Source organism: Streptomyces sp. NPDC006739 (genome assembly GCF_042869815.1).
Taxonomy (GTDB): Bacteria; Actinomycetota; Actinomycetes; order Streptomycetales; family Streptomycetaceae; genus Streptomyces.
This window is the reverse complement of record NZ_JBIAGM010000042.1, coordinates 1-41,492: the sequence shown is the minus strand read 5'-3', so window position 1 is coordinate 41,492 and position 41,492 is coordinate 1. Positions and strand designations below refer to the sequence as shown.

Genomic DNA, 41,492 nt, shown 5'->3' with positions numbered 1-41,492 from the left:
CAGCCACGTGATCATTGTGGCTGTCCCGTACCACCCGGCGTAGCAACCGTGCGAAGTCTCATGACAGGGCGAACGTTGCCTGATACGGCACTAGTCATCGGCCCCCAGGTTCTTGTCCGGTGCGCAGAACTCACGCGTCACGCTGGAGCCGCAGGTGGATGCCGGCAGTTTCGTTGTCGGCGGGCTGCTCGTCGAGGTACCGCAGGATCGCGCGGAGACGCGCAGGGTCATGCGATATATCGGTTGTAGGTTCGATTTTAGTGTAGTGGCAACCGCAGCAAGCGGGAGCTGGGAGTTGATGTCCTCGCCCGCCTCGGGGCCTGCGGTGGGGGATTTTCGGCTGCGGTGGTGGGCATGGTGGGGCTAGCGTGGCGGTTTGGCGGAGTGCAGGGGGATTCGCGGTGCTGGTCATGCCTGGTCGGCGGACGTCGACGATGGAACTGTTGGCCGTCGAGGCGGCGGGCCGGGGGATGTCGGTCAGAGCGGCGGAGGAGCCCGGCCTGACAGGCCCTGCGTACTGGTACGGCGGACCGGTCGCGGGTGCGCGGCTGGCAGGCCGGCTCGGGTACGCGCTGCTGGAGCCGGCAGACGGCTGGCTCGCCGAGTTGCCGGAAGAGTTCACCGGCCGCAAGGTTCGGGCGGGGACCGTCGCGGACGCATGGGCGATCGACCGGTCGACGTTCGTCAAGCCGCCCCGTGACAAGTCCTTCCCGGCCGATGTCTACACCGACGGTTCCCAACTGTCCCGCGTCCTGGATCCGGCAGCACCGGTGCTGCTGTCCGACGTGGTGACCTTCGCGGCCGAGTACCGGCTGTTCCTGCTGGACGGCCGGATCGCCACGGCGAGCCGGTACGCGGTGTTCGGCCGGCTCGACCCCCGCCCGCTCGGTACGGACCGCGCGGACCGAGCCACCGCCGCGCAGATCACGGAGTTCGCCGACCGGCTGACCGCCGCAGCCGGGCACACGCTGCCGAGTGCCGTCGTCGTGGACGTCGGGCAGCTGCTGGACCCGTACCGCCCAGGCCACCGCTGGGCCGTGGTGGAGGCCAACATGGCGTGGTTCTCGCATGCCTACGCGGCCGACCCGGCGCGGGTGCTGGACGTGGTCCTGCGGGCGGCGGGGCCACGCGAGCACATGCGGCCGCGAGACCTTGCGTTCGAACGGCACTGATCCGCACTGCGCGAACCTGTCAACAGCCATGTGACCGGGACGCCGTGAAACCTGAGTCAGCCCCGTTGCCATGGGGCTGTTGGTCACCCTGACCAGTTACGGGCCAGGTCTCGAGCGCGATGGTTGTCACATGGGCAGGCTTGTTGTCACCTGCGAGATTGCGCGCCGGACTCGGGGGTGCCGGCCGATGTCCTCTACGGCCGCCCACCCTCGCTCCAATGGCTGGCCAGAGCTCCGGCAGATCAGAAAACAGGTGCGTACGAGCCGTTTCTCATTCGTATACTCGTGCGGGTTCATGGAGGGGGAGGGGGCGAGAGTGAAGCTTGCTGAGGCACTGGCAGAACGTGCGGGGGCGACGCGCCGCGTAGAACAGCTGCGAGCGCGCGTCGTCAGCAGTGCGCGGTACCAGGAGGGGGAGACACCCGCCGAGGACGCAGCTCAGTTGTTGGCTGAGGCCAGTGAGGTGCTGAACACTCTGGAAGAGTTGATCCGACGGATCAACCGGACCAATGCCACCGTGGAGATGGGGCCGGACGGCACGCTCACCGATGCCCTCGCACGGCGGGACGTCCTGCGGCTGCGTCACTCCGTGGTCACTGCGGCGGCGGACGCGGCGGCGGGTAAGAGCGAGCGGGGATACGGCCGACAGCTTCGGTCGGAGCTGATGATGCTTTCCGCGCTTCCGGTCGCGGAACTGCGTAGTCAGGCGGATGCGCTCGCCCGGGAGATCCGCGAGGTCGATGTGCGGATCCAGCGTACGAACTGGGAAGTGGATCTGCTGGACTGAGCAGCCCAGCAGGCTGGGACGATGTGGAGCAGGTAGCAGCTTCGGAGGCGTGCACACACCGGGGGCTGGCGGTTTTCCAGCCCACTCCTGGCGCGTGAAGAGCAACGCGGGGGTTCGACTCCCCACCAAACAGTGCAGCTCAGCACCGCGTACAGGTAACCGTGCACATCGCACAGCACATCACCACGTGCAGATCCGAGGCCGCGAGGGCGGGTTCGGGGCTTTCCACATCGCGGCACCATGAAGAACAGAGGGGATGATGCTGTCCGCGGAGAGCCCGATTCGCCCATGCAGCGAAGCAGATGATCTACACCGGGTCAGGTCGCTGATCAATGGCCACTACAGCCCCTTTCATCGACAAGCGGTCATGGCAGAGTCCTCACCCCGGCCCACTCGCCAGGCCACCGGGAAGCCCGCGCGGGAGGAACTGCAGCGCCGCGCCGCCGACCGCCACGAGGACTAAGATCAGCACGCGAGCCGGCGGCTGACAGACGATATTGCGCGCACCTGGTTCCTCGAGGGCGTGAGGGCGTGAGGGCCTTCGTTGACTCGAACGAACTGTTCGCCGCGCCGGTCATCCATGCCTACCTCCACGCCATAGGCATCCAGGTCAAGGTCGGAAGCCGAGAGGCCATCGCGTTGGTCATCGACGCTGTCGAGGGACGCTGCGACGTGCGCCAGGTCGCCGATGCGCTGAAGAACCAGCTCTCATGCCGCCTGAGGAAACCTGGCGGCCAGTGCCCGGTCGCCCAGCTGGCCGGGGGAACCTAGTCTCGGCTGCCTCGTCCCTGGCGGTCCAGTAACTCGATCAGCTGTGTTTCCGAACCGGCAAGCGTCACGCGTTTTTCGCGGGGAAGCGAGGGCGTCGACCAGGACCCGCCTTCGCGGGACGTGCACCATGTTGCTGAAGTAGATCCGGCACCTGGGACACCACGCCAGTCCGATGCACCGCTCGAACATGGAGGACTCGGGCGGATGAAATCGGTACTGGTACGAGCGGACGGGAATTGCACAGGCGGCACAGATCCGACGGTCCCCGTCGCAGACCGCGTCCCAGGTCCCGACCTTGCGCCAGTGCTGCCGCCCAGCAGGTGCTCTTCAAATCGTCATGCCCGGCATTCTCTCCCACAGCGATCGCCCGGCACGGCTGCTCCAGGGGAGTTGTCGGCCCTGAACGCTACGTTGGGCGCATGACCTTGGAAGAGAGCAAGCCGGAGCACATCAGACCGCGGCAGTTCCACGAGACCGTGGGCGTGGAGGACTGGCGCGTCTTGGGAGAGGGGGCGTGTGCGTACTTCCGTACCGGGTCGTTCGCGGTCGGCGCGCAGTTCGTTCAGGCGATCAGTGAAATACCGCGGGTTGGGGACGATCACCCGGATGTCGACGTGAGGCGGGAGGGCGTGATCGTACGGTTGATCACGGTCACGGACGACTACTACGGGCTGACCGAACGGCACGTCGAGCTGGCGCGGCAGATCTCGGCCGTGGCCCGCACGCTGGACATACCGGCTGACCCGTCCGCCGTGCAGACCGTGCAGGTCACCATCGATGCTCTCACCGGTCCCGACGTGGTGGCGTTCTGGCGTGCCCTGCTCGGCTACCAGGACCGTGCGAACAGCAGCGAGGACTTGATCGACCCGCGCCGGCGCGGGGCACCGTTCTACTTCCAGCAGATGAACGCACCGCGCCCGCAGCGCAACCGGGTCCACGTCGACGTGTGGGTGCCGTACGACCAGGCCGAGGCCCGGATAGCCGCAGCACTTGCTGCCGGCGGACGTCTGATGAACGACGCCGACGCGCCGTCGAACTGGGTGCTGGCCGACCCCGAGGGCAACGAGGCCTGTGTCGGCGTGGCCGGACCACCCGGCCCGGACACCGACCGGCCGTGAATGTATCTGCACGACGGACCGTGTCACCGGTTGAGCACGACACACGGTTCCGTGACGGTCAGTGACCGTACGCGTCAGTGACCGTAGGACGGGAGTGCCGGTCTCGTGGTTGTGCCACCGTGCGGCTACGCCAACGCGAGGGTGACCAATCTGTTGCCTCCAAGTCGGCGACCACACCTGGCATGTCGGGGGTGACCGGCAGCTCCGGGGCGGGAGCATCCTCCTCAGCGGCGGTGTGGTCAGGCATGAGGTCCGCGACGGCCGTGCGGATCGTGCCACGGCTGACGCCGTGGTCGCGGGCGAGGGCGGCGATCGAACGGTCTTGCAAGTACGCGGTGCGCACGGTGTCGGTCCTGTCGGCCGCCACGTCGGGGCGGCGCCCGCCCTTGCTGCCCTTGGCATCTGCGGCCCGCAGCCCGTCGTACGTCAGCTCCCGTTGGAGGCCTCGCTGGAGTTCGCCGGCGGCGGCGAGGGTCTGCACCATGAACTCCACGGTGGACAGCAGCCCCCAGTGCGCGGGTGACGGGCGGTGAGGTCCATCGCGGAGAACGCGCCGTCGTGGATACGCAGCGCGAGGCGATCGCTGCGAACGACGTCGAGCACGTCGAGGATGTGCCCGGCGCCGCGCATGAGGCGAAACATCTCGGAGATATACCCCGAGGGCCCGCCCGATCAGCTGAACGACTGTCCCTCGCGCCACCGTCTCCAGATCTCGTCCTGCTGAGTCGGCGAAAACCCGTAGTCACGCACCTGTGCCTACACGATCACATGATCATCCGAAGGTGGTGCGTTGGTCACTTGAGGGCGCCATCGTTTGAGGACAGGCAGCCGACGCGTCGGGGTGATGTGGTCGGGACAGACTGCTGTCTGCCATCGGTGAACACCACCCCGAGCGGGCGCAACGGTCATTACCGTCCAGTCGCATGACGACGGTCACAACCCGTACGGTCGAATACCGGGCCGACAACCTGACGATGATCGGATACCTCGCGCTCCCGGCCGGTGCCGAGCGCCGGCCCGCAGTCCTGATCGGACCCGAGGGGATGGGTCTCAGCGATGTCGAGCGCCGACGGGCCGAGGCTCTGGCCGAGCTGGGGTACGTAGCGCTGGCCTTCGACCTTCACGGGGGACGCTATTTGGAAGACCCAGAGGAAATGTTGGCCCGTTGCATGCCGCTGCTCGCCGATCCCGACCGCATGCGAGGAATCGGTCACGCCGCGCTCAACGTGTTGCGATGCGAACCACGGGCCGACCCCGACCGGACCGCCGCCGTCGGCTACGGCACCGGGGGCGCAGTCGCACTGGAACTCGGTCGCGATGGCGTCGACCTGCGCGCGATTGGGACAGTCAACGCACTGACCACGGGCCGACCGGGCGAGGCGGCACGCATTCGCTGCCCGGTATGGGCCGGGGTCGGGTCGGAAGACCCGATCATGCCGCCCGCGCAACGGGAGGCGTTCACCGCAGAGATGCAGGCCGCGGGCGTCGACTGGCGCCTCGTGGTCTACGGAGGAGCCCTTCACGCCTTCCACCACCCCACGGTCGACCACACCGTGCCTCCCGGCGTCGGCTACCACCCACGGCACGCACGGCGAGCCTGGCGTGACATCGTCGCCCTGCTCGCCGAGTGCCTGCCCGTCACGGATTGATCCGATCGGCTCCTGATACTCACTCCTGCCCGCCGCCGTCGTCTTCGTCCAGCTCCGGGGCATCCGGGTCGCGCAGCGGGTGCGGGGCCCCGGAGGCCGGGGTGGCGGCGGTGAACTGTAGCGGCCGAGCAGGTTCAGGTTGCGGTGCTTGAGCGGGGAGAGCCGGCCGATGTCCTCGTCACAGATCTCGTGGCCTTCGGCGCGAAGCTGGGCGGCGGCGTCGACGCACTTCGTCGTCCAGAGCACGACGGCGTTGAGGACCAGGCCGAGCGCGCTGAGCTTGTCTTATCCGAACTAGCCCAGCTCGGCGGCAGGTCCGCCTGCGAGCCGTCGTTCACCACGGAAAGTAGTCGTGAAGAAGTTGGGTGGACGGGTTCCGTCGGGCGTGTCGTGCACGTCGTCCGCGCGCTTCGCGGTCTTACTGGGAGAACGCGTAGGTCCGGACGGGGTCGAGGTGCAGCTCGAAGGGCCCGAAACAGTCGGCCGCGAGGGTCGCGACCGGAGCGCCGCAGGGGCAGGCCCGGTTGAGTCCCTCGTCGCCTGTCGGTCCGCAGCACCCACTGCTGTTCTCCCAGTTGGGCAGTGGCTGAAGGCCGGCGGCATCATCAGGGTGCACCAGCACTGTGTGTCGGCTGCCGGCCGAGATGACGAAGCCTTCTTCACGGCAGACCACAGGTCCGCGCGACTGAGCCGGCTTCGGGTCCTCCTGATCGTCCTGCACGACGTAGGGAGGCCCCCAGGGCTCGGGATCGATCGCGTAGTGGCCCCGCGGAACAGTGGCAGGTGCCCGGCGTGTCTCCTTGTCCCGGTCGCGCTCGTCGTCTGAGACGTCAGGGACGGCGGCAAGCTCGGCGAGCTCCGGCGTGATCGCGGTGCCGCACTTGGAACAGAGGAAGACGGTCATCCCCTCGTTGTAGTGCTCAGGACTGCCCCTTCGCATCCTCGTTTCGCTGCTCGGAGTCGATGCGCGCGACGACGCCACGGAGATCGGGCATGCCCAGGTGGACGGTGGTGTGCCGGGCCGCGAGGTCGCGCATGGCGGCGAGCTTCTGCTCGGCGGCGGCGAGGCTGGCCTCGATCGCGGCGACCTCGCCGAGCCATCCCTGTTCCTTGGCCTCCTGGAGCCGGTCGAGCAGGTTCGCGTGGATCTCCTCCAAGCGGGGCATCTGCTCAGGATCGGGCCGCAGGACAGGGCAGCGGATGCAGGCGTGTTCATGGACGCAGGGGGTGCCGAAGTCGCGTGCGCAGACGCCGAGGGCGACCTTCCGCAGCTCGAAGTGGGCGAGGAAGTCCTGCCACTCCTGTGCGGTGGGCTCGCGGTACTCCTCCCCGGGTCGCAGCGCCCGGCGGCGGGCGATGAAGGACCGGTGGTGGTTAATGACGTCCTCGGGATAGATCGCGGCATAGCCGAGGGTCGTGTCGACCGTCCGGTGGCCACAGATGCGGGCGGCGATGTGCGGGGGCAGACCGGAGCGGAGGGCGTCGGTCACGAAGATTCTCCGGAAGTCGTGGGGTGTGTATCGCAGCTGCTCATCGCCGGGCCCGGTCAGCCCGCTCGTGGCGAGGGCGTCGTTGAGGCAGGTGTAGATGTAGTTGCGCGGGATGGCCCGGTCCTCCGGGCCGCAGCGGCGCTGGAACAGGAACGGCATCGGCGCACTCCAGAGCCGTTCCAGACTGTCGTAGGCGGAGACCAGAGGCATGGCCTGCTGCCCGCGCCGAACGCGATGGATGATCGCTGTCAGCACCTCGCCGAACTCTGGTGAGACCAGCAGCAGCCGCTCCTGGTCGAGCTTGGACGGGGCGACCTGGAGCATGGGCACGATCTCGCCGGTGGTGGGCAGCTGGTAGGCGACGAAGCTGTGGTGAGTGAGTTCGAGTGCTTCCTCGATGCGCATGCCGGTGTGGCGAAGGACCTCGACGATGGCCCAGGCCCAGAAGGCGCGTTCCTCTTCCACGGTCAGGTCCCGGCGCCGGCCGGTGGCGGGGTCGTCGGCGTAGATGCGGGAGGACACCCCTGCCCGGCGGAGGAGGTTCTCGCCCGCCGGAGTGGTGAACGGGGCTCCGGCCGGGGTCTCCCGCCCGGTGGCGAGACAGGTCTGGGCGTCCTTGAGCTGGCGCTCGACGGCTTTGACCAGGGCCGGGAGTGCGGGCAGCAGGGTGCGGGTGCGCTGGTCCATGGCTGCCTTGCGGCGGGCACGGTTCTTGCTGTGGTCGGTGTCGCTGTCGCGGACCGGGCAGGGTGCGACCCACGGGCCCCAGCGCGTCGGCTCGTCGGCAGCCCAGCGGGCGAGATCCTGGTAGAACGTGCGGACCCAGCTGAACACGGTGTGCGCGTTGACCCGCGGCCGGATGGGGGTGCCGTGCCGGTCACGGACCATGCGGACGCGCTCCCGCCAGGCGGTGACGATTTCGGCGTCCAGCCGCAGCGAGTCGATGCCCGGGTGGTGTTTCTCCAGGTCGCGCCAGAACAGTCCGGCCAGGGTGCGGGCCATGTCCTCCAGCGTGGTGTAGTCGACGTCCACCGCGCGCTCGGTGAGGTAGTCGACCAAGAGGTCTCGTATCGCGGTGCAGGTGATGCCCTGCCGATCGACCAGGGCTGCCGGTGTCAACTGCCCCGGCAGCATCACCGTCTTCAGCCGCGCCGGGGCATCAGGGCCGAAGACGCCGAGGCCCGCGAGGAGCGCGTAGAAGAGGTGCTTGCCGTGGTAGCCGTTGGTCTGGTGCTCGCCGATGGCATGCTGCAGCTCGACGCAGTCGCCGATTGTGACGTCGTGGACGGTCCCGCCCTTGGAAGCCACGATCCAGGTGACGCGGTTGAGTGCGTTGTTGCAGTCGTTGGCTCCCGTGTGGCCGGTGGCCGTGTATTGGTCCTTGAGCGCCGCGAAACCGTCGGGATCGGTGACGCTGCGGATGTGCGCCAGCAGTTGCGAAGGGCGCTGCCGCAGTAGCCACCGGTAGTCGGGGCGTACGACTTGGCCGCCCAGCAGCGGGATCATGCCGCAGCACAGATCGGCACGGTCGTACTTGCGCGCCCGCTGGTGCTCGGCGAGCCACTGCATCGGCAGCCGTGTCCACTCCCGGCCGGCGTCCTCGGCTCCGCTGGCCACCCAGCGCTCCTGCCAGGTGCCGCCGGGCTGGTCCTCCAGCCAGTCCAGCAGCTTGATCAGACCGCGGTGCCGTGAGCGCTGATTAGCGTCGCTGTCCGCGGTGAACGGCAGCGCGAGTGTGCGCTCCAGCACCTGCTCGCGCGGTTCCTCCGTCTGCCACCAGGTCGCCGGCGCTTCGCGTTTCTCCTGGCCGGAAGGCAAGGGGGCATGACGGACGGGGGCGGAGGGCCGAGCAATCACGGTCGCAGTGGTCATGCCGGGCCTCCACCTAGGTCGGCCGTGCCGAGCAGCGTCTGGAGAACCTCGGAACGGTAGCCCGGAGCGGGCATCACCGGTTTGACGGGCTCCGCAGCCTGCCGGGCGTGGTGGGCCAACACGTGCGCGACGACCTCGTCCTCGGCGGGGTCGAGGTACTGCTCCGTGGTGCTGATGTGGAGATGGCCAAGGACCCATTGGACGTCGGTGAGCGAGAGCTTGGGGTCGCGCACCATGCGTTTGGCCGCGCTGTGCCGCAGGTCATGCAGGGTCCAGTTCGCTCCCAAGGTCTCGTTGGCCCGGGTGAACACCATGCGGGCCGCGTCGTAGCTCAACGGCCTGATCGGGCGCCGGAGGGTCCACCACAGCGGCTCCTCCGGCCCATCGAGGGCCTGGGGGCGGATCTGCTGCTGGTAGAGCCGCAGCCATACGAACGCGTCGCTGGAGGCAGGGATCCATTGCAGGGCCCGGGAGCCCTTGCGGATGACACCGATCGTCTGGTCACCGGGGCTGACCCGGTCCCGGCTGACGCCGAGGAGTTCCGAGGCGCGCGGGCCGGCCGAGATGTAGAAGGCGACCAGCGCGCGGTCGCGGTGCGAGGGCAGGGCCGCGAACAGTTCGTTGAATGCCTGGTCGGGGATGCCGCGCGGAGTTCGCCGGGGCTCCTTCGGCTGGTAGGGGGCCCGGCGGACAGGCTGCTTGAAGGCGTGCATCGGGTTGTGGTGGGCGTTGAGGTGCTCGTCCTCGGCGCGCTTGGTCTTCGGGAACGGGTTGAGCAGCGGCCGTCCATGCATGTCGCGGTGGTACTCGTAGAAGCTGCGGACGACTGCCCGCGCGTGCCTCCGGGTGCGTGCCGCGTAGTTCTCGCCTGCGTACCGCTTGCCGGTCACCGGATTGACCGACCCGGGCGCCGGGGCGTCCGGCCGCCGGGGCCGCGGCGGCTTCTTGACCATCTTCAGCCACAGTGCGAAGTCTCGGGCCTCCGCCCGGCCAGCCCGGTCCCACGGAACGTCGACGGCCCACAGGAACCTGAACCAGGCCAGCAGCTCGTACGCGTACGAGCGGAGCGAGGCCGGGCTGTCGTCGTCGGCGAGCATGTCGAGCAGGAACTCGCTGACTGCCGCCACCTCGATCCCGTCCCGGTCGAGCAGCCGGTACGGCAGCGACGGATCGCCGGTCTCCTCGACCCGGCCGACCCTCGGCACCGTGAGCGCTGTGACGTCCCGTAACTGCATGCTCTCTTGCACCTGAGCCTCCACGAGTTGCTGTGGTCTCCAACAGCTCGTGATGACAGCACATCAGGACGGTGGTGCAGCATGGCCTGGGGGGCAAGCTGACCGGCCTGACGCTTGGTCCCGTCACCGTGCGTCGATCTCCAGGGACTCGTCGGTTCGCACCCCGGTAGTTCGGTCAACAGGTCCTCCATCCCGTCCCGGTACGCCTGGTGGATGGTGCCGTGCTTGCACCCAGCGGAGTCGGGCGGCCCCCTGCGTCCGAACATGCGCAACAGGTCGTAGGCACGGACCTGGTTGGTGACCAGAGACCCGGCAACCTTCAGCATGTCCGGCCAGTGCGTGATCACCTTGTTCGGGTTCACGCGGTTGCGCGCCAGGTCCTCCACCGCGCCGTACGTGTCGGTCCCAACGCCGGGCGTCGTGGCCCGCCAGGACCGCTGGTCGTCCAGGTCGCGGCACTGGGGGCTGGAGTTGTAGCCGAGGATCTTGAACAGGCCGAACACCATGTCGGAGTTTACGTGGACAGTCCAGGTTGATCATCCCTCGCCGTGTCGTCCGACCGTCTGATCGGCGTGGGTGTCGGTGGGCTGCCGTAGGGTCCGGTCCCATGACGACGACACTGATGACGTACGCGGGGCCGGGCGATCCCGAGGAACTGGCCACCCGCACTGGCGGGGCGCCACTGGCTCCGGCTGGAACGTCATGGCCCGCTTGCGTGACATGCGAGGGGCCGATGCAGTTCCTGGCTCAGGTCGTCCTGAACGATCTGGGCCGGCCGACGGATCAGAACGACACGCAAGCTGGGCACGTCATGGCGATATTCATGTGCCAGAACGACCCCGGTATGTGCGACGAGTGGAGCGCGACGGCCGGCGGCAACCGGGCCCTCTTGTTCCCCGCCTCGGGGCTGCAACCGATGACCGGGCCCGGCGAGGACGACGGCCTCCTCCGTCTCGGCGCCGTCAACGCCGTGAATTTGGTGTCCTTTCCTGGCTCCGATTACGGCAGCGCTCGTGAGGAGTGGGGCAGCCGCAACGGAAACGGCCTTCGAGATGTCCTGGGACAGCTTGGTGGGCGGGCCGACTGGCTGCAGGATGACGAGACGCCGGGGTGCCTGAGCTGCGCCCGCCCGATGGACCTGGTCGCCCAGTTCGAAGAGGGACCGGACCATGTCACGGCCATGAACTTTGGCGGCGGCGGGGCAGCTTTCGCCTTCGCTTGTGGACCCTGCCTTCAGGCCGCCTTCCTGTGGCAGCGCTGACCTGAGCGAGAGCGGTCGGTCGAAGCCGGCTGGAGACCGCAGTGATGGCGCTCTTGAGGCCGGGTGATCCCGCCGTTGACGGTGCGGATGGCGCGTGCGAGTAATCCGCGGGGCACGGCCGCCACGTGGGTGCATGATCGGACCGGCTTTCGCGTCGGGTGGGCGCCGGGTTCCACTTCGGCGGTGGGGTGGGGCGAGTTGTCGGGACGTTCGAAGGTGCTGGTCAGCCGGGGTTCGGCAGGGTGTAGGGCCTTTTGACCGCGCGGGTGATGACGTCGGTCCAGGGCCATCGGGCGGTGAAGCGGATCCAGTGGCGGCGTCCGGTGTTCACGAGCTGGGCGGAGGTGGAGAGCAGCCGCAGGCGGAGCTTCTTGGGTTCCCAGCGGCGGATGTCGCCGGTCAGGGCGAGCATGGGCACCCAGGCGAGGAGGTCGAGTGCGAGGGAGACGATCTCCAGCCAGATCTGGTTCTGTGCGGTGTCGTGCAGGGCCGCCGCCTTTGTTGTTGGTCGCGAAGCAGGTCAGCCGCAGCCCGTCGAAGTCGGTGAAGCGCAACTGGGCCCCGTGATGCGGACGTTCCTTTCGGACGATCATTCGCATGCCCTTCGGTCAGGAGGGGAGGTCGGGCATGGCGGTGATCTCCGCGATCCAGGCGCCGGGTCGTTCGATGCCACCCGCGTGGTAGGCCGGCGTCCACGCCTTCTTCGGGATCTTCAGCACGGCCTGGTGGATGGCGTCGGTGGTGGTCATCCGACGGAGTACGACAGCCACCGGCCGGCGCCTGAAGAGCCAGTCGAGGAAGGTGTGGGTGCCGCCGCCGGAGTCGGTGCGGATCAGCGTCTGCCGTTCCCGTCGCAGGTGTTGGGGCAGTTGGCCCAGGGCGAGTTGGGCGGTTTCGATGTGGTCGGCGGCGGTGTCGGAGCCCGCGTTGCCGGGCCGCAGCACGGCGGCCACCGGTTCCCCGTCGCGATGGCGTCCTGCTTCTTGGAGTGAAGGACCAGCACGCCGTCGATGTCCACGGTCATCTGGCCGTCGGTGACCGGGCTGCTTGTACCGGCCGGCTCCAGATTCGCTGGCGCTTGGGGAACGTGCGGCCCGGATTGTCGCGAGGGCGTTCGGGCCGGAGGTGGCGAGAGCATCGAGGAGACGGGAGACCGTCGGATCGGAAGCTAACGGGCCGAACACGTCCGGCTCGGCCCGCAGCATGCCGACGTCGGCCAGGGGGTCTCCGCCGAGCGCGGTTCAGCACCGGATTGTCAGTGGCGGCCACTCCTGTGGTGCGCGTACTGCCGTCTGCCGCTGCCCCCGCGCCCACGCCACCGGGGCACTGACGTGTGGCGCCGTTCCGGGCGGTGCGGGGTCAGCCCTGGACCGCGGCCGGATCCATCCAGATGACCTCCCAGGTGTGGCCGTCGAGGTCGTCGAAGGCGCGGCCGTACATGAAGCCGTGGTCCTGGGTCTCGCCGCTCGGAGTGGCTCCCGACGCGATGGCTTTGTCCACCAGTTCGTCCACCTTCTCGCGGCTCTCGGCGCTCAGCGCGACCAGCACCTCGCTGGTCTTCGTGGCGTCGGCGATCTCCTTCTTGGTGAACGTGGCGTAGAACGGCTTGGTGAGCAGCATGGCGACGATGGTGTCGCTGATCACCACGGAGGCGGCCTTCTCGTCGCTGAACTGCGGGTTGATCGTGTAGCCGAGTTCCGTGAAGAACTTCTTGGAGGCGTCAAGGTCGTCCACGGGCAGGTTCACGAAGATCATCTGCTGGTACATGGCGGGCTCTCTCCCATGGTGGTCCGTGCCGGGGTCGGCGTGTTCGGTTGGGTAGACCGGGGGTCCCGGGAGAACTCATCGGTCGCCCGAGACTTTTTCAGCGGCCTTTTTCACCGGTCCACGAGGAGGGCCGGCAGGGCGGTGACGACGAGGGGGAGCGGGCCCGAGGGTGGTCAGGGGGTCGAACGCCGCTGCCGAGCCGGCGTACAGCGTGGTCATGGCGTAGCCGGCGGACGCGGTCGCGCAGACGACGCCCAGGGGGCGGCCGATGCGGGTGGACTGCAGGAGCAGGCCGCACAGGTGGGCCAGGCCGGCGGCGGCCAGCACCAGGCCGGTTGCGGTGAGGAGCCAGCCGAGCCGTACGGCGGCGTTCGAGTGGCCGGCGTGGGCCTGGACCGCGAGGCCGGTGGCCAGGAGGGCGAAGCCGGCTGTAGGTCGCCGCGCCGCTGGTGAGGCGCTGCGCGATGCAGCTCGGCACGGTCGTCCAGGCCGTCGACGAGCACGAGTTCCCGCTGATCCTGCAGGCGCTGCAGGAGGCCGCGTACGGCGACGCCCACTGAAGGCGGCAAGCGGCACAGAACGCGGGCGGAGAGGCACTTCGCGGGCGAAGCGATCCCAGCGGACGAGGTGTTCGAGTGGTCGTGGACCGCTTGAGCACCCTTGGGTGACGCGGACGCCGACCAGGACCGGGCAGGCACATCAGAACAAGCTGCCGCAGATCAGGTCACCCATGACGAACCGCGCCGGGGTGCCCGCGGTCAGCCAGGTGATGCCCGTGCCGATGATGTTGGTGAGTCCTAGGCGTCGATGACGAGGTTGGTGGTCACCACGTGGATCCGTTCGTCGGCGTCCCGCTGTGCGGGCGAGGACCAGCTCGTCCGCGTCCTGGATGCGACGGGGCGCGTCGTCGTCCAAGTCCCGCGCCCCGGGCTCAGCGGTCGAACGCCTTGGTCAGGGTGACCAGGTCGAGTGTTCCTCACCGGTCACCCCACCGGCGCACGAGTCCACCGACCCCGACCGCCGGTACTCCGTCCCCCGCAACGAGATCAACAGGATTGCCCCGCAGCCGACACCGAAACCAGGTCGAGTGGGCCGTCAGTAGCTCCTCACGGGCCCCTTCTCGCAGGCCGAATCCGTTATCCCGGCATGCTCAGCACAAGTGCAGTCGTTCCGGGAACTGCGGCACCCCGTCCACCGATGTGTACGGCCGGAAGGCCGGTCCCGGGTCTCGGACCAGGGACACGCACCGGTCAGCTCCGATCCGCTGTGCCACGTCCAGCGACTCGTTGGAGACAGCGAGGGCCTGTTCGACTTCCCGGGTCTGAAGCAGAGATTGCGCCTCGTAAGTACGGAATACTCCCCGTGTCTTGTCCCGCGAGCGTGGCAGCAGCGACAACCCTTCTTCGATCCGAGTTCGCGCCTCCTTTGCCCGGCCGGGATCGAGCATGCACTGACCGGAGTCCACGGCCGGATCGGCGGTGCTCATCCACCGGCACCAGGACGGTGCCGGCTCCCGCGTATCCGTCAGCAGCGTCGCTTCGGCAGCCTTCAGATCGGTGCGGCAGGCGCCGGCGTTGCCCATTGCGGCGTGTGCGCGGGCCCGGCGCAGGTGGAGCGCCGACCGCGCCATGGGGTGCCGGGTGTGGATGAGGGCCTGACTCAGCGGTTCGAGGGCCGACTCCGGCTTCCCGAGCCAGATCGCCTGATAGGCGAAGTCCGACAGCACCCCCGCGCCTTGGTCCCGGTCGCGGGCGGTGTGCGCGTTGGACGGCGCGGCGTTCCACAGCTTTCCGGCCGCGTAGTGCCGGCCCTGGTCGAAGCGGTACCAGCCGCACGTACTGGCCAGGGACGACGCCGGCAGGTGCAGGCGGCGCCCGGTTGCCTCGCTGAAGCGGCCTGCGTCCAGCAGGTCGGTGACGGTCTCCAGGTGTGCTTCGGTCAGCTTGATCATGTGCTGGCGCTGCTCCGTCGGGAGCGTCGACAACTTCGCGTCGGTCCCCTCCAGCCAGCTCATCAGTTCGCCGTCGACACGAGTGCTGCCCTCGGTGGCGGTCGTGAGGCGTTCGGGTTCCAGGTCGGCCCATTGTCAGGCGAGCCCCGCCAGGGCGAGCGCGCTGTAGGTCAGGAAGGTTCGGCGTTCGCGGTCCATCACGGCTCTCTGTGCGTCTCGAAGGGCGTGGACGGTAGACGCCGGCCCGAGCGGCACCGGTTCCTCGTGGCCGGGCAGCCGGTGAGGCCAGGGGTCGCGCAGCGCTTGGAAGCCCTGGCGCCGAGGACGCCTTGCAGGGCGAGGACTTCAGCGGACTGCGCAAGCTTGGCAGCCTGGTCTCCGCCTTCGCCGATCAGCTCGGCGTCATCCGGCCCGGACTTCGGGACGTCGTCAGCCACTTCGGCTTCCACCTGAACAAGTCGGCGAACCTGCCCACTCCAGTTTCCAAGTTGCGCAGATGCGGGCCCAGGTCAGGGCCATGGAGCGGGAGTACGCACGCGCCCAACTCCACATCGCAGTCTGCACCGCTCTGCAAAGGATCCGGGCGCTGCGCAAGGTGCAGCCCGGCTCCGGCTGCTGACTCTCTGGACGCTGAGGGGCCCGGACCGCCTGCATGCTGTCAAGGCTGTTGGGGTGAGCCGATCCCGCGCAGTATACGGAAGGCCCGCAACAGGGGTGCTGGGCCTGTGTCCGTGAGGCCGGACGCCCGGCGCGACCTTCGGGTACGCAATACGGCGCGCACTGCGGACAAGGCGGCGCAGGCGATCACCGCGGCCGTGAGATCGGCGTCCGGCGTGTCCGGCGGCAGTCTGCGCTCGACCAGGACGGTGAGCTGTTCCTCGAAGTCGGAGAAGGCCTGGACGAGCCGGGCGGTGACGACGTTCTCGATGCCTTGGACCGGATGGCTGAGGGCGGTCAGAGTGGAGGCGGCGAACGGCTCGGCCGCCTCCAGCAGGGCGTTGCACACCGCGTCCAGAGCCTCCTCGTCCGCCGGACGCCGGGCCAGGGCCTTCTCCACGTAGGCGAAGATCTCGACGCCGTCCGGCAGCAGCAGCGCCTCCTTGCTCTCGAAGTAGCGGAAGAAAGTGCGCACGGATACGTTCGCGTATGCGGCGATGTCCGCGATCGTGGTGGCGTCGAAGCCGCGTTCCTTGAACAGGCGCGCGGCCCCTTCCAGCAGGCGGCGCCGCGTTTCCTCCTTCTTGCGTTCGCGGAGTCCGGCGGGAGCGATCTCACTGGGCATGGTCCGAAGCCTTCCGCCACGGTGGCATGACTGTCAATTGACATACATGCCACCACGATGGCTGATGTGCGCACTGTTACCGGACCGCTGGCGGGCATGCACTCTCGCCGTCCGCTCTTCGCCTCCTGTGGGTCGTCGTAGCGGCTAAAAATGACAGTACTGCCAATTGTCATACATGCCACTTCCTCTCTAGAGTTCGTGTCACTCGTGACACTTTTTCTTGGGAGAACCCCGGTGGCCCGACCTCTGCAGCACCCATCCACGCCGAGCGGGGCGCACACCGCCACCCGCCCGGCAACGGACTTCGCCGCCGCCCGCGGGCTCGGCCGCCTCGGCGGCTTCTGCGCCCGGCACGCGACAGCGGTGATCGTCGCCTGGCTGTTGGTTCTCGTCGCCGCCCTGGCCGGACGGCACCTCGCCGCACCCACCTTCAGCGACCAGGTGAGCCTGCCCGGCACGGCCTCCCACACCGGCGCCGATCTCCTCGCGACGTCGATGCCCGAGGCGGGCAGGCCAGGCGGCAAGGTCGTGTTCCACACCAACTCCGGCGCCATAGCTGACCAGCGGTCCGCGCTCGAGCGGACCCTGGCCGACCTCCGCGATCTGCCGCACGTCACTGCTGTCTCCGCACCCGTCACCAGCGTCGACGGACGCACCGCGTACACCGCCGTCTCCTTCGACGAGCAGCTGAAGAACCTCGGCCACGACTACACCGGGCGACTGGACAAGGCGACCGGCCCCGCCCGGGCGGCGGGCTTCGGTGTCGCCTACGGTGGCGATCTGGATCAGGTGGTCCGTGCACGGGCCGACGACAAGCTGAGCGAGGGCGTGGGCCTCGTCACCGCCCTCGTCATCCTGTTGCTGGCCTTCGGCAGTGTCCTCGCGGCGCTGCTGCCGCTGGTCACCGCGCTGATCGGCGTCGGAGTCGGCCTCGGAATCGTAGGCATCGTTGCCACCACGTGCTCCTTCGCCACCTCAGCCACCACCCTTGCCAGCATGATCGGCTTGGGCGTCGGCATCGACTACGCCCTGTTTCTGACAACGCGCTTCCGCCAGGACCTCATCGACGGGCGCGACCCCGCCGATGCCGCCGCCCGCACCGCGCACACCAGCGGACGCGCCGTCCTCGTCGCCGCTTTCACCGTGGCTGTCGCCATGCTCAGCCTCTATGCCTGCGGGCTGACCTTCATCGGCAAGATCGGCCTTGCGGCCACCCTCGCCGTCGTCGTCACCGCCGCTGCCGCCCTCACCCTCGTACCGGCGGCTTTGGGGCTGGTGGGCAGGCGCATCGACCGGTTCGGGCTGCGCCGCCCGGTCGGGGAGGGCACGGACGGCCAAAACCGCTACGCGGACCTCGTCGCCCGGCGCCCCTGGACGTTCCTGGCCGTCGGCGTCGCCGTCCTCGGGGTGTGCTCCCTACCCCTGCTATCGATGCGCCTCGGCCACGTCGACGCCGGTGCCGACCGACCCGGCAGCAGCACCCGAACCGCATACGACTGGCTCGCGCACGCCGACGGGCAGGGCTTCGGAGTGGGGGCCAACGGCCCGATCGTCACCGTCGTCGACGTGGGCGGCGCAAGGTCGCCCGTCGACCGGATCACGGCCGACCTCACCACGGCCCTGAGAACCATCCCCGGGGTGGCAGCCTTCACTCCCGTCAAGGCCAGCGCCGACGGGAGGATCCTCGTCACCACGCTCACCCCGACCACCGGCCCGCAGGACGCCGCCACCGGCGACCTGCTCGCCACCCTCTCCGGGCGGACGCTGCCGAAGGCCCTGCACGGCACCGGCGCCAAGGCCTATCTCACCGGCACCGTGGCAGGGCAGGCCGACTTCCGGGACACGGTCGGCGAACGGCTGCCCGTCGTCATCGGCATCGTCCTGGTCCTCGCCTTCCTCCTGCTCATGACGGTCTTCCGCAGCCTGGTGATCCCGTTCAAGGCCGTCGTGCTCAACCTGTGCACCACTGCCGCCTCCTACGGCGTGCTCGTCGCGGTCTTCCAATGGGGATGGGGCGACTCGCTGCTGGGACTCTCGGAGCCGGTGCCGATCGAGTCGTACGTTCCGATGATGATGTTCGCGATCGTCTTCGGGCTGTCCATGGACTACGAGGTCTTCCTGCTCTCCCGGATCTCCGAGGCCTGGCACCGCACCGGCGACAACCGGCTCGCCGTGGGGGAGGGGCTGTCCGCGACGGCGCGCGTGATCTCCGCCGCCGCCTTCATCATGACCGCGGTGTTCCTGTCCTTCACCGCCTCGCCGACCGTGGTCGTGAAGATGCTCGCTCTGGGGCTGGCGATCAGCGTGATCGTCGATGCCACGGTGGTCCGCCTGATCCTGGTGCCGTCCGCCATGTTCCTCATGGGCCGGGCCAATTGGTGGATACCCCGCCGGCTCGACCGGGTCCTCCCGCGCCTGCACGCATGACCACCCGCCGACCGATCCGGAGCAGCGACCACGTGGGACCGAACCCCCGCGGGAAGACCCGCCTGGTCCTGGCCGCCATCGCTGTGATCCTGGCCCTGCTCACCAGCGCGACCGACCTCCTGTTCTGCCTTTACGAGTTCGGTCCGCGCAACCTCCAACCGCGCCCCGGTCGACAGTGGGCCGAACGCGGTGGCAAGGGCAAGGACCCCGACCGTGAGCCCAGACCCTGGCGGCGGCCCACCTAGAACTATTTGACCTTGTACTCGCAGGGCTTGGAGTCCTTGCCCCGTTGTTGTCGGCGACTTGCTTGCCGTCGACCTTGATCACACAGGCAGCCATTTTCAGCATCCCACCGCCGGCCTGGACCGAGCCGGGGAGGACCGACACCAGGTAGCCCACTTTCTGCTCGGCTTTGGTCAGTTCGACTGTCTCCGTCTTGGTCCGGGGGAGCTTCTGATTCCCGTAACCGCTGCTGGCCGCGTGGTACATGATGTCGGTGCGGGTCCGCAGAAGTCGTACGCGGTGCAGCAGCAGCCGGCTGAGCTGATGCGCGCGGGCAGGCACAGCGCTTCGGTACGGCAGCACGGGAATCGTTGGCGCCGGCTGTCCGTGAGGAACGCTCGCGCGCGGTCGAGGCTCTGGCTGGCCGGCTGACCGGCTGACCGGCGTCAGCACCACGGCAAGCTACAAGCCTTTATCCGACGTGACCCCGCCGGCCGCAGCACCGGCGGGCCGTGCTCCTTCGGGCAAAGACGGCCCTGCGGTGCAGAGCGCCAGGCTGGGGGACATGCCGGCCTGGACGGCCTCTGGCGTACGTACGGGGGTGACACCGCCGCCGTCGGCGGCAGCGACGGCCGGGAGTACGACACGAGTGAGGACGTCCAGGGAATCGACCTTCCGGTCGCAGGGGTCACCGGGGATCTATACGACGGGCAGGCGAAGGCCAACTGGCACTACATGCAGCCGACCACAGGTCCGGGGCACAACTTCATCGGTGACTATGTGTGCGAGGACGGTGCCAATGGCGGCGTCCACTGCTGCTGCGCCTTCGCGCGCTACCGCTCGATCTCCTGGTCGCTCCCGATACGCGCCGCCCACACCATCGGCCTCACCGGCTCTCCGCAACGCCGCCGGCACCATCGGAGCCCGCAGCACAGCCGGGGGAGGCCGCTGCCTTCACCGTGACGGGACCGGGCTTGCCCGCCCGCTCTGGGAGCCAGCCCAGCCGCAGCCATGAAGGACAACGGACCGGGCCGGACCGCCGTGGCGGGGCCGGGCACAGGACCGACCATGAGGCCGACCACGCCCGGCACGAACCGACCACGGCTCAGCTGGCGGTAGGACCGGCCCTGCCGGTGGTCTGGCCCTCGTGCCGTGTGCCGGCGTCGGCGCGGACCAAACCCCGCCGCCGGCAGCGGCGGGTCCCTCCCGGGCGCTGGGACCGTGCCAGTTCCGAGCACATCTGATCACCGTGATCGCGTGACGGCGGCCATGGGAATTCCCCACATACGATCGGCCTCCATGAGCTGACGGGTTGCGCCAACTCGCCCGGGCGGTCGTCTTCGTTGGCGCCGACGCGAACGATCCGGGGGAGGAGCTCCTCAGCCTAGTTCGACACGCGCACGGTAGAGATCGCCTACAGCACGATCTCGTCGACGGTGAAGAGCATGCTGCGGACAGGAGCGAGTTCTTGGAGATGGGCCGCGTCGGCCGCGGTGGCATGTCCCTCGGGTGAGGCGAATGCGGCCTGCAGTTCTTCCATCGTGTCCCATTCCAGCTCGGCGACCAGGTAGTAGGGCGCGCCGCCGCGGACGGCGACCATGTCGCGGCCGATCGTGTAGCCGCGCAGCCCCGGGAGACGGCGGACCAGCGGGATGTGGACGGCGTGGTAGTGCCGGTCGAATGCCGCGGGGTCGGCGGGCGTCTCGTACAGAACGATGAAGCGCGCGGTCATCGGGCGGCCCCGCGGAAGCGGGTGAGGACGGCGGCGCCGACCTGCTCGGCGGCCAGGCACTCCAGCTCGGCGCGGGGGCCGCCGGCCGGGAAGAGCCGCCGTCCGGTGCCGAGGACGGTGGGGGAGGTCGGCAGCCGGTAGTCGTCGGCCAGGTCCGCGGCCCTCAGCCGGTCCACGACGCTCAGGCCCCCCGTGACGTCCACGTCCCGCCGCTCACGCTCGACGGCGTCGGCCAGATCGCCGTCGGGCGGCTGGGAGTTCGCCCACACCGACGTGTCGGCGTGGGTCAGGGTGCGGGAGGCGGCCAGCTTCGGGACGGCGTTCATCCGCGCGGGGAACGGGTCGTCGCGGCCCGGCCAGATCCGTGAGAACAGCTGCCAGGTGGCGCGCCCGAGCGGCAGTACCCCCTCGTCCAGCGTGCGGCCGAGCCGGAACTTGCCCCCGGGGACCGCTTGCGGGCCGTGCCCAAACGCCCAGCCGCCCAGCTGCGTGCCGGCGGACCCGTCCGGGTCGGACACGATCCCGTCCAGGGTGATGAACTCGATGACGATGACGCTCACGATGAGACTCCCTTCGGTTCGGTGCTCACCGGTACGTACCGGCCGCACGGCCCCGACTCATCGCTCCCGGCGGAACTCGTCTGCGGGAATCTCCCCGGGCAGCTCGAAGGCGTCGAAGACGCGCGGATCGGTGAACACGACGTGGTGCGCGATGCGGCCGTGGGTGGCGCATGGTGCTGAGCTCCCCCTCTCCTGTGGAGTACGTGACCGCCGGGGCGGTGCGGTCACGTGGTCACCCCGGTGACCGGGCCCAGGGCCATCCGCTCCGCACCGTCGCTTAGGCTGGTTCCTTGTTGCCGGTAAGGAGGCGCAGGCTGCGGCGGCGTGTGCTCGCCGTCCGTCCGAGGGAGCGTTCGCGTGTCAGTTGCCGGAGGCCGGTCGACGAAGCGGCTGCAGCGGGGGACCCTTTCCCAGGGGCTCATCGTGGCGACCGCGCTGCGGATTCTCGACGAGGACGGACCGGACGCGCTGACCTTCCAGCGACTCGGCAAGGAGCTGTCCTCCTCCGCGACCGCGGTCTACCGGCACTTCGCGAGTCGCGACCACCTCATGGTCGCCGTCGCGGACGAGCTCGACAAAATCTCTCTCGAGGGGTACGAGCCGCACGAGTCGTGGGCCGAGTCGCTGCGGGACCTGGCGATCCGTGCCTGGAACACCGCGCTGGACCACCCGGCGGCCGCCGCGCTCTGCATGGGGAGAGTCACCCGGGGCGTTCACGAGTTGCGTGCCGTCGACGCCGTTCTGGAAGCGTTCCACCGTGGCGGCTGGCGCGGCCGGGCGGTCGTCCTCCACTACCAGGTGTTCTCGAACTTCATCCTCGCCATGGCGAGCAACAACGCCTGGCGACTCGTCAACCAGCGGTTCGGCGCCGAGGTGAACTGGGTGCAGGAATACCAGCCGGCGGATCCTGACGCCTACCCCTACGCCGAGGCGGCGAAGGAGCACCTGCGCAGCATCGACATGACCGACGTCTTCCACCGGCAGATGGACATCCTCCTCGCGGCCCTCGAGGCGGAGGCGGCGACGCTTCCGCGCGACTGACACGCGTCAGCCTTCGCGGCCACCACCCAGCGGCGTTCTCACGGCCGAAATCGGCGGCAGGGTCGGCACACGCAAAGATAGTTAATGCTATTGACTACATCGTTCACTTGGCTGCATCCTCTCCACCAAGTGCTCCACGGCTCGCTGCCGAGCGGCGTCCACCGAGCGCCGCGCGCACCGCCTCCACGCCCCCGAACTGCACGCGCTCGTCCCGCCCGGCTCCTTGAGACCTGCGCCAGAGCGCGACATCCCTCTCCAGGAGCACCCATGCGCCAGACCCGTACCCGCGCGGTCCCTGTGACCGCTGCCGTCGCCATGACGGCCCTGATCGCCGGCTGTACCACCACGGGATCGACGGCCGGAGACCCGAGCGGCGGCGATGCCGCCACGACGACGACGATCCGCACGACGATCGACGTGCCGGCCGGCTTCGACCCGGCCAAGGCTCTGTCCCTGCCGGACTACCAGCTCGCCCGGGACAGTTACGACACCCTCGTGCGCAAGGACGACGGCGGGCTCGTCGGGGGGCTCGCCACCCACTGGGAGAACACGCCGACCTCGGCCACGTTCACCTTGCGCCCCGACGCGACCTGCGCCGACGGGACGCCGATCACGCCGACGGTCGTCAAGGGCTCCCTCGACCGCTTCATCGATCCGAAGACGGCGGCGCCCGATCTCCCCACGGTCTTCGGCCCGGGCAACAAGGTGAAAGTGACCGCCGACGACACGGCGCGGACGGTGACGATCACGCTCGCCAGGCCGTGGGGCGACATGGTCACCGGCCTGTCGGTCGCGAGCACGGGCATCGTCTGCCCGGCGGGACTCAAGGACCTCAAATCCCTTGCCGCCGGTAAGGCCAAGGGCTCCCAGTCCGGTCCGTACCTTCTTGAGAAGTCCCAGTCCGGTGTCTCGTACTCCTACAGGCTTCGCCCGGAGTACAAGGCATGGCCGGCCTGGCGCACGAAGATCCCCGGCAGAGTCGCCACGACGCTGGAGTACCTGGTCTCGCCCGACCCGACGGCGACCGGCAACCTCGTGACCAGCGGCCAGCTCGACATCGGCAAGATCGATGCCTCCGGTGTCCCGCGCTTCGACGGCGTGGGCGGCAACAGTGTGAGCATCAGCCGGTTCTCCGACTTCTACCTGCTCTTCAACGAACGCCCCGGCGCGGTCTTCGCGAACGTCGCCACCCGCCGGGCAGTCGCCCAGGCCGTGGACCGCGCAGCCTTCACCAAGGTCGTCTCGAAGGACACCGGTGAGCTGTCGACGATGTTCGTGCAGAAGGACATCCCCTGCAACGACCCTGGCACCTCCTTCCTCGTGCCGACGGACAAGACCGCGGCGGCCGGCGTGCTCAAAGGCAAGAAGATCCGCCTCGTCGGCCCCCAGGTCGTCGGTCCCGCCGGCGCCGGAAACCAGTACATCCAGGAGGCGCTGCGGGCCGCGGGTGCGGACGTCACCCTCGCCAACGTCGACGTCGGGGCCTGGGTCGGCACCGTGTTCGGCAAGCCCGACGCCTGGGACCTCACGGTCTTCGCCGACCTCAACTTCCTCGGCAGCCTCGCGGGCCCCCTGGCCCACTTCGTGGGTCCGACCGTCCCCGAAGGCGGCGGCAACCTCGGCGCGGTGAAGAACCCCGTGCTGAGCGAGGCCTTCGCCCGGGGCGCCGAGGCGACGACCGGCAAGGCCCGCTGCGCCGCCTACCAGAAAGCCGCCAAGGCCCTGATCTCGCAGGTGGACGCGGTGCCGCTGGACAACGACCCGTTCATCTACGCACTGCGCAAGGGATTCAGCGCGCGGATGCTCGGCGGCTCGCTCGACGACCCCATCCTGCGCATCGGTTGACGGACGGGCCGTCCCCGTGGTGCGGAGACGCACGCGGCCGGACCCGACCGTCCGGAACGGAGAATCCCCGCGCTGTTCCGGTGCCCCGCACCGCCCCTCGCACTTTTCCGACAGGAGCCCCCTGGTGATCGACCCATTCAGCACCGCCCAGCAGATCGCCGACCTTGTGCGCACGAAACAGGTCAGCCCGGTGGAGGTGGCCGAGACCTACCTCGACCGCATCGAGCGGATCAACCCCACCGTCAACGCCGTCGTCTGGCTCGACGCCGACGCCGTGCGCGCGGCCGCCGTCCGGGCCGAGCGGGCGGTGCTGCGCGGCGAGCCGCTCGGCCCGCTGCACGGCGTCCCCGTCCCCATCAAGGACCTCAACTCCGTCGTCGGACAACCCAACACCATGTCCTCGCTGGCCGTCCGGGACACCCTGCGGACGGTCACGGACCCCGACATCCAGCTCCTCCTCGACGCCGGCGCGATCCCCCTCGGCCGGACGAACTCGCCGGAATTCGGTGCGCTGACCGTCTCCGAGAACGCCCGACACGGCAAGACGCGCAACCCGTGGAACCCGGCGCACACCTCCGGCGGGTCGAGCGGCGGTGCGTCGGCGGCCGTCGCGGCCGGGCTCGCCCCGGTGGCACACGCCTCCGACGGCGGCGGATCGATCCGGGTCCCGGCGTCCGTCACCGGCCTCGTGGGTCTCAAACCGAGCCGGGGACGCGTGCCCGCGTTCGTCCGTGGCTGGGAGCACTCGACGACTGAAGGCGCGATCACCCGCACCGTGCACGACGCGGCCCTCATGCTGGACGTCATGGGCCGTGCCGACCGGCTCGCCTGGTACAGCGCGCCCGAGCCGGGCCGCCCGTACATCGACGAGGTCGGTGCCGATCCCGGGCGGCTGCGGATCGGCCTGCTCCTCGACGCGCCGACCGGGCTGCCGGTCGACGAGGAGTGCCGCACGGCGGCGCTGACGGCCGCACAGGCACTGCGCGACCTGGGGCACGACGTAGTCGAGGCCCGGCCGAAGATGTTCTCGTACGAGGCGATCATGGGCTTCACCTGGACGATCATCAGTGCCTCCACCTATGCCATCGAGGTCGACGATCCCGAGGCGGTGGACCCCTACATCCGGCGCCGCCGGGAGACCGCCCTCGAAGTCACCGCGGGCGACTACGCCCGGACGGCGGCGCTCCTGCAGGCCGAGTCACGCGACGTCGTCGCCCAGTGGGGCAGGGAATTCGACGTCCTCCTCACTCCGACCACGGCGGTCGTGGCACCGCCGGTCGGCCCCGTGTACGACGAGGCGAACTCCGACCCGGACGGCCCACGGGCCACCGAGACCCGGATGGTCTCGTTCACCGCGTTCATCAACATCGCCGGGCTGCCCGCCATCTCGCTGCCCGTCCACACGACCGCGGACGGACTGCCCGTCGGTGCGCAACTCGTCGGCGCACCCTTCGACGAGGCGACGCTGCTGCGCCTCTCGGCCCAGCTCGAACCGCGGTTCCGCTGGTACGAGCGGCATCCGGACGACGCGGCGCTCACGGGGGCGGCGCTGTGAGCACCGGGTCCACGACCCCGACCGGGCCGCTGCCTGCCGCACCCCTCCGGTGCGTTCCCCGGCTCCGGCTGCGCGGAGGCTGGGCCGGCTTCGCCGTCCGCCGGGCGGGCGGGCTGCTGATGTCCATGCTGCTGCTCGTCCTCGTGACGTTCCTCATGGTGCCCCTGCTGCCCGGAGACCCGGCCCGCGCGATCGCCGGCACCAACTCGTCCCCGGCCACGCTTGCGGCGATACGCGAACGACTGGGCCTCGACGAGCCGATGGCGACGCGATTCGTCCACTATCTCGGCGACATCGCGTCCGGGCGGCTCGGCACCTCGTTCCGGTTCGACACCCCGGTCGCGGACATCGTCGCGACCCGGTTGCCGTACACCGTCCAGCTCGTCATCCCGGCCGTCCTGCTCTCCGTGGTCATCGCCGTCCCGCTGGGCATGACCGTCGGTGTCCTCACCCGTGACGGACGCCGCCGCCGGCTCGGCGTCGGCTTCGGCACGGTCGCCGGGCTCCTCGCGTCGGCGCCGGTCTACGTCGTCGCGACCCTCCTCATCGTCCTGTTCTCGATCAGCCTTGGGCTGCTGCCGTCCGGCGGCGCCACGACACCGAGCGCGCTCGTCCTGCCGATCGCCGCGCTCTGCATCGGCCCGGCCTTCGCCATCGCCCGGGTCGTCCGGCAGGAGACGGCCTCGGTGCTCGCCCAGGACTACATGAGGACCGCCCGCGGACACCGCCTTGGAACCGTACGTCTCCACCTCCGCCACGCCCTGCCCAACCTCGTCACGAGTGTCCTCACCCTGAGCGGTCTCGTCCTGACGTCCCTGCTCGGCGGGACGATCATCCTGGAGAACGTCTTCACCTACCCGGGGCTCGGCACCGAGGTCGTCCAGGCGATCATCTACAAGGACTATCCGGTGATCCAGGGCATCATCCTCGTCGTCGGCATGCTCGCCCTGCTCGTCAACCTCCTCGTCGACGTCGTCCTCGGGATCGTCGACCCCCGCACTCTTGAGGGAGGCCGTCGTGTCCACTGAAGCGACCGTGCGCCGATGGCTCCGCAACCCGTCACTGCTGTCCGGCGCCGTGATCCTCGGACTGCTCCTCGTCGTGGCCCTCGTGGCCCCGCCGCTGCTGAGAGGTCCCGCCGAGACCCTCACCGGCAACGCCCGGTTGGGGCCAGGGGCCGGACATCTCCTCGGCACCGACGCCTTCGGCCGTGACGTCCTTGCCCGGGCGCTCGTCGCGACCCGGCTCACCCTGCTCATGGCCGCCGCCGCCACGGCCGCGTCGTTCGTCGTCGGCGTCGCGATCGGCGCGCTGGTCCACCTGGCCCCCGGGTGGCTGCGCGAGACCTGTCTGCGGCTCGTCGACTCGGCGGTGGCCTTCCCCTCGCTGGTGCTCGCCCTCGTCATCGCGGCGGTGCTCGGACCGGGCACGGTGTCCGCGATCGTCGCGATCGCCGTCGCCGGCGTCCCCGGGTTCGCACGGCTGACGGCGAATCTCGCCGCGACGGTTGCGGACAAGGACTACATCCTCACCGCGCGCCTGCTCGGCGTCCCCGGCCTGCGCATCCTTGGCCGGCATGTCCTGCCGAACATCAGCGGGCCGCTGCTGGTGCTCCTCAGTTCGAGCTTCACCCTGTCCCTGCTCGACATCAGCAGCCTGTCTTTCGTCGGTCTCGGTGTGCAGGACCCGCAGTACGACTGGGGCCGGCTGCTCAACGAGGCGCTGCCGTCGATCTTCGCCCAGCCTTCGGTCGTCCTCGCTCCGTCGATCATGCTCATCGTCACCGGTGTGGGCGCCATGCTCCTCGGAGACGGCGTGGCCTCGCTCCTCGACCCGCGAACCCGCGGCACGGCGCCCGCACCGACCGGGAGGGCGGACGCGGCGGGACCGGCCGACCCGGCACAGGCGCCCCGGGCGTTTCAGGCGTCGGGCGGTGCTGGGGCAGCAGCCGTCATGGAGCCGGACGGCCTGCTGACCGTCGCCGGGCTCACCGTGCGGGCCGGTAACCGGACACTCGTCGACGACGTGTCGTTCACCATCGGGGCCGGCCAGATCGTCGGCCTCGTCGGGGAGTCGGGCTCGGGCAAGTCCACCATCGCCATGGCGGTCGCGGGCCTGCTACCCGAAGGCGTGCGGGCGCACGCCTCGAGCCTCGCCCTCGGCGACCTCGACCTGCTCGGAACACCGCCGCAGCGACGCCACGCTACCGAGATCGGTATCGTCTACCAGGACCCGATCGGCACGTTCAACCCCGCACTGAGGCTCGGCATCCAGCTCACCGAGGTGGCCAGGGTGCATCTGCGGACGCCCCGGCGCCGGGCCGCACAGGACATGGTCCGCGCGCTGGCCGACATCCACGTCACCGAGCCCGAGCGCCGGCTGCGCCAGCACCCGCACGAGCTGAGCGGCGGCATGCTCCAGCGGGCCTCGATCGCCTCCGCGATGACGACGAACCCGCGGCTGCTCATCGCCGACGAGCCGACGACGGCCCTCGACGTCACCGTCCAGGCGGAGGTGCTACGGCAGTTCCGGCGCATCAACCGCGAGCACGGCACGGCGATGCTGTTCATCTCGCACGACATCGGCGTGGTCGGCGTGCTCTGTGACACCGTCCTGGTGCTCCACGGCGGCCGGGTCGTCGACCGGACCACGGGCGGCGACCTGCGCCGGGGGACGGCCACGCACCCGTACACCCGCGCGCTGCTCGCGGCGACGCCCGCCGCGGTCGAGGCCGGCGGAACCCTCAACGCCGTCCGGTGGACGGCCGACGCGCATGCGGCGCAGCCGAGCGGGGCGCCCTCGGACGACCTTTCCGACAAACCCGCGGACCGCCCCCCGGCCGCGGAAAGGACCCGCTGATGTCCGCCACCGCCACCACACCGGACCCGCAGACGGCCACCCCGCTGCTGCGCGTCGAGGATCTCACCGTCGAGCTCGGCCACGGCGCCGCGGCCCGCAGGGTGCTCAAGGGAGTCTCGTTCGACGTCCCCCGGGCCAGCACCCTCGCACTCGTCGGAGAGTCAGGGTCGGGCAAGACGACACTCGCGCGGACACTCGTCGGCGTCCACAGCCCGTCGAACGGCCGGATCCTCGTGGACGGCGCCCCGCTGCGCACCTCGCGCGGACGGGCGGGAGCCGCGACGGTCCAGATGATTCCGCAGGACCCGTACTCCTCGTTCGACCCACGGCGCACCGTCGCGCAGTCGCTCGCCGAGGCACTGGATCCGATCCGCGCCAGGGTCGGGCCGGTCCGGACCCGGATCGCCGAACTGCTCAGCCAGGTGAGCCTCGACCCGGACGGCATGGACCGCTACCCGCACGAGTTCTCCGGCGGCCAACGGCAGCGGCTGGCGATCGCACGGGCCCTCGCGCCGCGTCCCCGGTTCGTCATCGCCGACGAGATCACCTCGGCCCTGGACCTGACGACCCAGGCCGAGATCCTCAACCTGCTCGCCGATCTGCGCCGTCGGCTCTCGCTGACCATGCTGTTCATCTCACACGACCTGGCCGTCGTCCGACACGTCAGCGACACGGTCGCGGTCCTGCTGCACGGGGACCTCGTCGAACTCGGCCCGACCGGAGCTACCTTCGCCGAGCCGAACCACCCGTACACCGCCCAACTCCTCGCGTCTGTCCCGGGCGACCCGAGGTTCCGCCTCGACGACGAGCCGGCCACGGTGTGAATCGACCGGACGGGGTGTGGCTTCCAGCCCGTCGACCGGCGCATGCCGGTCGGCGGGCCGTGTGGCGCTGGGGGACAGGGCCCCCGCCGGTTGTGGAATCCGCCCACCCGATTCGCGAGATTCCATCGGCCGTCCTGATCCTCGGCGACACGAGCCGCGCCCTGTTCGTCGACCGCACCGCGAACCGCTCGGGCCACGGGAGACCAGCGCCCTGCACAGTGCCGAGCAGATGATGCGCGAACACGCCAGAGCCAGTCGGCGTGCTCCGCTGGCGCGCCCGCCCATCGGCGCCCGGGAGACAAGAGGCCGAAGCGGCGGATTCCGACCCCGGGCCCGTCGAGCCCGCGCCGAACACCGCACGCCCGGACGCTTTCGTGTCAGGCCGGCTGCCAGGAGAGGACCGCCTGGTACGGCGGCTCGATGCCGCCGGCCGCGATGATGCTCGACGGAATCTGGTCCGCTCCGGTGATGTCGTGGTTGTTCTGGACCAGGACGCTCTTGTTGTCGTAGTCGGAGGGACCGTTCGGCCAGTAGTTGCCCTCGACGTCCGTCGGATCGTACGTGCCGTCGCCCAGGGTGTAGTTGACGTGTTTGCTTCCCCATGGTGAGACGTTGATGTTCCACACGGCGTTACCGAGGATCGACACGTAGGTGGCACCGTTGTCGGTGTACAGGACGTGGCCGCCGGAGGTGTTGAGCTGGTCGTGGATCACGTTGCCGGTGACATGCTCACCGCTCTTCATCGAGGTGCCGGTGATGCCGTTCGTGTAGATGGCACCGCCGTCGCCGAGCAGCGACATGTGGTCGTAGATCAGGTTGTTCGAGATCGTGTTGTTGTTGGAGTAATTCGGCTGTGCGGGCAGGCTCACCTTGTCGGGCCAGCCGCCCCAGCCGATGGAGATCGCCGTGTAGGGCACATGGTCGATCTGATTGTGGGTGATGGTCGATGTCTCGATGTATCCGGCGTCGATGGCGACCCCGCCGTGGTATTCGGCGGCGGTGTCGTAGAAGTGGCTGTCCTTGACGGTGATCCCGCTGGTGTGCTGTGCCGAGCTGCTGGGCTGCGGGATGTCCACGCCGCCCAGGTCCAGGCCGTTGCCGGAGACGTCGGTGAATACGCAGGCGGTGACCGTGTCGTTCTGCGAGCCGTTGCCGAGGTCCAGTCCGGCCGCGCCGAGATGGACGAAGTAGTCGTGGTCGAAGTGGATGTTGTTGTCGTAGGTGAACCGCACCGCGCCGGGCATCTTGGTCCAGTTGCCGTAGGGGCAGGTGCCGCCTGACACGAAGTGGCACAGTCCCTGGGTGGCGTAGCCCGTGGTCCCGGTGATCTGGTACGTCGCCTGGATTTCGGAGAAGCCGGTGCCGGTGTTGGAGGTCGTGTAGTTCGCGTAGCTGAACTGGATGCCCTGGAAGCCGATGTGACCGGGCTCGTCCGAGGCCTTGCCGGAGGTCGTCACCAGAGTGTCGAGCGAGGGCGCCTCGACGTCGGCGGTCGTCAGGTCTTCCCCGGAACGCGGGATGTAGTAGAACCGGTGCTCGCTCTTGTCCAAGTAGAACTCGCCCGGCTTGTCGAGGAGTTCGTAGGCGTTCTCCACCGCCGTCGGCGCCTCGGTGATCGACTTGCGGCCGACCAGGTTGTAGGTGCGGCCCGAGCCATCGGTTCGCATGACACGCTGGGTGGAGTTGTTCCAGCAGGGCTGGGCCATGGTGATGGCGGTACTGGTGACCGAGGCGACCGGACAGCGCGGCTCGGTCCACAGCCCGAGGCCGCCCCGGTAGACGAACTCGATCCCTGACGGATTGCGCCAGCCGGCCATCGGGTCACCGGACGCTGTGGTGTAGCCGGTCGCCGTCTGGGTCACCGGCACCGGCAGGGTGCCCGACGCCCGTTGGGCGCGCACGCCGTCCACGTACAGCTGCCGAGTGTCCAGGCCCCCGGGGGCCGGAGCGGACCAGATGCTGCCTGTGCCGGTTTTGGCCCAGTCGGTGATCCGGACTCCGCCGCTGATGACCGGCGCCTGCCCGGGCGCCGCCTTCCACCAGACGGTACCGGCGCTGCCGCCGCCGGAGTCCGCAGCGGTGAAGGTCAGCGTCTGGGCCAGCCGGTAGACGCCACCGGCCAAGGTCACGGTGACGGGCCCGGACGTCGATTTGTCGACCGCCCGGACCGCGGTCTGTGCCTTGGTGAGCGTACGGAAGGGTGCGGCGGCGCTGGTTCCTGGGTTGCTGTCACTGCCCGTGGGCGACACGAAGTAGGTGATCGCGGCCGCCGCGTGTGCGGGCAGGGCCAGCACGGCGACGGGCAGGAGCGCGCAAAGGACGGCCGCGACGATTCGATAAGACCCGATGAATAAGCAGCGCATTCCGGTGGGTCTGGCGGCGGATGCCTGCTTCTCTGTCGAAGACATGCGGGAAAAGTAGGGCCAGGAAGCCGAGACGTCAATGATCGCGACGATGAAACATCGGATCAATCGTCTCTGTTGTCTTGTAACCTGTGCGGTCGGCGCCGTACTGCCCGCGCTGCCGGTCGGGTCGTGATGCGGGGCCATGCAGTCACCAGTGTCACCAGTGTCACCAGTATTGGACCTCGCGGACGTCGGCGTGGACGCACGAGCCGTCGGCGTGGACGCACGGTCGTCGATCTTGCGGCGCACGGTGAGGATCTGTCCGAGGCCAGTTGCGGAACTCACCTCGCTGCCGGCAACCGAGGGCGATGCGCTCGGGGTTGCGCGGTCCGTCGCCGGAGACGACCCGCTTCAGCTCGTCCCAGCGCGAGTTCGCAAGCAAACAGGTCGTTGCTTCCTTGCGCAGCGTGCCGGCCCTGACGGCCGTCTCCTTCATCCTCGGCACCTGAGCTCACCGGGGTTTCGTGACGGCCGACCTTCTGTGTTCCAGGCCGAGTTGGCGGTGGCCAAGGAATGGTAGTAGGCAGCCTCGAACTCCTTTGCGGAGCCACTCACGCTGTACGCTGCCGGAACCTTATTTCCACCCGAGGACGGCGCCCCGGCCATGCGGCCGCCTCGGGCGTTCTGCCGGGGTTGGGCGGTCAGCGATCGGTGACGCTTGTGTCAACCGAGTCCGGGTCCGCCTGGTGCCAGTCGCCCGAGGCGATGTCGGCGATGATGCGGCGCCAGCCAATGGTGCGGTGGTCGCTGGTCGGAGCGTTGTCGGCGACCCAGATCTCGGTGCCCACCGGCAGTGTCTCCTCCGGGCTTCCTTTGCCGCCGAGGGCCAGCGTGAACTCCGGGTCGGCTGGGTCGCTGCGGGTGTAGACGAGTCCGTCCTTCTGCCACGCCTCCAGGCCGAATCTGGCCAACGGGGCGATCCACCACGTGCCCGTGTCGGGGCGAAGGAGCAGGAGGCGGTCGCCGGGCATGGGAACGTCGGTGTCTTTCACCCGTGACGCCAACTCCCTGATCCGCACCGCGGGTTCGACCTGTAGCCCGAGGTTGGTCCGCCGCGAGGCCGTCACGGTGAGCAGGTAGTACGGCACGGTGGGCCTCCGGCAACGGTTGCATGCGCCACTTCAGCCATAGCCGATCACGCCGGGACGAGTCGTTCAATCCACGACGGGTAAAGCCGCCAACCGAGCAGGGCAGTCCCCGCGTTCCTCCGCCGGCCGAACGTCGGCCTTCACCCCAGCCCTCCGCGCTTGTGCCGCCGTCAGTGCGGCGGCGGGATCAGGTGGGAGCCGTGGGCGGGCCAGGGGCCGTCAGGGCTGGAGGGGGCGTCGAGCGCCTTGTCTGGTGTGCAGAATCCGCAGGCGGAGATGTTGTCGGGGTCCTTCGCGAGTCCGATCCGGGCGGTGGAGGCGTCGACGGGGCTGGTGGCGCACTGGTGCTTGGTGCAGTCGGCGAGGTGGGTGAGCGCGGGCCGGTGCCAGCTCCGTCTTCCAGCGGTGACTGAGTGGCCGTTGGGGCCTGGCCCGAGTCAAATGGGCCCGTAGACGGCGGCAGGAGTACTGGTCATGAGCGCCCAGTAGCGGTCCCCGTATGACCAGTGCCACCACTCGCTCGGATAGTTGACGAAACCCTCCTCACGCAGGCACTGGGCCAGCAGGTGGCGGTTGTCGCGCGCGGTGGCCGACAGACCCGGAGCGTCGAAGGGACACCACCTCTCATCGCCCGTGCGGTGTCCGTTCACCGCACCGCCCATGTCCAGTTCCACGCCATCCGTGTCGATGAGCGTCAGGTCCACGGCCGCCCCGGCGCAGTGCGGGGCCACCTCGACCGGAGAAGTAGGGTCAGGGCAGCGCCAGTCGGCGTGAGCTTGCGGGTGCAGATCCTGCTGTCGGTATCCGGGACAGCTTCGGAAAGGTCCGGGACAGCTTCGGGAAGGGCGGGCTCACTCGGGGCGGAGCCCGTACTCGGCCGGCCATCCGAGGCTGAGCCGGGTCTTGGGGTCCCGGCCGCTCAGCCCGACGCCCACACAGCAGAAACGGTGATGCGGTGAAGTTGGCGGGGCGATACGGGGGTACATGGATGCGGCACGGTTTGTAGGGGGTGTCGGGCGGGAGGGGCCAGTGGCCGGTCATGGGGTCTACGCCGCGGGCGGATTGTCGGTGGTTGCGGTGGTGCTGCTCGCACGGTGGTGTCTTGTGGGCCGAAGTGGCAAGGCACGCACTGCTGCCGTGTCCCGCCGTGCCTTGCGCCGGGTGACGCTGAGGGATGTCCGGCGCACGGGCTCCACCATGGCCCGAGCCGGGCAACGCCTGCCGGCTGACGCGCTATGCGCTCAGCGGGCGGTGCGGGAGGCGGAAGATCTCGTGTGCGGCTACTGGCGCCAGCTCGCTCCCCTCTACCCGTCCAAGCGCGATCACCCTCAGCACTGAGCCGGTCGGCAACACATCACCGCCCGCATCGGCCTCCTGGACGACCCCGGCGGAGCCGTCGCCGGGCGCCCGCCCCTGTAGGACGACGGGGGCCATCCGCCGGTCAGAGGCCGGGGCGAGGGTCGGTGGCGTGGCGGGCCAGCGCCGCCTGCAGCTGACCGAGGAGAACATCGGGCAGCGCCGCGCCCTGGCCGTGTTTGAGGACCTCTTCTGCGACCTGGGTGAGTTTGGTGTTGGTGTGCTGGGAGACCTCCCGCAGCACCGTGAAGCCGTCGCGCGGGGCAATCTGCGCCAGGACGGTCAGGACGCCGATGGCCTGGTCGATGACGGCATGCGAGACGAGCGCCTGCTGCAACTGTCTGTTCTCCGCCCGCACCCTCCCCAGCTCTGCCGCTAGTTCGTCGGCCGACGCGGGCGTCAACTGTGGGCGCGGCTGGGGGGTTGAGGTCATGGCAGATCACCGGGAGGACAGAGGACAGGGGACCTCACACGTCTGCCCCAGTTGCCTTCCGACAACCATCCGAGCTGAGCACCTCACTACGCGTGAGTCCCCCGGCAGTAGCTCGGACACCGCGGGGGCTTGCATGAGCCCGGGGAGCACGTAGACCGGCTCCGCGCGGGCACGCGACGGGACGGGTGGCACTGGGGTGAGTGACGCGGCGGCATGGCGTCGATGACCGTGCCGCCGCGCGGCCTTCTGGCGTCCGCACCCGAACCGTCCTGGATCGCTTCATCAGCTCCGCCCAACTCTTGCGCCAGGTATGGCGGCAACTGTTGCGCGGGCCTTCCCAGCGTCCACAGGGCTGCCCAGGTCATCACGGCCGACAGGCATGGCCTGGGCAGCCCTGTGGACGCTCTCGCCCATGTTTCTGCCGAAGTTCAAGAAGGGGGAAGGAGGGCGGGCGGCGGACGCAGCCGGGCAGCGGGGCGCGCTCGCTCGCACTGTTGCAAGAGTGGCGTGTTCCGTGAGCGGTAGTTACTCCAGGTCTGGGCTTGGCCCAAGGAACCGTGTGACCGGCTTGCATCAGCAGCGGAGCGACCCGGTGCCAGGTCGCCGATGTACGAGGATGCCCGTGCAGCAGCACCACCGGCGGACCGTCCCCACCGAAGCGGACGAAAATGGAAGCCTCACCGACATCGATCTGCGCGCTCTCGAACCCCTCGAACACCCGGCCTCCTCAGGACGGCTCAAGTGCCGCGTCCTACGCGCGCGCGGCACGAACACTCCCGTGCCCCAACCGGTAGCGGTCATGTGTCGCGCCTCACCCGCTCCGGGGACAGCGTCGCACGTCCAGGTCGGCCCGGTGGTCGACGGAGGGCCGTAGGGGGCGTGGAGTCGTTCTTGGCGATCCGGGCGGCGTAGGTAGCCGTGCTCGTGGTCCGCAAGACATGGGGGCCGAGGTGAGACGGCAGTGCGGGCAGCGTGCCTTGATCGGAGGAGAGTGCGGTGACCGACAGCAGGGCGGTGAGCACGATGGAGCGTGCCGCGGGTCTTCTCGCGCGTGCATGGCCGGCCCGGTGCCGGCTGCGTCTGGCTTTGGGCCGTGGCCAGTTCGGTCGGCGGGAGGACGGGATGCGGATCCGGATCGTCACGGCCGATGGGCGCCATCGCTGCCGGCGTTTTGGCGAACTTGTGGCTATCGCCAAGGCGGCCGTCATCACCGCACCGAAGGGGCTCAGGATCCGTCGCGCAGTCACCGTGACCGCTGCGGCGGCTCGCCCTGGCGGGCGGCACCACTGTCACCACAGCCGGAGTAGCCCACGCGACCGCGCGACCGGTGAGCTGCTCGTGGACCCGCGAGGGGGAACGACGGCACCGAGTACGTCGAGGACGGCAACGGTAATTGGCTCGCCGCTGGCTGGATCGAGCAGCAGTATGACTACTGCGGGAGCACGCGAGCTGTGTTCTTTTGGACCAGCTCTTTCCGTACGACGAGCCATCCTGGCATCACCGGCGCTTGGGTTACTGCCTTCGACCAGTCGTGGGAGAATCTGGGCACCTGGTAGGGCAGCGGGCGTGTGGGATCCTTGGCCGGCCCCGTAGTCATCTCACCCCCATCACCGGCCCGTCATGACGGAGTGAACGGTCTACGGCGATACAGCCGGCCGCCACGGCCGCGAGGATGACCAACGTGACGCCACCCCAGATCACGCGGCGTAAGGAGAGGACGTTCTTCAGGGGCACGGCCGCATACTCCGTAGTCTTCCGGTGGATGGCAGGAGCCAAGCCTGCCAGAGAGGAGGCGGCGAGTACTTTCCATGGTCGGACCGGGGTCCCTTGCGAGTTCGACTGGTCGCCGAGATCCGTCGGACAACCCCTGAGCACGGCACCGGCAACGTGTGATCATGCCAGCATGGCATCTGGTCGGATCATTTTCCTCAACGGCACCTCCAGCTCGGGGAAGTCGAGCATCGCCAGGGAGCTTCTGGGCATCCTGGACGACGGCGTCTTCTTCCACATGGCGGTCGACGGCTTCAACGCGATGCGCAGCAAGCGGGAGCTCGGGGCGAAGGAGCTCGACGCCGCGCTGCGGCGGACCAGGATGGGCTTCCACCGCTCGATCGCGGCCATGGCGGAGGTGGGCAACGACATCGTGGTCGACCATGTGCTGAGCGAGCCGTGGCGGCTGCTCGACTGCCTGACGGTGCTGCGGCCCGAGGACGTGCTGTTCGTCGGCGTCCACTGCCCGTTGGATGAGCTGGCCCGCCGCGAGCTGGCCCGGGGCGACCGCCCGCCGGGCCTCGCGGCGCACCAGTACGACCTGGTCCACGGCCACGGTGACTACGACCTGGAGTGTGACACCAGCACGGCAAGCCCACGCGAATGCGCACAGCGGATCAAGGAGTTCCTCCCGCACCGCTCCAGCCCCACGGCCTTCACTCGCCTCCGCCGACGCCACCTGACTGACGGCCGGGAACCGCTTACGGCGTGAGGCATGCCTGCTCGACCGTTGGTTCACGGGTGGCTGTTTGCAGGCGCAATGGTCATGTTGAGGTACGTTGGGAGCGACTTGTGCAGACTCCACGCATGGCTGCTGCTACCGCCGTCTCGCTTCAGGGGAGGGCTCTGCGACATGACGCGGCTTCGTCGAGGGGGAAGCCCCTCTCTTCGGCCCTGAAGGTGACGATGCACTTTCACCCTGACCGAGTCGCGGGGAACCGTCGCATCCTGATCCACATGGCTGACGACGGCGTCTACAGGTCACAGTTCGTCACAGGAACGAGTAACGGCGGCCTGACCGCTCATCCGGGAGGAGACCCGATGGCGCTGGGAGAGCCGTATCTTCGCCGGCACGTATGACGCGCCGCTCCTGACCAGCGCCCTGTCTACGGCGTGTTGAACCGCCGCCGTGATCCGATCGGTGGTGCCCCGCGGTTCGGCTCCTCGTTCTTCAGTCTCACGCCTGAGGCCCTCGGCAGCGGACACCGATCCGCACTGGTCCAGGCCGCCGGCCGCGCCCGCTCCACCAGCCAATTCCGGGCCGCACTGCCCGCCGGCGTGCACATGGTGGCGCTGGGCCATGTGGACATGGCACCCGGCGGATCCAGCCGAAAACGCCTCCTCCAGGCACCCTGCCCGGACCTGAAGGCCCTGCACCTTCCCTGCCCCACAGCACGCAACACCGCCGCGGTGCGCCTCCAACAACTGGACAACCGCCTGAAAGCCACCACCTACACCTACTTCGGTGACACCCCCGCCGCCGTACGCACCGCACCGGCCGCCGCCTCGACCCGCACGACACCTGGCTCGTCGTCTTCACCGCCGACAGCACGGCCCTCGACCTCCCGGCTGTCAAACGCGCCGCCCGCCTGACGCTGAGCACCGACTCCGTCATCCGGCCCCTCAACGAGAGCACCGGCCCCAACACCCTCGGCTTCCAGACCCGGTGGATCCCCTTCCTCGGCACTATCGGCACGGTGTACATCACCGTGGCCATGATGGAGTCCACTGGAAGACCGGACCGCTGGTGGACTACGCAGACGGCCGTCCTTTCGCCTGGGTGGACGACGAGCAGAGCGGGCTGGACCAGGCCGGCCTACGTGACCACCCATCACCAAGGGCCCGGGCTCCTCCATCACGTCTACCCCGCATCGGCCTACGGGAGAACGACTTCCACACGCTCGCCGAATTCGCCCGGTCCCTGGCCACCTCACGATCCACCGGCTGAGCACCTCGCCAGCTCTTCAGGCTGCTCCGAACTCGGAGCCGAGAGCTTTGCGGACAGTCCGTAGAGCCCGTAACGCGATCATGATCTGGTCTTCTCGAGATGTTCCGTGACGAGGCTCCGGCCACCTCACCTGTCGACGCCGATGATTCCCGGCCCCTGCTGGAGTCTGTCTTTCGACAGCAATCTTCTGGAAGGCGGCCTCATGACGACCCTGCACGACTTGCTCGAAGCCCACGTCGGTGCCGGTACGCTGCCGGGAGCGGTTGGCCTCGTGGCCCGGGGTGACCAGGTCGAGGTGGTGGCCGTCGGCACGCAGGACGCCGGCGACGGCGCCCCGATGGCGAGGGACTCCATCTTCCGGGTCGCCTCGATCACCAAGTCCGTCACCGCCGCCGCACTGCTGATCCTGGTGGAGGAGGGCAGGATCGCACTGGACGACCCGATCGGGATGTGGCTGCCGGAGCTGGGGAAGCCGGTGGTCGTACGCACGCCGGCGAGCCCGGTGGACGACGTGGTGCCGGCCGACCGGCCCATCACCGTATTCGACGTGCTGGCCTCCCAGGCCGGGTACGGATTTCCCTCCGACTTCACACTGCCGGCGGTGCAGGAGTTGTTCACGGTGCAAAAGGACGGCCGGGTGCCGAGCAACTTCCCGCCGGCCGATGAGTGGATGGCGGCGCTCGGCCGCATTCCGCTGCTGTACCAACCGGGCGCTGCCTGGCTGTACGACACCTGCTCCGTCCTGCAGGGGGTACTGATTTCGCGGGTCACCGGACAGCCGTTGCCGGAGTTCCTGACGGAGCGGATCTTCGGGCCGCTGGGCATGGTGGACACCGGGTTCGAGGTGCCGGTCGCCAAGCGGGGCCGGTTCACCAGCTATTACAGGCCAGGCGACGAGGGCATCCTGGAGCTCGCCGACGGCCCGGACGGCGAGTGGAGTAGCCTGCCCGCGCTACCGCTCGGCAATGGCGGGCTGGTCTCGACCGCCGACGACTGGCTGGCCTTCTGCCGGATGTTGCTGGCCGGCGGGGTGGCGGCCGACGGCCGCCGGGTGCTGTCGGCCGACTCCGTGCGCATGATGACCACCGACCATACGAATCCGGCGCAGCGCGACATCGGCCAGCTGTTCCTGGAGGGCCAGGGCTGGGGCTTCGGCGGCTCGGTTGACATCGACCGGACCAACCCGTGGAATGTGCCCGGTCGTTACGGCTGGGTCGGTGGCACGGGCACAGCGGCTCACGTCATCCCGGCCACGGGTGCGGTCACCATCCTGCTGACTCAGGTGGCAGCGATGGGTCCCGTGCCGGCACCCGTGATCAGGGAGTTCTGGCGGTACGCGGCGGACGCCTGACACACGCATCTCACGCCCGTAGCCTCACGGTGGGCCCAGCCGACTGGGTGGCGAAATCGGCTGAGGTGTCCCGGTCGAGCGTGGCTGTTGTGACGATCTGATCGTTCGGCGGGTGTGACGACTCGGCCGTGGATCGTGGACGATGACTTGTGGGCGCTGACCGAACCGCTGCTGCTGCCCTGGCGGACGCGGTCGCCCGGGTCGAGGCCAGTGGATGATCGGCTCTGTCTGCAGGGCATCCTGTATGTCCTGCACCAGGGCATCGCCTGGCAACTCCTGTCGCTGGAGCTGGGATTCGGATCCGGGCAGACCTGCTGGCGGCGCCTGAACCGCTGGCAGCGGGCCGGAGTCTTGAACATCGTCCGGGATGACCTGGAAAATGAGCGCCGCCCCGGGACGGCCACTGTGTAGAGTGGCCTCACCGACGCGGGGTGGAGCAGCTCGGTAGCTCGCTGGGCTCATAACCCAGAGGTCGCAGGTTCAAATCCTGTCCCCGCTACTGACCGACGGGCCCGGCATACAGCCGGGCCCGTCATCCTATTCGGACAGCGCGAGCCGCCAGCCCATCGACAGGGCGCCACCTTTCCCGCGTTCACCACAATGGTGGCGTACGAGTCGTCGTTGCGCAGCGCGAAGCCGTCGACCCCGAGGGCGGCCCGCAGGCTGAACTGTGGTAACTCGGGCAATCCGCCGGAACAGTTCAAGGACTTCGTCCTTGGCGACGCTGATGCTCAGCGCCGCCGCGAGCCGCGCCCCGGCCGGCCTGCCACACACACGGCGATCGACGTGAGCAGCGTGCGCAGCAGCGGCGGGTACCGGGCATGCAGGCTGGTGAGCCAGTGCTGGCCCTGACGGTCCCGTTCGTCGCTCGCGGAGCGGGTATATCGCGATGAGGCGGACCCGCTTGTGCGAGGAAGAACCGCCTCGTCATGTGATCGGTCCCGCTCTCCAGGCTCGTGGTTCGCGGCAGTGGCTGACCATCCGGTGCAGCCGGAGAGCCCCGCGAGCAGTGCCTCGTCGTTCTGGCGTGTGCGGGCACGGTCTACGCAGCCCAGCGCGGCGGTACCCACGCCGAGCAGGATCGCGGCGGCGATCGCCCACCAAGTGCCCGAAGCGTATGTGAGGGTCAGGCCGGGCTGGCTGCGCTCCAGCTTGTACACCTCGAAGGGGTATTCGAGCTCAATGGCTGAGGCGGACTCGAGCACGGCGAACACCGCCAGTGCGGCTGCCGGGATGGCCGAAGCTCCCGCCAGGCGGCGTGGCAGTCGGCGTCGTGAAGCCATCGCGGCGGTGAGGATCAGCAGCAGGCCGAAGGATGCGTACACCCACCACGGGTGGTCGATGCCACCCAGGCCATAGGCGTACCCGCTGCTCGAAGACAACGTGGCCAAAGACAGCTCGTCTTCCCATTTCGATGCTAGCGGCGCCTGGACGTAGGTCCACGTGGAGAAGGCGGCGATGGCCGCGCAGATGAAACCGGCCACCACACTGGCTGTGGCAAGGCGCCTCCATGTGCGGACGCGCATGGGTATCGCGGGGAAAACTTGGACGCTGTCGTTTGGCAGTTCGGGCATACACACATCACGTGAAAGCAGAACGGCGCTGGGTCTTGCCCCTGCTGCGGCCGGTTGCGTCCAGGGAAGTGGTGTACGGGTTCGACCTGATCCGGGGGTTTGCTCCGGCATCGGGATGGTGCCCGCATAGATGAACGGCCACCGGCT

The 41,492-nt window shown here is 69.1% G+C and carries 34 protein-coding genes, 1 tRNA gene and 8 pseudogenes; 21 read left to right on the top strand and 22 right to left on the bottom strand.

What is annotated here, in order from left to right:
- Window positions 1-434: 434 nt before the first annotated feature.
- From ACFYMM_RS41175 to ACFYMM_RS41160, 4 genes are all read left to right on the top strand, one after another.
- A complete protein-coding gene (locus ACFYMM_RS41175; protein ID WP_388397179.1) occupies window positions 435-1,172 on the top strand; it encodes an ATP-grasp domain-containing protein in 738 nt (245 codons plus the stop codon).
- Between the two features lie 316 nt (window positions 1,173-1,488).
- Complete coding sequence (locus tag ACFYMM_RS41170; RefSeq protein ID WP_388397177.1) at window positions 1,489-1,959, top strand: DIP1984 family protein; 471 nt, start codon at window positions 1,489-1,491, stop codon at window positions 1,957-1,959.
- Window positions 1,960-2,490: 531 nt separating this feature from the next.
- On the top strand, window positions 2,491-2,730 hold the full coding sequence (locus tag ACFYMM_RS41165; RefSeq protein WP_388397174.1) for a hypothetical protein: 240 nt from the start codon (window positions 2,491-2,493) through the stop codon (window positions 2,728-2,730).
- Between the two features lie 419 nt (window positions 2,731-3,149).
- Window positions 3,150-3,848, top strand: a complete 699-nt coding sequence (locus tag ACFYMM_RS41160) for a VOC family protein (protein WP_388397171.1) — start codon at window positions 3,150-3,152, stop codon at window positions 3,846-3,848.
- A gap of 58 nt (window positions 3,849-3,906) precedes the next feature.
- Here the strand turns inward: ACFYMM_RS41160 and ACFYMM_RS41155 are convergent, their stop codons facing one another.
- A complete protein-coding gene (locus tag ACFYMM_RS41155; RefSeq protein WP_388397168.1) occupies window positions 3,907-4,332 on the bottom strand; it encodes a hypothetical protein in 426 nt (141 codons plus the stop codon).
- A 439-nt stretch (window positions 4,333-4,771) separates the two neighbouring features.
- Between ACFYMM_RS41155 and ACFYMM_RS41150 the strand changes: the two genes are divergently transcribed.
- Window positions 4,772-5,497 (top strand): dienelactone hydrolase family protein, encoded by a 726-nt coding sequence (locus tag ACFYMM_RS41150; protein WP_388397165.1) that lies wholly within the window; start codon window positions 4,772-4,774, stop codon window positions 5,495-5,497.
- Between the two features lie 19 nt (window positions 5,498-5,516).
- Here the strand turns inward: ACFYMM_RS41150 and ACFYMM_RS41145 are convergent.
- The 5 genes and pseudogenes from ACFYMM_RS41145 to ACFYMM_RS41125 all read right to left on the bottom strand — a co-directional run.
- A pseudogene (locus tag ACFYMM_RS41145) lies at window positions 5,517-5,782 on the bottom strand (Tn3 family transposase); the annotation flags it as partial.
- Between the two features lie 133 nt (window positions 5,783-5,915).
- Entirely contained in the window at window positions 5,916-6,401 is a 486-nt protein-coding gene (locus tag ACFYMM_RS41140) for a hypothetical protein (RefSeq protein ID WP_388397162.1), read from the bottom strand.
- Window positions 6,402-6,417: 16 nt separating this feature from the next.
- On the bottom strand, window positions 6,418-8,859 hold the full coding sequence (locus ACFYMM_RS41135) for a tyrosine-type recombinase/integrase (protein WP_388397159.1): 2,442 nt from the start codon (window positions 8,857-8,859) through the stop codon (window positions 6,418-6,420).
- On the bottom strand, window positions 8,856-10,094 hold the full coding sequence (locus ACFYMM_RS41130) for a tyrosine-type recombinase/integrase (RefSeq protein ID WP_388397156.1): 1,239 nt from the start codon (window positions 10,092-10,094) through the stop codon (window positions 8,856-8,858). The genes ACFYMM_RS41135 and ACFYMM_RS41130 overlap by 4 nt, the downstream gene beginning before the upstream one ends.
- A 167-nt stretch (window positions 10,095-10,261) precedes the next feature.
- Window positions 10,262-10,606, bottom strand: a pseudogene (locus ACFYMM_RS41125) (Tn3 family transposase); the annotation flags it as partial.
- Between the two features lie 95 nt (window positions 10,607-10,701).
- On the opposite strand from ACFYMM_RS41125, the gene ACFYMM_RS41120 reads away from it, so the two are divergent.
- Complete coding sequence (locus ACFYMM_RS41120) at window positions 10,702-11,355, top strand: hypothetical protein (protein WP_388397153.1); 654 nt, start codon at window positions 10,702-10,704, stop codon at window positions 11,353-11,355.
- A 223-nt stretch (window positions 11,356-11,578) separates the two neighbouring features.
- Here the strand turns inward: ACFYMM_RS41120 and ACFYMM_RS41115 are convergent, their stop codons facing one another.
- From ACFYMM_RS41115 to ACFYMM_RS41095, 5 genes are all read right to left on the bottom strand, one after another.
- A complete protein-coding gene (locus tag ACFYMM_RS41115; protein WP_388397184.1) occupies window positions 11,579-11,806 on the bottom strand; it encodes a transposase in 228 nt (75 codons plus the stop codon).
- A 157-nt stretch (window positions 11,807-11,963) separates the two neighbouring features.
- A complete protein-coding gene (locus ACFYMM_RS41110) occupies window positions 11,964-12,308 on the bottom strand; it encodes a transposase (RefSeq protein WP_388397150.1) in 345 nt (114 codons plus the stop codon).
- A 406-nt stretch (window positions 12,309-12,714) separates the two neighbouring features.
- Window positions 12,715-13,122: a VOC family protein gene (locus ACFYMM_RS41105; RefSeq protein WP_388397147.1), complete on the bottom strand. Its 408-nt coding sequence runs from the start codon at window positions 13,120-13,122 to the stop codon at window positions 12,715-12,717.
- A gap of 699 nt (window positions 13,123-13,821) precedes the next feature.
- On the bottom strand, window positions 13,822-14,037 hold the full coding sequence (locus ACFYMM_RS41100) for a hypothetical protein (RefSeq protein ID WP_388397144.1): 216 nt from the start codon (window positions 14,035-14,037) through the stop codon (window positions 13,822-13,824).
- Between the two features lie 235 nt (window positions 14,038-14,272).
- Entirely contained in the window at window positions 14,273-15,136 is an 864-nt protein-coding gene (locus ACFYMM_RS41095; protein ID WP_388397142.1) for an XRE family transcriptional regulator, read from the bottom strand.
- 433 nt (window positions 15,137-15,569) lie between these two features.
- Between ACFYMM_RS41095 and ACFYMM_RS41090 the strand changes: the two genes are divergently transcribed.
- Entirely contained in the window at window positions 15,570-15,692 is a 123-nt protein-coding gene (locus ACFYMM_RS41090; protein ID WP_388397139.1) for a hypothetical protein, read from the top strand.
- Window positions 15,693-15,731: 39 nt separating this feature from the next.
- On the opposite strand, the gene ACFYMM_RS41085 is transcribed toward ACFYMM_RS41090, so the two are convergent.
- Window positions 15,732-16,355 carry a TetR/AcrR family transcriptional regulator gene (locus ACFYMM_RS41085; protein WP_388397136.1) on the bottom strand — a complete coding sequence of 208 codons (624 nt, stop codon included), beginning with the start codon at window positions 16,353-16,355 and terminating at the stop codon, window positions 15,732-15,734.
- 234 nt (window positions 16,356-16,589) lie between these two features.
- Between ACFYMM_RS41085 and ACFYMM_RS41080 the strand changes: the two genes are divergently transcribed.
- Together ACFYMM_RS41080 and ACFYMM_RS41075 are read left to right on the top strand one after the other, a co-directional pair.
- Complete coding sequence (locus ACFYMM_RS41080) at window positions 16,590-18,782, top strand: MMPL family transporter (RefSeq protein WP_388397133.1); 2,193 nt, start codon at window positions 16,590-16,592, stop codon at window positions 18,780-18,782.
- 119 nt (window positions 18,783-18,901) lie between these two features.
- Window positions 18,902-19,024: pseudogene (locus ACFYMM_RS41075) on the top strand (IS630 family transposase); the annotation flags it as partial.
- A 1,394-nt stretch (window positions 19,025-20,418) separates the two neighbouring features.
- Here ACFYMM_RS41075 and ACFYMM_RS41070 read toward each other — a convergent pair.
- Complete coding sequence (locus tag ACFYMM_RS41070; protein WP_388397130.1) at window positions 20,419-20,736, bottom strand: EthD family reductase; 318 nt, start codon at window positions 20,734-20,736, stop codon at window positions 20,419-20,421.
- Window positions 20,733-21,296 carry a dihydrofolate reductase family protein gene (locus tag ACFYMM_RS41065; protein ID WP_388397127.1) on the bottom strand — a complete coding sequence of 188 codons (564 nt, stop codon included), beginning with the start codon at window positions 21,294-21,296 and terminating at the stop codon, window positions 20,733-20,735. The genes ACFYMM_RS41070 and ACFYMM_RS41065 overlap by 4 nt, the downstream gene beginning before the upstream one ends.
- Before the next feature lie 357 nt (window positions 21,297-21,653).
- On the opposite strand from ACFYMM_RS41065, the gene ACFYMM_RS41060 reads away from it, so the two are divergent.
- The 6 genes from ACFYMM_RS41060 (at window position 21,654) to ACFYMM_RS41035 (ending at window position 29,420) form a co-directional block, all read left to right on the top strand.
- Entirely contained in the window at window positions 21,654-22,337 is a 684-nt protein-coding gene (locus ACFYMM_RS41060; protein WP_388397124.1) for a TetR/AcrR family transcriptional regulator, read from the top strand.
- Window positions 22,338-22,604: 267 nt separating this feature from the next.
- A complete protein-coding gene (locus ACFYMM_RS41055) occupies window positions 22,605-24,182 on the top strand; it encodes an ABC transporter substrate-binding protein (RefSeq protein ID WP_388397121.1) in 1,578 nt (525 codons plus the stop codon).
- A 124-nt stretch (window positions 24,183-24,306) separates the two neighbouring features.
- The gene (locus tag ACFYMM_RS41050; protein ID WP_388397118.1) at window positions 24,307-25,737 is read left to right on the top strand and encodes an amidase; all 1,431 of its coding nucleotides are present in this window, start codon (window positions 24,307-24,309) and stop codon (window positions 25,735-25,737) included.
- Window positions 25,734-26,765 (top strand): ABC transporter permease, encoded by a 1,032-nt coding sequence (locus ACFYMM_RS41045; RefSeq protein ID WP_388397115.1) that lies wholly within the window; start codon window positions 25,734-25,736, stop codon window positions 26,763-26,765. Before ACFYMM_RS41050 ends, ACFYMM_RS41045 begins: the two co-directional genes overlap by 4 nt.
- Complete coding sequence (locus ACFYMM_RS41040; protein ID WP_388397112.1) at window positions 26,755-28,596, top strand: ATP-binding cassette domain-containing protein; 1,842 nt, start codon at window positions 26,755-26,757, stop codon at window positions 28,594-28,596. Before ACFYMM_RS41045 ends, ACFYMM_RS41040 begins: the two co-directional genes overlap by 11 nt.
- A complete protein-coding gene (locus ACFYMM_RS41035; RefSeq protein ID WP_388397109.1) occupies window positions 28,596-29,420 on the top strand; it encodes an ABC transporter ATP-binding protein in 825 nt (274 codons plus the stop codon). The genes ACFYMM_RS41040 and ACFYMM_RS41035 overlap by 1 nt, the downstream gene beginning before the upstream one ends.
- Window positions 29,421-29,797: 377 nt before the next feature.
- Here the strand turns inward: ACFYMM_RS41035 and ACFYMM_RS41030 are convergent, their stop codons facing one another.
- From ACFYMM_RS41030 to ACFYMM_RS41000, 7 genes and pseudogenes are all read right to left on the bottom strand, one after another.
- Window positions 29,798-31,828 carry a right-handed parallel beta-helix repeat-containing protein gene (locus tag ACFYMM_RS41030; RefSeq protein ID WP_388397106.1) on the bottom strand — a complete coding sequence of 677 codons (2,031 nt, stop codon included), beginning with the start codon at window positions 31,826-31,828 and terminating at the stop codon, window positions 29,798-29,800.
- A gap of 163 nt (window positions 31,829-31,991) precedes the next feature.
- The gene (locus ACFYMM_RS41025) at window positions 31,992-32,261 is read right to left on the bottom strand and encodes a hypothetical protein (protein WP_388397103.1); all 270 of its coding nucleotides are present in this window, start codon (window positions 32,259-32,261) and stop codon (window positions 31,992-31,994) included.
- 205 nt (window positions 32,262-32,466) lie between these two features.
- Window positions 32,467-32,913, bottom strand: coding sequence for a hypothetical protein (locus ACFYMM_RS41020; RefSeq protein WP_388397100.1), 447 nt, complete (start codon window positions 32,911-32,913; stop codon window positions 32,467-32,469).
- 170 nt (window positions 32,914-33,083) lie between these two features.
- Window positions 33,084-33,311 (bottom strand): annotated as a pseudogene (locus ACFYMM_RS41015) (DUF6233 domain-containing protein); the annotation flags it as partial.
- 39 nt (window positions 33,312-33,350) lie between these two features.
- On the bottom strand, window positions 33,351-33,701 hold the full coding sequence (locus ACFYMM_RS41010) for a M15 family metallopeptidase (RefSeq protein WP_388397181.1): 351 nt from the start codon (window positions 33,699-33,701) through the stop codon (window positions 33,351-33,353).
- Window positions 33,702-34,354: 653 nt separating this feature from the next.
- Complete coding sequence (locus ACFYMM_RS41005; protein WP_388397097.1) at window positions 34,355-34,702, bottom strand: ANTAR domain-containing protein; 348 nt, start codon at window positions 34,700-34,702, stop codon at window positions 34,355-34,357.
- Window positions 34,703-35,255: 553 nt separating this feature from the next.
- A pseudogene (locus ACFYMM_RS41000) lies at window positions 35,256-35,420 on the bottom strand (alpha/beta fold hydrolase); the annotation flags it as partial.
- A gap of 1,185 nt (window positions 35,421-36,605) precedes the next feature.
- Here ACFYMM_RS41000 and ACFYMM_RS40995 point away from each other — a divergent pair.
- The 6 genes and pseudogenes from ACFYMM_RS40995 (at window position 36,606) to ACFYMM_RS40970 (ending at window position 40,270) form a co-directional block, all read left to right on the top strand.
- Complete coding sequence (locus ACFYMM_RS40995) at window positions 36,606-37,184, top strand: chloramphenicol phosphotransferase CPT family protein (RefSeq protein WP_388397094.1); 579 nt, start codon at window positions 36,606-36,608, stop codon at window positions 37,182-37,184.
- Window positions 37,185-37,378: 194 nt separating this feature from the next.
- A pseudogene (locus ACFYMM_RS40990) lies at window positions 37,379-37,666 on the top strand (DUF3626 domain-containing protein); the annotation flags it as partial.
- Between the two features lie 523 nt (window positions 37,667-38,189).
- Window positions 38,190-38,420, top strand: a pseudogene (locus tag ACFYMM_RS40985) (hypothetical protein); the annotation flags it as partial.
- Between the two features lie 202 nt (window positions 38,421-38,622).
- Entirely contained in the window at window positions 38,623-39,771 is a 1,149-nt protein-coding gene (locus ACFYMM_RS40980; protein ID WP_388397092.1) for a serine hydrolase domain-containing protein, read from the top strand.
- Window positions 39,772-39,903: 132 nt separating this feature from the next.
- Window positions 39,904-40,122, top strand: a pseudogene (locus tag ACFYMM_RS40975) (transposase); the annotation flags it as partial.
- Between the two features lie 74 nt (window positions 40,123-40,196).
- Window positions 40,197-40,270, top strand: a tRNA-Met gene (locus tag ACFYMM_RS40970).
- Between the two features lie 232 nt (window positions 40,271-40,502).
- Here ACFYMM_RS40970 and ACFYMM_RS40965 read toward each other — a convergent pair.
- A complete protein-coding gene (locus ACFYMM_RS40965; RefSeq protein ID WP_388397089.1) occupies window positions 40,503-41,255 on the bottom strand; it encodes a hypothetical protein in 753 nt (250 codons plus the stop codon).
- Window positions 41,256-41,492 lie beyond the last annotated feature (237 nt).

Excerpts from the sequence above, each read along its gene's own strand:
- ACFYMM_RS41175 (WP_388397179.1), top strand. The coding sequence starts at position 435 with ATGGAACTGTTGGCCGTCGAGGCGGCGGGCCGGGGGATGTCGGTCAGA.
- ACFYMM_RS41160 (WP_388397171.1), top strand. The coding sequence starts at position 3,150 with ATGACCTTGGAAGAGAGCAAGCCGGAGCACATCAGACCGCGGCAGTTC.
- ACFYMM_RS41155 (WP_388397168.1), bottom strand. The coding sequence starts at position 4,332 with ATGGTGCAGACCCTCGCCGCCGCCGGCGAACTCCAGCGAGGCCTCCAA.
- ACFYMM_RS41150 (WP_388397165.1), top strand. The coding sequence starts at position 4,772 with ATGACGACGGTCACAACCCGTACGGTCGAATACCGGGCCGACAACCTG.
- ACFYMM_RS41140 (WP_388397162.1), bottom strand. The coding sequence starts at position 6,401 with ATGACCGTCTTCCTCTGTTCCAAGTGCGGCACCGCGATCACGCCGGAG.
- ACFYMM_RS41135 (WP_388397159.1), bottom strand. The coding sequence starts at position 8,859 with ATGACCACTGCGACCGTGATTGCTCGGCCCTCCGCCCCCGTCCGTCAT.
- ACFYMM_RS41130 (WP_388397156.1), bottom strand. The coding sequence starts at position 10,094 with ATGCAGTTACGGGACGTCACAGCGCTCACGGTGCCGAGGGTCGGCCGG.
- ACFYMM_RS41120 (WP_388397153.1), top strand. The coding sequence starts at position 10,702 with ATGACGACGACACTGATGACGTACGCGGGGCCGGGCGATCCCGAGGAA.
- ACFYMM_RS41105 (WP_388397147.1), bottom strand. The coding sequence starts at position 13,122 with ATGTACCAGCAGATGATCTTCGTGAACCTGCCCGTGGACGACCTTGAC.
- ACFYMM_RS41095 (WP_388397142.1), bottom strand. The coding sequence starts at position 15,136 with ATGAGCTGGCTGGAGGGGACCGACGCGAAGTTGTCGACGCTCCCGACG.
- ACFYMM_RS41090 (WP_388397139.1), top strand. The coding sequence starts at position 15,570 with ATGCGGGCCCAGGTCAGGGCCATGGAGCGGGAGTACGCACGCGCCCAA.
- ACFYMM_RS41085 (WP_388397136.1), bottom strand. The coding sequence starts at position 16,355 with ATGCCCAGTGAGATCGCTCCCGCCGGACTCCGCGAACGCAAGAAGGAG.
- ACFYMM_RS41070 (WP_388397130.1), bottom strand. The coding sequence starts at position 20,736 with ATGACCGCGCGCTTCATCGTTCTGTACGAGACGCCCGCCGACCCCGCG.
- ACFYMM_RS41055 (WP_388397121.1), top strand. The coding sequence starts at position 22,605 with ATGCGCCAGACCCGTACCCGCGCGGTCCCTGTGACCGCTGCCGTCGCC.
- ACFYMM_RS41035 (WP_388397109.1), top strand. The coding sequence starts at position 28,596 with ATGTCCGCCACCGCCACCACACCGGACCCGCAGACGGCCACCCCGCTG.
- ACFYMM_RS41030 (WP_388397106.1), bottom strand. The coding sequence starts at position 31,828 with ATGTCTTCGACAGAGAAGCAGGCATCCGCCGCCAGACCCACCGGAATG.
- ACFYMM_RS41025 (WP_388397103.1), bottom strand. The coding sequence starts at position 32,261 with ATGAAGGAGACGGCCGTCAGGGCCGGCACGCTGCGCAAGGAAGCAACG.
- ACFYMM_RS41005 (WP_388397097.1), bottom strand. The coding sequence starts at position 34,702 with ATGACCTCAACCCCCCAGCCGCGCCCACAGTTGACGCCCGCGTCGGCC.
- ACFYMM_RS40995 (WP_388397094.1), top strand. The coding sequence starts at position 36,606 with ATGGCATCTGGTCGGATCATTTTCCTCAACGGCACCTCCAGCTCGGGG.
- ACFYMM_RS40980 (WP_388397092.1), top strand. The coding sequence starts at position 38,623 with ATGACGACCCTGCACGACTTGCTCGAAGCCCACGTCGGTGCCGGTACG.